The organism is Pantoea sp. Cy-640 (genome assembly GCF_011752635.1).
Taxonomy (GTDB): Bacteria; Pseudomonadota; Gammaproteobacteria; order Enterobacterales; family Enterobacteriaceae; genus Pantoea; species Pantoea dispersa.
This window is the reverse complement of record NZ_VWXB01000007.1, coordinates 113,686-166,840: the sequence shown is the minus strand read 5'-3', so window position 1 is coordinate 166,840 and position 53,155 is coordinate 113,686. Positions and strand designations below refer to the sequence as shown.

General features: G+C 55.3%; 68 protein-coding genes, 1 tRNA gene and 1 pseudogene (2 of these 70 running past the window's edge). 21 read left to right on the top strand and 49 right to left on the bottom strand.

What is annotated here, in order from left to right; genetic code table 11:
* From F3J36_RS17805 to F3J36_RS17795, 3 genes are all read right to left on the bottom strand, one after another.
* Positions 1–107, bottom strand: the beginning of a protein-coding gene (locus F3J36_RS17805) for a substrate-binding domain-containing protein (protein ID WP_058759768.1). The gene continues 655 nt to the left of window position 1, outside the view; the window shows 107 of its 762 coding nt (coding positions 1–107); its start codon is at positions 105–107; its stop codon lies off the left edge, out of view.
* A gap of 88 nt (positions 108–195) precedes the next feature.
* Positions 196–711, bottom strand: coding sequence for a G/U mismatch-specific DNA glycosylase (gene mug / locus F3J36_RS17800; protein WP_058771358.1), 516 nt, complete (start codon positions 709–711; stop codon positions 196–198).
* A complete protein-coding gene (locus F3J36_RS17795) occupies positions 708–1,295 on the bottom strand; it encodes a TetR/AcrR family transcriptional regulator (RefSeq protein WP_150059430.1) in 588 nt (195 codons plus the stop codon). Before F3J36_RS17795 ends, mug begins: the two co-directional genes overlap by 4 nt.
* A 137-nt stretch (positions 1,296–1,432) precedes the next feature.
* On the opposite strand from F3J36_RS17795, the gene F3J36_RS17790 reads away from it, so the two are divergent.
* The 3 genes from F3J36_RS17790 (at position 1,433) to F3J36_RS17780 (ending at position 2,989) form a co-directional block, all read left to right on the top strand.
* Positions 1,433–2,215 carry an SDR family oxidoreductase gene (locus F3J36_RS17790; protein WP_166720173.1) on the top strand — a complete coding sequence of 261 codons (783 nt, stop codon included), beginning with the start codon at positions 1,433–1,435 and terminating at the stop codon, positions 2,213–2,215.
* Positions 2,216–2,414: 199 nt separating this feature from the next.
* Positions 2,415–2,490 (top strand) — tRNA-Ile (locus F3J36_RS17785).
* Between the two features lie 124 nt (positions 2,491–2,614).
* The gene (locus F3J36_RS17780; protein ID WP_166720172.1) at positions 2,615–2,989 is read left to right on the top strand and encodes a hypothetical protein; all 375 of its coding nucleotides are present in this window, start codon (positions 2,615–2,617) and stop codon (positions 2,987–2,989) included.
* Between the two features lie 23 nt (positions 2,990–3,012).
* On the opposite strand, the gene F3J36_RS17775 is transcribed toward F3J36_RS17780, so the two are convergent.
* The 8 genes from F3J36_RS17775 to F3J36_RS17740 all read right to left on the bottom strand — a co-directional run bounded on the left by F3J36_RS17775 (position 3,013) and on the right by F3J36_RS17740 (position 9,719).
* The gene (locus F3J36_RS17775) at positions 3,013–3,231 is read right to left on the bottom strand and encodes an ogr/Delta-like zinc finger family protein (RefSeq protein WP_166720171.1); all 219 of its coding nucleotides are present in this window, start codon (positions 3,229–3,231) and stop codon (positions 3,013–3,015) included.
* A gap of 64 nt (positions 3,232–3,295) precedes the next feature.
* Entirely contained in the window at positions 3,296–4,396 is a 1,101-nt protein-coding gene (locus F3J36_RS17770) for a phage late control D family protein (protein WP_166720170.1), read from the bottom strand.
* The gene (locus F3J36_RS17765) at positions 4,393–4,878 is read right to left on the bottom strand and encodes a phage tail protein (protein ID WP_166720169.1); all 486 of its coding nucleotides are present in this window, start codon (positions 4,876–4,878) and stop codon (positions 4,393–4,395) included. The genes F3J36_RS17770 and F3J36_RS17765 overlap by 4 nt, the downstream gene beginning before the upstream one ends.
* A complete protein-coding gene (locus F3J36_RS17760; RefSeq protein WP_166720168.1) occupies positions 4,875–7,535 on the bottom strand; it encodes a phage tail tape measure protein in 2,661 nt (886 codons plus the stop codon). Before F3J36_RS17760 ends, F3J36_RS17765 begins: the two co-directional genes overlap by 4 nt.
* A complete protein-coding gene (locus F3J36_RS24325; protein ID WP_166720194.1) occupies positions 7,528–7,668 on the bottom strand; it encodes a GpE family phage tail protein in 141 nt (46 codons plus the stop codon). Before F3J36_RS24325 ends, F3J36_RS17760 begins: the two co-directional genes overlap by 8 nt.
* On the bottom strand, positions 7,665–7,967 hold the full coding sequence (locus F3J36_RS17750) for a phage tail assembly protein (RefSeq protein WP_058770874.1): 303 nt from the start codon (positions 7,965–7,967) through the stop codon (positions 7,665–7,667). The genes F3J36_RS24325 and F3J36_RS17750 overlap by 4 nt, the downstream gene beginning before the upstream one ends.
* A gap of 54 nt (positions 7,968–8,021) precedes the next feature.
* Positions 8,022–8,537 (bottom strand): phage major tail tube protein, encoded by a 516-nt coding sequence (locus F3J36_RS17745; RefSeq protein WP_166720167.1) that lies wholly within the window; start codon positions 8,535–8,537, stop codon positions 8,022–8,024.
* Positions 8,538–8,549: 12 nt separating this feature from the next.
* Entirely contained in the window at positions 8,550–9,719 is a 1,170-nt protein-coding gene (locus tag F3J36_RS17740; RefSeq protein ID WP_166720166.1) for a phage tail sheath protein, read from the bottom strand.
* A 231-nt stretch (positions 9,720–9,950) separates the two neighbouring features.
* On the opposite strand from F3J36_RS17740, the gene F3J36_RS17735 reads away from it, so the two are divergent.
* Positions 9,951–10,244: a hypothetical protein gene (locus F3J36_RS17735; RefSeq protein ID WP_166720165.1), complete on the top strand. Its 294-nt coding sequence runs from the start codon at positions 9,951–9,953 to the stop codon at positions 10,242–10,244.
* Positions 10,245–10,706: 462 nt separating this feature from the next.
* On the opposite strand, the gene F3J36_RS17730 is transcribed toward F3J36_RS17735, so the two are convergent.
* Positions 10,707–11,333 (bottom strand): recombinase family protein, encoded by a 627-nt coding sequence (locus F3J36_RS17730; RefSeq protein ID WP_166720164.1) that lies wholly within the window; start codon positions 11,331–11,333, stop codon positions 10,707–10,709.
* Between the two features lie 60 nt (positions 11,334–11,393).
* Between F3J36_RS17730 and F3J36_RS17725 the strand changes: the two genes are divergently transcribed.
* On the top strand, positions 11,394–11,762 hold the full coding sequence (locus F3J36_RS17725; RefSeq protein ID WP_166720163.1) for a hypothetical protein: 369 nt from the start codon (positions 11,394–11,396) through the stop codon (positions 11,760–11,762).
* Positions 11,763–12,167, top strand: a complete 405-nt coding sequence (locus tag F3J36_RS17720; protein WP_166720162.1) for a tail fiber assembly protein — start codon at positions 11,763–11,765, stop codon at positions 12,165–12,167. It abuts the gene before it with no gap.
* A gap of 123 nt (positions 12,168–12,290) precedes the next feature.
* On the opposite strand, the gene F3J36_RS17715 is transcribed toward F3J36_RS17720, so the two are convergent.
* From F3J36_RS17715 to F3J36_RS17680, 8 genes are all read right to left on the bottom strand, one after another.
* Positions 12,291–12,845, bottom strand: coding sequence for a hypothetical protein (locus tag F3J36_RS17715; protein ID WP_166720161.1), 555 nt, complete (start codon positions 12,843–12,845; stop codon positions 12,291–12,293).
* Entirely contained in the window at positions 12,842–13,774 is a 933-nt protein-coding gene (locus F3J36_RS17710) for a hypothetical protein (protein ID WP_166720160.1), read from the bottom strand. Before F3J36_RS17710 ends, F3J36_RS17715 begins: the two co-directional genes overlap by 4 nt.
* Before the next feature lie 318 nt (positions 13,775–14,092).
* Positions 14,093–14,485: a tail fiber assembly protein gene (locus tag F3J36_RS17705; protein WP_166720159.1), complete on the bottom strand. Its 393-nt coding sequence runs from the start codon at positions 14,483–14,485 to the stop codon at positions 14,093–14,095.
* Positions 14,485–15,714 carry a phage tail protein gene (locus tag F3J36_RS17700; protein ID WP_166720158.1) on the bottom strand — a complete coding sequence of 410 codons (1,230 nt, stop codon included), beginning with the start codon at positions 15,712–15,714 and terminating at the stop codon, positions 14,485–14,487. The genes F3J36_RS17705 and F3J36_RS17700 overlap by 1 nt, the downstream gene beginning before the upstream one ends.
* On the bottom strand, positions 15,711–16,322 hold the full coding sequence (locus F3J36_RS17695; RefSeq protein ID WP_166720157.1) for a phage tail protein I: 612 nt from the start codon (positions 16,320–16,322) through the stop codon (positions 15,711–15,713). The genes F3J36_RS17700 and F3J36_RS17695 overlap by 4 nt, the downstream gene beginning before the upstream one ends.
* Positions 16,319–17,233, bottom strand: coding sequence for a baseplate J/gp47 family protein (locus tag F3J36_RS17690; protein WP_166720156.1), 915 nt, complete (start codon positions 17,231–17,233; stop codon positions 16,319–16,321). Before F3J36_RS17690 ends, F3J36_RS17695 begins: the two co-directional genes overlap by 4 nt.
* Entirely contained in the window at positions 17,220–17,579 is a 360-nt protein-coding gene (locus tag F3J36_RS17685) for a GPW/gp25 family protein (RefSeq protein ID WP_166720155.1), read from the bottom strand. The genes F3J36_RS17690 and F3J36_RS17685 overlap by 14 nt, the downstream gene beginning before the upstream one ends.
* Positions 17,576–18,208, bottom strand: coding sequence for a phage baseplate assembly protein V (locus F3J36_RS17680; protein WP_166720154.1), 633 nt, complete (start codon positions 18,206–18,208; stop codon positions 17,576–17,578). Before F3J36_RS17680 ends, F3J36_RS17685 begins: the two co-directional genes overlap by 4 nt.
* A 98-nt stretch (positions 18,209–18,306) precedes the next feature.
* Between F3J36_RS17680 and F3J36_RS17675 the strand changes: the two genes are divergently transcribed.
* Positions 18,307–18,837: a hypothetical protein gene (locus tag F3J36_RS17675; protein WP_166720153.1), complete on the top strand. Its 531-nt coding sequence runs from the start codon at positions 18,307–18,309 to the stop codon at positions 18,835–18,837.
* Between the two features lie 2 nt (positions 18,838–18,839).
* Complete coding sequence (locus tag F3J36_RS17670; protein WP_166720152.1) at positions 18,840–19,205, top strand: hypothetical protein; 366 nt, start codon at positions 18,840–18,842, stop codon at positions 19,203–19,205.
* Between the two features lie 179 nt (positions 19,206–19,384).
* Here F3J36_RS17670 and umuC read toward each other — a convergent pair whose 3' ends face one another.
* From umuC to F3J36_RS17605, 14 genes are all read right to left on the bottom strand, one after another.
* Entirely contained in the window at positions 19,385–20,650 is a 1,266-nt protein-coding gene (gene umuC / locus F3J36_RS17665; protein ID WP_166720151.1) for a translesion error-prone DNA polymerase V subunit UmuC, read from the bottom strand.
* The gene (locus tag F3J36_RS17660) at positions 20,650–20,889 is read right to left on the bottom strand and encodes a DNA polymerase V (protein WP_166720193.1); all 240 of its coding nucleotides are present in this window, start codon (positions 20,887–20,889) and stop codon (positions 20,650–20,652) included. The genes umuC and F3J36_RS17660 overlap by 1 nt, the downstream gene beginning before the upstream one ends.
* Positions 20,890–21,131: 242 nt before the next feature.
* Positions 21,132–21,578, bottom strand: a complete 447-nt coding sequence (locus F3J36_RS17655) for a phage virion morphogenesis protein (RefSeq protein ID WP_166720150.1) — start codon at positions 21,576–21,578, stop codon at positions 21,132–21,134.
* Positions 21,571–22,002, bottom strand: a complete 432-nt coding sequence (locus F3J36_RS17650) for a phage tail protein (RefSeq protein WP_166720149.1) — start codon at positions 22,000–22,002, stop codon at positions 21,571–21,573. Before F3J36_RS17650 ends, F3J36_RS17655 begins: the two co-directional genes overlap by 8 nt.
* Positions 21,965–22,204 carry an Rz1-like lysis system protein LysC gene (lysC, locus tag F3J36_RS24240; RefSeq protein ID WP_247653197.1) on the bottom strand — a complete coding sequence of 80 codons (240 nt, stop codon included), beginning with the start codon at positions 22,202–22,204 and terminating at the stop codon, positions 21,965–21,967. The genes F3J36_RS17650 and lysC overlap by 38 nt, the downstream gene beginning before the upstream one ends.
* Entirely contained in the window at positions 22,098–22,523 is a 426-nt protein-coding gene (lysB, locus tag F3J36_RS17645; RefSeq protein WP_166720192.1) for an Rz-like lysis system protein LysB, read from the bottom strand. Before lysB ends, lysC begins: the two co-directional genes overlap by 107 nt.
* Positions 22,523–22,912 carry a DNZ54_00345 family protein gene (locus F3J36_RS17640; protein WP_166720148.1) on the bottom strand — a complete coding sequence of 130 codons (390 nt, stop codon included), beginning with the start codon at positions 22,910–22,912 and terminating at the stop codon, positions 22,523–22,525. The genes lysB and F3J36_RS17640 overlap by 1 nt, the downstream gene beginning before the upstream one ends.
* Before the next feature lie 3 nt (positions 22,913–22,915).
* A complete protein-coding gene (locus F3J36_RS17635; RefSeq protein WP_166720147.1) occupies positions 22,916–23,425 on the bottom strand; it encodes a lysozyme in 510 nt (169 codons plus the stop codon).
* Entirely contained in the window at positions 23,406–23,618 is a 213-nt protein-coding gene (locus F3J36_RS17630) for a hypothetical protein (RefSeq protein ID WP_166720146.1), read from the bottom strand. Before F3J36_RS17630 ends, F3J36_RS17635 begins: the two co-directional genes overlap by 20 nt.
* Before the next feature lie 3 nt (positions 23,619–23,621).
* Positions 23,622–23,825, bottom strand: a complete 204-nt coding sequence (locus tag F3J36_RS17625; RefSeq protein WP_166720145.1) for a tail protein X — start codon at positions 23,823–23,825, stop codon at positions 23,622–23,624.
* Positions 23,825–24,289, bottom strand: a complete 465-nt coding sequence (locus tag F3J36_RS17620) for a head completion/stabilization protein (protein WP_166720144.1) — start codon at positions 24,287–24,289, stop codon at positions 23,825–23,827. Before F3J36_RS17620 ends, F3J36_RS17625 begins: the two co-directional genes overlap by 1 nt.
* 99 nt (positions 24,290–24,388) lie before the next feature.
* Complete coding sequence (locus F3J36_RS17615) at positions 24,389–25,036, bottom strand: terminase endonuclease subunit (protein WP_166720143.1); 648 nt, start codon at positions 25,034–25,036, stop codon at positions 24,389–24,391.
* A gap of 3 nt (positions 25,037–25,039) precedes the next feature.
* On the bottom strand, positions 25,040–26,101 hold the full coding sequence (locus F3J36_RS17610) for a phage major capsid protein, P2 family (protein WP_166720142.1): 1,062 nt from the start codon (positions 26,099–26,101) through the stop codon (positions 25,040–25,042).
* A 16-nt stretch (positions 26,102–26,117) separates the two neighbouring features.
* On the bottom strand, positions 26,118–26,972 hold the full coding sequence (locus tag F3J36_RS17605) for a GPO family capsid scaffolding protein (protein ID WP_058771674.1): 855 nt from the start codon (positions 26,970–26,972) through the stop codon (positions 26,118–26,120).
* Positions 26,973–27,115: 143 nt separating this feature from the next.
* On the opposite strand from F3J36_RS17605, the gene F3J36_RS17600 reads away from it, so the two are divergent.
* The 3 genes from F3J36_RS17600 (at position 27,116) to F3J36_RS17590 (ending at position 30,846) form a co-directional block, all read left to right on the top strand.
* Positions 27,116–28,882: a terminase ATPase subunit family protein gene (locus tag F3J36_RS17600; RefSeq protein ID WP_166720141.1), complete on the top strand. Its 1,767-nt coding sequence runs from the start codon at positions 27,116–27,118 to the stop codon at positions 28,880–28,882.
* A complete protein-coding gene (locus F3J36_RS17595; RefSeq protein ID WP_166720140.1) occupies positions 28,883–29,917 on the top strand; it encodes a phage portal protein in 1,035 nt (344 codons plus the stop codon).
* A gap of 89 nt (positions 29,918–30,006) precedes the next feature.
* Positions 30,007–30,846, top strand: a complete 840-nt coding sequence (locus tag F3J36_RS17590) for a hypothetical protein (RefSeq protein WP_166720139.1) — start codon at positions 30,007–30,009, stop codon at positions 30,844–30,846.
* A 379-nt stretch (positions 30,847–31,225) separates the two neighbouring features.
* On the opposite strand, the gene F3J36_RS17585 is transcribed toward F3J36_RS17590, so the two are convergent.
* From F3J36_RS17585 to F3J36_RS17535, 11 genes are all read right to left on the bottom strand, one after another.
* Positions 31,226–31,459 (bottom strand): DinI-like family protein, encoded by a 234-nt coding sequence (locus F3J36_RS17585; protein ID WP_166720138.1) that lies wholly within the window; start codon positions 31,457–31,459, stop codon positions 31,226–31,228.
* A 14-nt stretch (positions 31,460–31,473) separates the two neighbouring features.
* A complete protein-coding gene (locus F3J36_RS17580; RefSeq protein WP_166720137.1) occupies positions 31,474–31,662 on the bottom strand; it encodes a hypothetical protein in 189 nt (62 codons plus the stop codon).
* A gap of 121 nt (positions 31,663–31,783) precedes the next feature.
* Positions 31,784–34,036, bottom strand: a complete 2,253-nt coding sequence (locus tag F3J36_RS17575; protein ID WP_211073181.1) for a replication endonuclease — start codon at positions 34,034–34,036, stop codon at positions 31,784–31,786.
* Positions 34,033–34,857: a DNA adenine methylase gene (locus tag F3J36_RS17570; RefSeq protein ID WP_166720136.1), complete on the bottom strand. Its 825-nt coding sequence runs from the start codon at positions 34,855–34,857 to the stop codon at positions 34,033–34,035. The genes F3J36_RS17575 and F3J36_RS17570 overlap by 4 nt, the downstream gene beginning before the upstream one ends.
* Entirely contained in the window at positions 34,854–35,663 is an 810-nt protein-coding gene (locus F3J36_RS17565) for a DNA adenine methylase (RefSeq protein WP_166720135.1), read from the bottom strand. Before F3J36_RS17565 ends, F3J36_RS17570 begins: the two co-directional genes overlap by 4 nt.
* Entirely contained in the window at positions 35,660–35,887 is a 228-nt protein-coding gene (locus F3J36_RS17560) for a TraR/DksA family transcriptional regulator (RefSeq protein ID WP_166720134.1), read from the bottom strand. The genes F3J36_RS17565 and F3J36_RS17560 overlap by 4 nt, the downstream gene beginning before the upstream one ends.
* Positions 35,887–36,114: a DUF2732 family protein gene (locus F3J36_RS17555; protein ID WP_166720133.1), complete on the bottom strand. Its 228-nt coding sequence runs from the start codon at positions 36,112–36,114 to the stop codon at positions 35,887–35,889. The genes F3J36_RS17560 and F3J36_RS17555 overlap by 1 nt, the downstream gene beginning before the upstream one ends.
* A 69-nt stretch (positions 36,115–36,183) precedes the next feature.
* The gene (locus F3J36_RS17550) at positions 36,184–36,522 is read right to left on the bottom strand and encodes a DUF5347 family protein (RefSeq protein ID WP_058771669.1); all 339 of its coding nucleotides are present in this window, start codon (positions 36,520–36,522) and stop codon (positions 36,184–36,186) included.
* Complete coding sequence (locus F3J36_RS17545; RefSeq protein WP_166720132.1) at positions 36,486–36,662, bottom strand: phage filamentation protein Fil family protein; 177 nt, start codon at positions 36,660–36,662, stop codon at positions 36,486–36,488. The genes F3J36_RS17550 and F3J36_RS17545 overlap by 37 nt, the downstream gene beginning before the upstream one ends.
* A 10-nt stretch (positions 36,663–36,672) precedes the next feature.
* Positions 36,673–37,182 (bottom strand): phage regulatory CII family protein, encoded by a 510-nt coding sequence (locus F3J36_RS17540; protein ID WP_166720131.1) that lies wholly within the window; start codon positions 37,180–37,182, stop codon positions 36,673–36,675.
* Positions 37,183–37,216: 34 nt separating this feature from the next.
* The gene (locus F3J36_RS17535) at positions 37,217–37,453 is read right to left on the bottom strand and encodes a regulator (RefSeq protein ID WP_166720130.1); all 237 of its coding nucleotides are present in this window, start codon (positions 37,451–37,453) and stop codon (positions 37,217–37,219) included.
* Between the two features lie 90 nt (positions 37,454–37,543).
* Between F3J36_RS17535 and F3J36_RS17530 the strand changes: the two genes are divergently transcribed.
* From F3J36_RS17530 to F3J36_RS17490, 9 genes and pseudogenes are all read left to right on the top strand, one after another.
* Positions 37,544–38,155 (top strand): phage repressor protein CI, encoded by a 612-nt coding sequence (locus tag F3J36_RS17530; protein WP_166720129.1) that lies wholly within the window; start codon positions 37,544–37,546, stop codon positions 38,153–38,155.
* A 5-nt stretch (positions 38,156–38,160) separates the two neighbouring features.
* Positions 38,161–39,174: a tyrosine-type recombinase/integrase gene (locus F3J36_RS17525; RefSeq protein ID WP_166720128.1), complete on the top strand. Its 1,014-nt coding sequence runs from the start codon at positions 38,161–38,163 to the stop codon at positions 39,172–39,174.
* A gap of 427 nt (positions 39,175–39,601) precedes the next feature.
* The gene (locus tag F3J36_RS17520; RefSeq protein ID WP_166720127.1) at positions 39,602–40,249 is read left to right on the top strand and encodes a hypothetical protein; all 648 of its coding nucleotides are present in this window, start codon (positions 39,602–39,604) and stop codon (positions 40,247–40,249) included.
* An 831-nt stretch (positions 40,250–41,080) separates the two neighbouring features.
* A pseudogene (locus F3J36_RS17515) lies at positions 41,081–41,670 on the top strand (tyrosine-type recombinase/integrase); the annotation flags it as partial.
* 11 nt (positions 41,671–41,681) lie between these two features.
* A complete protein-coding gene (locus F3J36_RS17510) occupies positions 41,682–42,308 on the top strand; it encodes a hypothetical protein (protein WP_247653196.1) in 627 nt (208 codons plus the stop codon).
* A complete protein-coding gene (locus tag F3J36_RS17505) occupies positions 42,295–42,735 on the top strand; it encodes a hypothetical protein (protein ID WP_315657915.1) in 441 nt (146 codons plus the stop codon). The genes F3J36_RS17510 and F3J36_RS17505 overlap by 14 nt, the downstream gene beginning before the upstream one ends.
* Positions 42,736–43,194: 459 nt before the next feature.
* Positions 43,195–44,499, top strand: coding sequence for a type II toxin-antitoxin system HipA family toxin YjjJ (yjjJ, locus tag F3J36_RS17500; protein WP_166720125.1), 1,305 nt, complete (start codon positions 43,195–43,197; stop codon positions 44,497–44,499).
* 127 nt (positions 44,500–44,626) lie between these two features.
* Entirely contained in the window at positions 44,627–45,160 is a 534-nt protein-coding gene (locus F3J36_RS17495) for a TetR/AcrR family transcriptional regulator (protein WP_166720124.1), read from the top strand.
* Positions 45,157–46,302 (top strand): MFS transporter, encoded by a 1,146-nt coding sequence (locus F3J36_RS17490; RefSeq protein ID WP_166720123.1) that lies wholly within the window; start codon positions 45,157–45,159, stop codon positions 46,300–46,302. The genes F3J36_RS17495 and F3J36_RS17490 overlap by 4 nt, the downstream gene beginning before the upstream one ends.
* On the opposite strand, the gene F3J36_RS17485 is transcribed toward F3J36_RS17490, so the two are convergent.
* From F3J36_RS17485 to F3J36_RS17475, 3 genes are read right to left on the bottom strand one after another with little or no spacing between them, the layout of a single operon-like run.
* Positions 46,299–48,152: a TolC family protein gene (locus F3J36_RS17485; RefSeq protein WP_166720122.1), complete on the bottom strand. Its 1,854-nt coding sequence runs from the start codon at positions 48,150–48,152 to the stop codon at positions 46,299–46,301. The genes F3J36_RS17490 and F3J36_RS17485 overlap by 4 nt on opposite strands.
* A 5-nt stretch (positions 48,153–48,157) precedes the next feature.
* Positions 48,158–49,399 carry an HlyD family type I secretion periplasmic adaptor subunit gene (locus F3J36_RS17480; RefSeq protein ID WP_058759830.1) on the bottom strand — a complete coding sequence of 414 codons (1,242 nt, stop codon included), beginning with the start codon at positions 49,397–49,399 and terminating at the stop codon, positions 48,158–48,160.
* Entirely contained in the window at positions 49,396–51,708 is a 2,313-nt protein-coding gene (locus F3J36_RS17475) for a type I secretion system permease/ATPase (RefSeq protein WP_166720121.1), read from the bottom strand. Before F3J36_RS17475 ends, F3J36_RS17480 begins: the two co-directional genes overlap by 4 nt.
* A gap of 269 nt (positions 51,709–51,977) precedes the next feature.
* Between F3J36_RS17475 and ddlA the strand changes: the two genes are divergently transcribed.
* Positions 51,978–53,072: a D-alanine--D-alanine ligase gene (ddlA, locus tag F3J36_RS17470; RefSeq protein WP_166720120.1), complete on the top strand. Its 1,095-nt coding sequence runs from the start codon at positions 51,978–51,980 to the stop codon at positions 53,070–53,072.
* Between the two features lie 16 nt (positions 53,073–53,088).
* Here ddlA and F3J36_RS17465 read toward each other — a convergent pair whose 3' ends face one another.
* Positions 53,089–53,155, bottom strand: the end of a protein-coding gene (locus F3J36_RS17465; protein WP_166720119.1) for a GGDEF domain-containing protein. Its footprint extends 1,358 nt past the window's final position; only the last 67 of its 1,425 coding nucleotides appear in the window; its start codon lies off the right edge, out of view; its stop codon occupies positions 53,089–53,091.

Here is a 53,155-nt window from a genome sequence, read left to right as displayed (position 1 = left end):
ATCACCGGGTACATACCGCCGGAACTGAATACCTTCAGCGTTGCGGCCTGGACGCCCGGTTGCGCCGCCAGCAGCAGTGCCGCCAGAACCATGGTGCGTTGCTTCATCTCCCTGCTCCTTTTTTTGCGTGGAGCATCCGGTGTAGCCAGAAACAAAACGATGAACAACGTTATTACCAGATGAAACAGAGCCAGCTCACGCCTTATTCTGTAACCAATCATGAAGCTGGCGATAAGCGGCGACCATCTCCTCCAGCGAAGCGCGGTTTAATCCGCTGGGATTGGGCAGCACCCATAAACGGGTTTCGCCCAGCAACTGCGGCTGCTCGCCCCACGCCACGTTGCGCTGACGAAATGCCTTTTGAAACGCATCCTTACCCAGCACCGCCAGCGCGCGCGGCTGAAAGCGCAGCACCTTTTCCTGCAGACGCGCGCCGCCGTCACGCAGCTCCGCGCCCGCCAGCTCGCTGGCCTGAATGGTGGGGCGCTCTACCAGCATGGTGATGCCGCAGCCGGTCTCCAGCAGCCGCTGTTCCTGCTCCGGCAGCAGCTGTTCGCGGGTGAATCCGGCCTGATGGATCACCTTCCAGAAGCGGTTGCCGGGATGCGCAAAGTGAAAACCGGTATGCGCCGAAGATTTGCCCGGATTGATGCCGCAGAACAGCACCTGCAAATCGGGCGCGATGATGTCGCGGATGTCGTGATCGCTCATGCTGTCACCAGCCCGGCGCGCAGTTTGACTGCCTGACGCGTCACCTCCAGCATCTGGCGCGCTTCCGCCTCGTCAGTACAGGCGCGCGCCAGCGCCAGCGCACCAACCATTTCAGCCTGCATGCTGCTGGCGATACTTTCCGCCTGCGCATGTCCCAGCTGCTGCAGCGCCTGCACCAGCTGCCGCCGCACCGCTTCGCGCTTCGCCGAAAACAGCGCCCGCGCATCCGGCGGTAAATGCGCCACTTCACTGACCAGCGCCGGTATTGGACAGCCCTCGCCCGGCGCGCCACAGTGCTGGTCCGACAGATAGCGATCGATCCACTGGTTCAGCCGTTCAGCCGGATCCTCAATCGCCAGCACGGCGGCAAAACGCTGCGCCGAATCGGCAAACATCTCGTTAATCACCGCTTCGACCAGCGCTTCACGTGAGGCAAAGTGCGCATAAAATCCACCGTGCGTCAGGCCGACGCGCTTCATCAGCGCTGCCACGCCAATGCCTTCAGTGCCGCATTCGCGCATCACCACCGCCGCTTCTTCCAGAATGCGCTGCCGCGTGCGCGCCTTATGGCTTAGCTTTTCCATCGGTTGTTACCCTGCTCATCGTTAATGGCAATCAGTGTAATTATTACGATCGTCATATTCCAGCTTGACGATAGATATGATGGTCGTCATATTATCAGCACACCAATATGACGACCATCATACAGAGGGCTTTTCGCATGTCACATCAACTGGCTTTAATCACCGGCGCTTCCAGCGGTATCGGCGCAACTTACGCTAAACAGCTGGCTGCACGCGGCAACGACCTGATTCTGGTGGCGCGCGATGCTGCGCGTCTGAGCGCACTGGCGCAGTCGCTGCACGAAGCGCACGGCGTTGAAGTCAGCGTGCTGGCCGCGGACCTGACGCGCCATGAGGATCTGGCGCGTATTGATAGCGAGCTACGGGACAATACGCGTATTACCACGCTGATCAACAATGCGGGCATGACGGTGGAAGGCGAGTTTATCGATGCCAGCATCGACCAGACGCAAACCATGCTGGCATTGAACGTGGTGGCGCTGACGCAGCTTTCTCATACGGCCGCGCAGGTTTTCCGCAGCCGCAACGCGGGCACCATCGTGAATGTGGCGTCGGTACTGGCGCTGGTCAATGAGCAGGCAAACGGGGCCTACAATGCGACGAAAGCCTTTGTGCTCTCGCTGACGCGTAACATGCAGCGCGAGCTGGCAGACCATAACGTACGCGTGCAGGCGCTGCTGCCAGGCCTGACGCGCACCGAGATCTTTCAGCGCACCGGGCGCTCGGTGGATGACCTGCCGGCAGAGATGGTGATGGAGGTCGACGACTTAGTCGCCGCCGCGCTGCGCGGTCTGGATGACGGCGAAGCGATCACCATCCCTTCGGTAGAAGATATGGGCCTGTGGCAAAGCTTTGAGCAGGCGCGCGGCGCCATCCTGCCATTTATCTCGCTGAATAAGCCCGCCACGCGCTATCGCTGAGCCAGCGCATCCTGAGACAAGGCGGCAGTATGCCTTGTCTCAAAAACGCGACAGCAGTGGGCGCTTATTGCCCGCTTCTGCCGGGGTTCCGGGATTTTTTGCTGTGAGATCAAGGACTCAGTGATTGCGGGAATTTTCACCAACCGATTGCGCAACGCTGGATCGCCCCACCGAGATACTTTATAATCCCCGCTCCGCTGGCCCCTTAGCTCAGTGGTTAGAGCAGGCGACTCATAATCGCTTGGTCGCTGGTTCAAACCCAGCAGGGGCCACCAAATTTTAGCTTTTAAATCAGCAATTTAAACCACCTTTCATGGTGGTTTTTTTATTTGTTCTATGAGTCGTTGGCAGCAAAATGGCAGCAGAGTTTCCGGCTCATCTCCACATAAAGGTGCGATCATGAAAAGACTTATACTGGCGCTGATTATGTTGCCAGCGCTAAGCGCATTAGCATCTCCAATACCTCACTACGTAGAAAAGACACTCAAAACTTTCCAATATGATAACTACGTTCTGCGAAATGGCATCCTTGTACTCAGCATAACAAAACCCGAAGTTAACAACGAAACAGCCCTTCGTTTTTTCTCGAGCATCTGTGACACCATATTCCTTCATCCGTGGGACGAAAAAACCATAACGTCTATGCGTATCTGGAATTCGAGACAAGATCAGGGTTTTGAGTTCAAAGGAGGGGGGAAGGAATGCAAACAGGTGGGTCAATTGAATTCTGATGAAACTAAAGCATTTATTGAAGCTCGAATTATTAGATTATAGGCCCGGCAATGCGGGCCCATATCTTACAGCCATAAACCGCCCTGCTGATTTCTGTCGGGGTGCGGTGGTACCGGCTTAACCTTGCCGGGACTCATGATAATCTCTGAGACAGTTTCATGGGATTTGAACGTGCAGCTGCAGTTTATGTTCTGGCACTGGTTGTATCGCTCTTTAGTGGTTTTTGAGACCTGGAAACTACTTCTTGTGTGGGCCGCGTTCCCGCACAGAGGACAATTCATCATTTATATACACCTCACACAGCCTCATTTTGGATGAATCATACACTCAAAAACCCATTTGAGATACTTATAATCCCATATCTAATGATTCAATTTTCACTTCCAATTCGATACTGGTCGTATACCCGCTGTCTGTACTCAGGCTATGCGTCAGGGTCGTGATAATCCATTCAGCCGTATCGATAGCCTGCTTAAACCCGCTGACTTTCACCGGCATTTCTGTGTAGAGATCTGCGCGCCCCCGCGCCAGCTGCAGCGAGAAAGACGCCACGCCACGCTGCAGCCGTTCCCATTGCATTTTGGCGGCGCGCTCTGCGTTGCTCCGGTTGGCATAGGTCCGGCTCAGCACCAGCACGTTTTCATCCGTTCCGATCAGATAATCCCCCTGCTTCGCTTCCGGCTCCTTTTTTCTGGCCGTGGCTTTGCGCCGGCGCTTCACCTTCGCTTCCGGCTTTTTTTCCGGCTCGCGGGTGTGCAGCCAGCTGGCGATCACGCCGGTGTAGGCGTCGCGGTCAGCCAGGGTAAAGCGATGGCCATCACCATCTTTGCGCTGAATGGTTATAACCGGCAGCGGCCTGCCACTCGCGGTTTTGCCCTGCCCCTGCCGGATAAACAGCAGGTTTCCATTTTTCACGCACGCAACGGCGCCGCACTGCTTCGCAAGCCGCATCAGAAAGCTGGCGTCTGACTCGTTGGTCTGGTCGATGTGATCGATCGCCATTTTCGCCACATCCTCACCCAGCGCGACCTCCAGCCGGTGCCGGGCGGCGATATCTTTCACCATCTCGCCCACGGTGGTTTTATGCCAGGATTTCTCCCTTTTGATGTTAAGCGTCTGCCGGAAATCGGCGCTGCGGGCGCGCAGCACCAGACGGTCAGGCGTGCCGGTGTGCTCGATTTCGTCCACGGTGTAGCTGCCTTTCGGGAAAAGCACCTCGCCCTGCCAGCCCAGCGCCAGCTCCAGCAAAACGCCACGGCGCGGCAGCTGCAGCTGGCCGTCGGCGTCGTCCAGCTCGATGTCCAGCTGATCGGCCTCAAACCCACGGTTATCTGTCAGCGTCAGGCTCAGCAGTCGTCTTTCAAGCTTCTGTGTGATGTCGGCCCCCTCCAGCGTCAGCCGGAATGCGGGCGCGTTCCCCGCCCCGTTAATCCACTGACCGCCCGTCATGAAAACAGCCCTCCCGCAGCGTTAGCCAGCCTGCCGGCAGTGGCGGAGGCCGCGCTCTGCATGGCAGTGAGCTGATCGCTCAGACTGCCGAACATGTCCGCCAGCGACTCGTCGGCCCGTTTCAGGGTGAGCGTGAACTCAATGCGCCGGCATTCGCCGTTGCTGAAAAACTCCGCTTTGGTCTGGCTCAGGCTCTCGATCACGTACATGCCGTAAATTGTGCCGCTGCCCTCAATCAGCGGCCATGCGCGCCCCAGCTCAGCAATTTGCTCCAGCGCGTATAACGTCAGCCTGCCGCCGGTAATCTCGGGCAGCAGCACGCCGGAAAGCGTCAGCGTGTCGTTATCCGGCCCGAGGAACTGCAGCGAGGGGCGAACGCCCACCCGGCTGTTTGCCGGAAATCGCCAGCTGCGCTGCAGCTGCAGCTCCTGATAAGGGATCGTTTTCAGCATGAAAACGAACATCCCCAGCGTCATCATCATTCGTCAAATCCTCCCCTGTCGCGGTAGCTGCTGCGGGCGCGGGCCTGCGCCTGCCGCTCTTTTGCCTCAAGTCTGCGCATCACTTCATCGACCAGATCCTGCTGGCTTTGCCCTGGCTGCTGCACGATGGTGATCGGCGCGTGAATACTGACAGCAGGGACGGCGCCAGCCGCTGATTTTGTACGGGCCACGTCCTGCCGGTATGCCTGCGCAGGCAGGCTCAGCGGGTGCAGCGGTTTCGCCTCGCCGGTAGCCGCCGCGCCGCCGAGTGCCAGCGCCGCCAGTGCGGCCAGCTGCGCAGTACTCCTGCGGCTGGTGACGTTCGCCGGCCCGCTGACAAGCTCCGGTCCGTTCTCACCGGCCACGCCAAACTGCCCGGACGGGATAAACCCGCCGCTGTCGTACATGCCGGCAAATGCCGGAAACCCGCCTGGCGGCAGCGCTAACCCGCTGCCCGTTTTTACCTGTGGTGCGCGCGGCTTATCTCCGTCAGGCTTCAGGAAATCCGGCAGGTAATCGGCGAGGGATGAAAGCTTGCTTTTCAGCGCGTCCCATTTCTGACTGACGCCTGCCAGCAGCCCGTCGATCATCTGCGCGCCGGCTTCCTGAAACCGTGCCGGCAGCCCCTGCACGTCCGCCACAATCTCGTTCCATTTGGTGCTGATGTAGCTGCGGATTGCGGTCCAGACGCTGCCCACCTTCGTGCTGATGGCGTCCCACATCGCGGAAAATTTTGGCCCGAGCGTGTCCCAGTTCTGCCAGATAAGCAGCGCCCCGGCGGCAATCAGGCCAATCACCGCCAGAATCGGGTTCGCCATCATCAGCCGCCCCAGCCACAGCACCGCGTTGCCGACCATGCCGATCCCGCTTTTCAGCAGCCCGAACGCGCTGAACGCCTTCAGCCCCAGCACGCTGCAGCTCAGCCGCAGCAGCGCCAGCGGACCGAGGATTGCCGCTGCCGCCAGTGAAAGCGCGCCGAGAGCTGTCGCGCCAATGGCAAATGCGGCGCCCATCTTGAACAGCGCCGCCGTCAGCTGCGGGTGCTGCCTGACGAATTCACCGAGTCGGGATGCCAGTTCGCCGAGCCAGTCGGCCAGCAACTTCAGCGCGGGGGCCACCGTTTCACCGATGGCGGCCATTGCGTTAGTAAACGAACCGGTTGCCGCCTCCCATTTATTACCCAGGGTGCTCAGCGAGGCGTCAACGCGTTCACGCAGTGAGGCCTGCGTTTCCAGCTTCTGCGCCGCGTCCCGGTAGCCTGCGATGCCTTTGCTGATCATGATCTGGACGACCTGCGACACTTCCGCGTCATCCCCGAACAGGCTCTTGATCGTGGAAAGTCTTTGCTCGGTGTTCAGCTGGCTGATTTGCGCCAGCTGCTTATACATTTTCTCAAACCCGCCGAACTCGCCTTTGCCGTCGGTGAAGTTGAATTTCACCCCGGTCCCTTTCAGGTCATCATTCACGCCCTGGATGTTTTCACTGTCCATCATGCCCTGAAACACCTTGCGGTAGGCGTTGCCCGCCGACTCGCCGGCCATGCTTGATTGGTCAGCCATCACCAGCAACGGCGCAAACGCTTTTGCTGCATCAATGCCCTGCATCCTGATGATGTTCATTGCGCTGCTGATTTTGGCGTAACCCTGCAGCATGTTGCCGGGGTCAACGCCAGCATAAAATCCCTTCTGAATGATGTCCGTCAGACGCATCATGTCTTTTTCGCTGGTCTGCGTGGCGTCCTGCAGCTTCGCGGCAAACTCCGCCGCGTCCGTCGGTGCCATCTTCAGCTGCACGCCGAGATAGGCCGTTGCCTCACCCAGCCCGCCGAGGATAGCCTTCGCGCTCATGCCCTGCCGGCGGAGCATGGTCATCATGTTCTGAAAGTCGGCCGTGGTGCCGGGCAGCTTATCGCCCAGGCTTACGGCCAGCCGGTTGATTTTCTCAAACTCGGCCGAGACCTTCGCGCCCGGCCCCATCAGTGAGGCGGCGAGCTGCGTTGCTGCGTCCTCTGACTCCACGAAAGCGCGTACCGGTGCCATCAGGGTGACGCCTGTTGTGACGCCTGTTGCTACCATGCCCGCGCCGTTACCGGCCAGGCTGTTACGCAGGTTCATTGTTTTGTCATGGTTCGCCCGGATGGCGGCCAGCTTCTGCTGGCGCTCGCCCAGCTTTCGCAGCTCCGCCTGCTGGCGCTCAATCGCCCCCGTTGCCGCCTGCGCGTCGGTTTTGAGCCGCTGCTGCGCGGCGCTGAGCTGCTTTGTATCAATTCCGGCAGCGCTCAGTGCGGCGCGCTGGCGCTGGACCGACAGGCGCAGCCCGTTATAGGTCTGCTGCAGCTGGCTGGCGCGGTTCTTCGCCTGCTCAAGCACGCGGGCCTGCGCGGCGGTAGGACGGTTGGTCTCACTGAACTGCACGGCAAGGCGCGCCGCTTCCTCGCGGGCGGCCTTGAGATTACTGGCGGTAACGGCCAGCTGAGAGCGCGTCTTGCGGAAACCGTCAATCCGGCCCGCCTGTTCGTTCAGGGATTTCAGGCCGTCTTTGCTGGCCTTCAGCGCGGCGGCCAGCTCTTTTGAGCCTTCGCGCGCATTGCGAAAGGGACGCGTGATTTTATCGACCGCGCTTAATACCACCTGCAGGCGCAGGTTTGTGTCACTCATCGTCGCCGGCTCCGTTTCGCTGAATTGCTTTGTGCCGCCACTCCAGCACGTCCGTCAGCGACTCCGCGTACATGACCGGCGGCGGCCAGTGAAAAACGGTAGCGATGTCCGCTACCAGATCCTCTACCGTCAGGCCGTCGGGAAAGCTGACAGCGCCGACTTCGGCAACAAAAAAGTGACCACCTCGACGGAGAGCGACAGCAGGTCCGCCGGGTCCATTTCGCTGATTTCCTGCGCGGTAAGCGCGGGCGTGGTGACGCGCGGCAATACAACCATCATTGCGTTGACGTCCATATCCATCAGCGCCTGCAGGCGGGTGCCGCGCAGCGCGCCGGACTGCGGCTTGCGGACGGTGATGTGGGTGATTTCGGTTTTGCCGCGCAGCAGCGGGGTATCCAGCTCAATGGCTTTTTCAGTGGTTTTATCAGTCATGATGCGATTCCATTAATAAGGTATTAAGCGGCAGGACGGTGCCTGCCGGGTTGATTACAGGCCGAGAGCGTTCCGGTGCGCTTCCATCAGGTCAGTGCCGCCAACGATTTCGATCATGTTCACCAGATCGCACTCATAGAGCACCTCACCGTTAATGGTCAGCTTGGCGTAGCTGTTGGTGCCTGACACCTTCGTGGTGCTGGATTCGCCGGTCTTCCACTCGCCGGAATCCAGCTCTTTGTAGCGTCCGCGCGTAACCAGCTCGACCGCCTGCACCTCGCCGGTGTCGTCACGCTGGATGGAGCCGGTAAAGCGCAGCTGAATTCCGTCCACGGTGGTAGTGCCCATCTGTTTAAACAGCAGCGACTCGGTGCCGCCGATGGTGAATTCCGTATCCAGCGCGCCGTCGTCCAGGCCCATGTCGATATCCACCGCGCCGGCCATGCCGCCGCCGCGATATTTCTCAAACTTGCGGGTGAATTTGGGCAGCGTCACAGACTCAGCCAGCCCCTGCCAGTTGTTGCCGGCGTTAAACATGTTCAGGTGCTTAAGCTTGCGGGGTAATGCCATGATTCAGTCTCCTTATGCGCCCACGCGGCTGCTGAAATCGACCAGATACTGGTCGGTGATGCGCTGACGCAGCAGCAGGTTCTCCAGCGGGGGCACCGGCGTGTAGTCGTAATCGATCAGCAGCTTGCCCGCCTTCAGCGTCTCTTTGTCGTTGACGCTCGCATCCAGCCAGCAGTCGGCGCCGATCAGGTATCCCTGAGCCACCAGGCTGCGCAGCTTCGCACGGATGCCCTCGATAATGTCGCGGGCCAGCGACGGGTTCAGCGGGCCGTCAACGGACCACATCTGCGCCTCGGCCATGGTGTCCATCAGCACCTGCGCGGTGCGGGTGTAACACTCAAACGCAAACAGCGGGTCGTCGCTCAGACAACGCGAACCCCAGAAGCGGTAGCCGTCTTTGCGGATAAGCGTGGTGACATCGTTCTGGTTCAGCAGGCCCGCGTCGGTAGCCGGGTCCTGTAAATCCCAGAATACGTCCTTAGAAATGCCGGTGACGCCGTTCACGCCAACGTTAGAGAGCGACTTATGCCAGCCGGTCTGCTCGTCGATTTTGGCGCGCAGGCCCAGCGCGCGGGCGGTAGCGTAAGCGGTGGCGTCCTGCTTCAGCACGCTGTCAAAGCTGATGAAGTCAGGCCAGATCAGCATCCCTTCGCGCTGGCTGAAGTTGGCGCGGTAAGCGATCGCCTCCTCCACGCTTTTGCAGCCGTAGGCGGACAGGTAAGCAAACCCGCGCAGGCTCTGCGCAACACTCAGCAGCTCGGTTGCAACGGCCTGCGTATCGTGTCCCGGCGCGCCGAGGATGCGCGGCTTTACGCCGCATACCGACTGTGCGGCCAGCAACGCCTTCATGCCGGTGCGCTGGCCGTCAGTGACGCCACCGATGATGTTGGCGGAGGTTTCCGCCTCGGTCTCACCCTGCGGCACGCGCACCACCACGGTGACAGGTTTGGACTGGTCGGCGATAGCGTCCAGCGATCGGGCCAGCGTGCCGGATTCGCCCGCCTTGCCGCTGGCGGTGAGTACGTCGGTCAGCAGCACCGGTCGGTTAAGCGGGAACGTTGCCGGGTCGGCGTCGTCGCCGGTGCAGACCAGCCCGACGATCGCGGTACTGACGGTGGTAATGGTTCGGGTGCCCTCGTTGATTTCCTCAACGCGCACGCCGTGATGATAATCCTGTGCCATGTGGCGGTTCTCCTGTTAAGGGGTTCCGCTATGGTCGTGCCTCATTGCAGATGGCGCATCTGAGTAGTGTTGTGTGAGGGCTCACACAATTATCCGCGACTCCGGAGTAACTGCCGTACCCGCTGGTACAAATTAAGAATGGACCGATTCAGGGATTATTCCCCCTGAATCCGATTGATAACCCTCTTCAATACTTTAACTATGAGGGAAATGTTAAACGGGAGAATAACGATGAAACTGGCCCCGAAACATTACCGCCTGTTGTCCCTACTGCAGGAAAGAGGCTCGGTTCCTGCGCGTATCAGGCCTGTTATTCGGGAAGAACTGGTGGCAATGGGCCTCGCTGAATATTATCACTGTGAGGAGTGGCTCAGGGAAAAGGAACGCTACAGGCTGACGAAGCAGGGCCGGGAATTACTTGAGAAACACGATAAAGGGATTGAGCAGGAAAAGCAGCGTGCCGCCGGTGAGTCACGGCCATTTCGTCCTGGAAGGCCGCGAAAGGACAGCAACCGCTTCCCTTGACGCTTCCAGACTACAAACTAGCCTTGATAGGGCTTTCTAATAAGATCGACGTTTTCGTTACCCCATTTTATCCGCGCGCTGGCGCGGTTTTTTTCCCCCAGTAAATCAGTTCGACAGTGTTTAGTCTTTTCATATCAACTCGCCCGCAAATCATGCAATGGGGTATTTGTCAGCGAGACATCTCACCTGCCGTAACCCGATATCCTGCTTAGTGTACCCTCTCAAAACATTGCATCACCTTGACGATGCCCTTAAACCGGTTATATTTATCTACCTGAATAAGAAATTGTGTTTTCATTTTAGTTTGCTGCCGCGCCCTCCAGCGCGGTTTTTTTTGCCCCTGAAATAATCACATTACTGACAGTTAAGTTCTTTATCTTCGCGATTCAAACAAATCATTATCCATTTGTGCAGTAATGGTACTCTCTCACAGCGATTTATCCTGTCGCGAATTTCACTTATTTATTTTTCCGCCCGACATACCTGGTCAGGTTGCGGCGTTTTTTTATCTGTAATGCTTTCGTCCTTAAGCTCTCTTAGTCTTGCCGCCGGAACATAGCGGTATAGTGTTTTGACTGACACTTCCAGCACCAGTGAAACCTGCAGCATTGTTGCCCCCTGAACCAGCATCCGCTCAGCCCTGGCTGTCACGTCCGCTGTCATCACCCGCCGGCGGCCCCCAACGCGCCCTTTTTCCCGCGCAGCTGCCAGCCCAGCGCGGGTTCGCTCTACGATCAGCTCGCGTTCCATTTCCGCAAGCGCCCCCATCACGTGAAAGAAAAAGCGCCCCATCGGCGTGCTGGTATCAATGCTGTCGGTCAGGCTGCGGAAATTAACGCCGCGTTCACGCAGTTCTTCCGTCAGCATGACCAGATGACGCATGCTGCGCCCGAGCCTGTCCAGCTTCCAGACAACCAGCGTGTCCCCGGCCTGCAGGCAACGCAGCGCCTTTTTCAGTCCAGGGCGATCACGGGTTTTTCCGCTGATTCTGTCCTCGAAAATCAGCTTACAATCTGCGCTTTGAAGCGCAATCCGCTGTAAATCCGTGTTCTGGTCATTTGTTGACACCCTGATGTAGCCAATCAGCACGCTGCAATCTCCGCAAATGGTCGTGAGTGTGCCAGTCCGGGCCATCACGGGGCCAGGCCATTGATTCGCTTAAACCTCGGTTTAGGCGACGCAGCAAAGAAGACTGTCGGTAACGGCGCTGCTCAGCTGCCTGATATGAGCTTCTTCACCGCTGTGAAATCGGGCAATGGTTATACACGGTTACCAAATGGCCTGATTTTGCAATGGGGGTATGGAACGTTTGTACAAAAAGCAACAACGGCGGTGGTGCTGCCGATTGAGTTCCCGACGGCGGGTGTCACTATTATGGCTTGCAAGGGTTCGTCTTTACCACTATCAGGGGAATATGGCGTGGGCGCGCAATTCCGTAATAAAGCGTCTTTTGATCTCACTAATACAGGCTCTGGCTCAAATAATCAGGGCATTTACTGGCTGGCGCTGGGGTACTGAATGAAAAAATATTCACCATCTGCAAATGCTTTTTACGATCCCAGCATCAATCTTGTTATCCCTGATGATGCCGTAAAAATTACCGATAAAAACTGGACTGATTTACTCGCCGGACAGGCAGAGGGAATGCTGATTGCCTGCGGTGATGACATGCTTCCATGCCTCACTGATAAGCCGCTGCCAACAGCAGAAGAGCTTATCAGCCAGGCAGAAGACAAGCGCAGCAGGCTCAGAGTTGAAGCCGATGCAGCTATTCAACCCTTGCAGGATGCGAGCGATTTGGGGATAGTGACAGATGATGAGGTAAGCCAGCTTCTAGCCTGGAAAAAATACCGCGTCATGCTGATGCGGGTAAATACGGATGACACTGCTAATATAGTATGGCCTGAACAGCCCGCAGAATAAAAGCCTGCGGGCTTTTTTACACTAACTCATAGAATGCAGGAAGAAACTGAGCCAAAATATCAAGTCTCGGTTCGCGATGCATGTGAGTCGAACTGGCTGGTTTCTAAATTAATAGAGAGGTCTTCAATTATCTAATATAGTGCTAAATCTTTTTATTACCATCAGGAACGTTATTACAGTTGTGAAGAAGGCTGCATAAGCTATCAGGCTCAAGATGTAAGCAGGTATTGAGAAGTACAGTCTTTCGAGCGATTTGATATCATCAGGAAAGAAAGAAATAATAACTGACGCTATAACGAGTATAACTGAGGTTAATATTGCATATGCAACATTATGGCAAAGCTGCTCATATACCGTTTTGTTAGTTTCCAATGCAGGAAGGTTAGTGGTTGGTTTATTATTTTCCTTAATGTCACTTATTTTGAAAGCAGTTTTTTGTTTTTGGTCGTAAATCATTATGACTGCGCTCATAAGTAAGGCGGTAGTAATGGCGCCGAAATTAACAAATATTGCGGCAATAGAAGCTTTCATAGTGCCATATAAAACACATATCAAAATGGATATTATTACAGGCATCCAAAAATGGATAAATATGTCTTGACCTAAAGCCACACCCCTTTGGTCGGACATTGTCTTGTAGTGTTTAAGGAGCACTTGCCAAATATTTATTTTATTCATATTGTAACTCCTGAATTTCCACTGTGTATTTCTTGCAGTATGTCATTGGTAACCACTTTCACCGTATCGTGAAGTGCCACTAAATCAGGTATACCCGTAGCTGGTTCAATTTTGATATCAGCATCGTCAAGTTCAACTGAAATACCTTTTTTTAGAATTGAAGCATAGCTAAATACTATTACCCTGTTACCAAGCTGTAAAGAAACCTTAACTTCATCACATTTATCTTCAACTATTTCTATAATGTTACTCAAACGTTTATCTCTTAAGTCACGGAAGCTTCCCATTAGACCTTCATTGTATTTTATAACCAAATCAGTCTTTACATTTGTTCTATTGCTGCCAAAGGAGTTAGCAATATCGGTAGGCGGTTTGTATCCAACTGCTTTTATTTGCTTCACTTCTGAGTCAAGTATATGTTGAGGTATGCTTTTGTGGCATAGGGGGTTAATTCTAGCTTCAAGCTGATACTGAGTATTAAAATAATTAAGGAGGAACTCAGTGAGTGCTGATTTAGCTGATATATTATCACTGCCATGAAATGCAATGATGCCTTCCTGCAGAGAGTTGGGAAGGTAAATTAAAATGTAACGCTCGCGTAAAGTAACATCATCGACTGTTGTAGTGTACTTTGTTTGCGTAAGCTGAGTATCTTTAATTTCATGGCTTTCACCGTACTTTCCGACCTTAATATAACCGTAAGCTAAACATTTACCTTGATCGAGAGTTAACTTAGAATGTTGCTCCAGAGATATTTTTGTCTTGGCTGGCGCATGCTCAATTGGTGTATGCTTATAGATATTTAGAAAGTCCTCTAATATCTCGAATGCTGTTTTGTTATTGCTTAAACCAAGGTTACCTAAATCTTTACTTTGACGACTTCCTTTTTTAGTTAATATCCTAAAAGAATAAAAAGTAACACTGTGCATAGAATCGCCTTGTATATAATATAACAGGAAGTAGAAAATTTTATTGACATGCTACCGCCCGAGCGCATGCACCCAAGCAGAAGACTTCACAAGATTTGAATCATTAGATAGAGCATACATGAAAAACTTTGAACGTAAAGACGATGGTTAAGGTGCTTTGTAGTTCGATATGCAAGTGTATGATTCGTATTGCTATTTGTAGCTTAGTTTAAAAATTCAGCAAAAGATGATCTACTTCGTAATGGTCCAAATGATGCGGTACAAGAAATCGATTTTCGCGATAAAAGAGTTAGCTCTAATTGAGCTAACCCACTCATTTCATCTTGGTCTTACGGGCCATTCGATATTAAGTAACTTACCAATATCAATTCGGCTGAGTGCCACCCGGTAACGCTTCCATTCTGTCAGGCGGGCTATCTCAGCATCTGTTGCAATGCTGATATCGACCGCATCCTGAAGCGGCGCGATTGTCTGGTTTGCCACATCCATTTCAGCGCTAAGCCTGCTGCTGGCAATCAGTACTGCGTTCTCAGCTTCTGTAGCCGGGGCGCTAAACACGCCGTCACTGTAGCGATAATTTACATCGGGCTGTTCGGATAGCGCAGTAATATCCACCCATACCAGTGACGGATGATAGAGTTTTTCAGGCTTCACATTCAGCGAGACGATTTCAGCAACGCACTGATTTCCAATCCGGGCATAAGTTTTCATCAGCTGAACTCCTCAATGTAAATAATCCCGTTTGAACCATAATTGCCAATATATGGTGTTGAGCGAATATTACCGCCGCCGCCTGCACCAAATGTCGCCTGAGCACCTGACGTGGTTCCCTCTGCACTACGCGGGCCGCCTCCCCAATAGCTGACACCACCATCACCCGATCCGCCCCGGTAGGGGTTCGATGAGGCGCTGACCACGCCGGGCGCATCGCTGCCGTCTCCTCCCTGAATATTCAGATCGCCACCCACGGCCAGACCGCCACCACCACCGGCATCACCGGCAGAGTTTCCACCGTTTGCGGCTGTCAGCTGACCGTTGAACGTGCTGCTGGTTGACGATTTTGTTTCATTACTGCCCTGACCAACAACGCCCGCATAGGTTTTAGAATCATCAATGTCCAGCGTTGCGATCACCGTACCGCCAGCGCCACCGCCGCCACCGCGCGCGCGGTAGTTATCGCCCCAGCCCAGAAACCCATAACCGCGCCCGCCGCCACCGGTAACGATGATTCGGGCGCGTTTAGTGCCGGGTGTAGGTTTGTAGCTGATAGCGCCCGGCGTGGTAAAAATCTGGCGGCCAATAAAACGTCCGGAAAACTTTTCTGTTAAACCGAGGTTTTTAAGAACATCAGGCAGCAGCCCCGCATCGGCCATTTCTTTTAACGCGTTGCCGATTAAAGGGTATTGAGTATGCGGATTGGCGCTCTTGACGTGGTTTTCCATCACGCCATCAGCATAAGCCTTCACCTCGATTACGGCATTATCAACATATTGCCGGGTTGCCAGCACCACAGCCGGGTCTACCTTAAGCGTTACCGCGTCGGTGCTGCTGACAATGATCATCATGCGCAGGCGCTGCGTGCGCCCGCTGCCCTCCTGCAGCTGCGGCTTATAGGTTTCCGCCGTGTTGCAAACCGCAATCAGCGTGCCGTCAGCGTCAAACAGGCCCATTTCCCTGATCCAGAATCCGCCTTCCGTCTCCGGGATGACCTGCTCGGCAATAATCTGGCTGCTGTTGTTCTCGTCCACGGTCAGCGAGTTAAGCGCCGCGCGGCGCACCTCATTAACCAGCTTTGTCTGGCTGGCGTTCGGGGCTGGCAGCGTGCCGCCGCCATCACCGACGGCCATCTGCGTGATGTTCAGTTTGGTGCCGAGTGATACGGCGTTGGCAATCTTCGCCGCGCCGAGGTTGGTCACAATTGCATAAAATTTCTGTGTCATGGTCCCACTTCCAGCAGGTCAATTACGTGAACCGCCGCGCCGGCATACGCCGGGCCGCTGACGGAGATAATGTCGGGGGTGTAGGGGTAAACGGTAAGATCGTCGCCGTCGTAGCTGGCCGCGCCCGTATAGAACCGGCCCGCGCTCTGCAGGTTAATGGACATGCCGAGCATATGGCGGCTGCAGGGCTTCGCGTCGCTGATAAGTCGTTCCAGCTCCTGATAGGTTTCTTCCGTAATGCCCTGGTCTTCCACGCCGATATCGAGGCGAAACGTCCCGGGCGCGTCGTCGCTCTGCCACCACTCAATGACGCGGATCAGGAAGCCGAACGGCTCCACCACACGGCGTACCGCGCTGATGGTTCCCTTGTGCTGATGGATGTAAAAAGCATCCTGCACCACCTTGCGCTTGACGCTCTCCGCCCAGCCCTCGTCCCAGCGGTCCACCGAAAACGACCAGGCAAGATAGGGAAGAAAACTCACCCGGCAGGTGAGCGGATTCCACAGTTCGCGCAGCGGCACGTTCAGCCCGGAAAAGTCCGCGCAGGCCTCCGCCAGACGTCCCTCCAGTGTGGCCGAGCCGGGCGGCATCAGACTGCTGTTGCTCATGACGCCACCCCGTCAACGGCCACTGACACGTCGGTGCCGGTGCAGTTGCCGGCCTGAGTGCGGTCCATAATGATGTCCTCTGCCGGCTCGATCATTTCCACCCAGTCCACGCCAGCCACGCGCAGCACCGCGCCGTAAGACTCCCGGCGCACGCTGCGGCCCAGCTTTTTCTGTTCGGTAAGGTAGGCGGCAAGCCTCTCGTTTGCCGCCTCAAGGCACGGTCCGGCGGCCACGCCGTCGAACAGGTGCAGCTTCGCCTTAACGCTGTAATCGTGAATGGTTGCCGCCTGCGTGGTCACGCGGTCCGCCACCGGACGCACGCTTTCGGCGTTCAGCGCGGCGTTCACTGTAGCCAGTAAGTCAGCTGTTGCCGTGCCGTTGTCCTCGCGGCTTAGCACTGTGATCAACACCTCCGCCGGCGCCGGGCTGGTTGCGGACACGTCCAGCACCCGCCCGTCGGCGCTTTTCGCGTGAAACTCATAGGCGCCTGTCGGCCCGGCCACGGATAAACCCTCAAACGCCTCCGGCACGCGCACGCGCAGGGCGTCGTCGGCTTCCATCACTGCATCAACCGGCGGCACCGCGTCAGGGTTGGCCGGCGTCACGGTCAGGCGTTCCACATTATTCAGGGCGGCCAGCTGGTCCAGATCGCTGCCCAGCGCATAGGCCACCATAACCGCCTGCGCCGCCTCGTTAATGCGCTGGCGCAGCAGGATTTCGCGGTACACGCTTTCCTGCAGCATTTTCACCATCGGATCGGACTCCAGCGCCAGAACGCGGCGCACGGCCGCCTGCTGCTCTGCCGGATAAAGCGCGATCAGCGCCGCTTTTCGCTCAGCCAGCAGCGTCTCAAAGTCCGGCACCTCAATAATCTCCGGTGCCGGCAGCTGTGAAAGGTCAATTACTGCCACTGTTGCCCCCTGTCGGTACAGATAAAGCGAGCGGCGATCCGTCGTCGCGCTGGCCAGCCATCTCAACCACCATCGAGCCATCGTAGGCACTGGTAATGTTTAAGGTGCTCAGTCTGATGCGCGGCTCCCACCGGCTCAGCGCGGTGTATACCGCCGCCATTACCTGCAGGCGCGTGGCGTCATTCTGCGGGCGGTCAGTCAGCACCGACAGCAGCGAGCCGTATTCGCGCCGCGCTATCCTGCTGCCCTCCGGCGTCACCAGAATGTCGCGCACGCTCTGGCGGATGTGGTCAATGTCCGTGATCGCCTCGCCGGTGTCGCGGTTCATGCCGAGATACATTGTCATTTCGGACCGTCCGTTCTGCCGCCGCCGCGCTGGACGCCGCCGTGGTCATGGTCGTCTACCACCACACTGTTTGAACTCATTTGCCCCCCGCCCTGCGTCACGTCGCCGTTAATCTTCGCGCCGCCGTTCAGTACCGTGCCGCCATGAATAGCGGTATCTCCGGTGATTACGGTCGGGCTGTTAAGCCGCGTCTGGTCAGCGTTCACGACAAAGTGAGCGGTATTTAGCTCTATTTTGTCCGACGCCTCGATCAGCACGCTTTTGATGTTCCTGATCAGCAGCTGGCCGGATTCAGGCTCATACTGAAACCAGCCGCCGTCCTTAAACACGGTGGTGGCGCCGTCCTCTGAATAGTCAGGTGGCGGGAAAGCCTCGGAATAGATGGCTGGCAGCGCAAACGCGGTTTCCAGATTGCCGCCGAGGCTCAGCAGTACAACCTGCTCCCCCACAGACGGCTTCCACCACGTACGTGTGTTACCGGCGCGCAGGGTCAGCCAGTTGACCCAGTTGGTTTCAAGGTCGCCCGTTTTCACACGGCACAGCCAGTTCACCTTATCCACCTCGGACACAATGCCGGTGCGGATCAGGTTGGTGATGAGGCGCATGATTTCGGTGAGTTGCATATTCATAATGAGACTATGCGACCAGAGCAGCAGAAGTTAGAAGTCAATTCCCTTGTGTAGCGACTGACACAAGGCGATAATGAAAAAAAAAAACGGAGTTCAAAATGGAATATAGTAAAAAAGAAATAATCAGTTCATTGAGACACATGGATGAATTCAAAGTAATTGACGACCCCCTGAATGATAAAGATAGTGATATCTTGGTGGAATGGAAGGGCATCCCATTTTTTCTGTCAATCGATGACAAGCCTGATAACAAAAAGAGTGAATATAAAAAAACGAGGACGCCGTTTGGTGTTTATTTCTTTTATCCATTAGATGAAAAGTATAGCAAAATATCATTACTTGATAAATATCGATTGGCAGGCTATTTAACTAATGAAAACGATGGTATAGCTCATACTATGTATAGGGAGAGCGTAGACTGCATAATTACTTTAGCATCTCACCATCAGGCATTTGAAAGACTGCCTGAGTTCAAATTAATGCCTGCAGAGTTCAAATTTAAAGGTTTCAGGTATATTTTATTGAGTTTAATTACAATGTGCTTGGAGACTGCTAAAGATGTTGAAAGAGAGCTTGATGCAATTTTAGCCAACCCTGAAGAATTTCATAAAAAAATCAAGGTGTATTGATAATGAAAAAAAACCCAGAGATGCGGCTTTTCCTCTTGTCAATGCTAGTGAATATAATCACGTCTTTTTTGATTGGTTACAAATACAAAGATAATCTTATCGCCATATTATCTCCAGCGCTATATTATCAAGTGGTTGTTTTTTTATCCCTCTTACTTCCTCATGTCATCAAATATTTGGACAAAGAATTTAGGTTTTTCTGGTTAAATAGAAAAATAGAAAAACTCAAAAGGGAAATTGATGAATCTAAACAGCACCAGCTTGATGAAAAAACTCGCGAGATGTTTAATAATGTCATTAACAATAATGCAAGAACGAGCCAAGTCATTAAAGATATTCATGATGAGCTGGAGTCGATGACAAAATAGCTTTCAACTTAGGGATTTCCATCCACACGAAGATCTAGTTCGGCCTAGCCTGCCGATATGGCAAATCCCATTCGCCTCTAACAGGATACTGTCACCGGGTTTCAGCCGTAAAGATCTGTCAATATTCGCTACGCCGTCACAGGTTGGCACGTAAAGCGTTTCGGACGGCCGGGATGTAATCAGCATCGCACCACCGGCAGGTCTGAAACTTTTGTGGTATATGCCGGCGAAAGCATCTCGCGCTTCATCGCCCATGTGTTCTGTATACCCTGCCCTGCGAACCATAGATTCCCCTTCCCGCTGAGGTTAAGACCATCCATCACGCGCATCAGCGCCTCGCTGTTGGCCTGTGGTTTGTTTTCATCAAAGAGATTCAGCTGCGACACGCCTTCGCTGTAGAAATCGCCTAGCATCACGCCAGCCTTCATGTAGCGGTGCCCGTCAAGCCAGATGCGATCGAGCGCTTCAATGGCCACCCGGATGATGTCGCGCGTGTCGTTGGTTGGCGTAAGCACCTTGCCGGTCGATTGGTTGCCGTAGAAAACTTCGCCCACGGCGTGAGGGCTGGTCCGGACGAACACGGCTATCTGCGTGCAATACTGACGCTCGCCGCGCAACTTACCCGCGGCACGCGCGGCGAAGGTGCATATTGCTTCGCGCATATCTTCGTATTTGGTGATCCGGGAGCCAAATGAGCGGGAGCAGACAATCTGCTGTTTGGTAGGGGCAAACTCTTCCAACTGCAGGCATGGTTCACCGCGCAGTTCTCTGACGGTTCGCTCCAGCACAACGTTGAAGTGTTTGCGGATGGTGTAAGTGCTTTGTTCTGACAGGTCTCTCGCGGTCATGATGCCCATGGCGTTAAGCTTCCTGCTGATGCGCCGGCCGACGCCCCAGACATCCTCAACCGGGACCAGCGCCATGAGCCTGCGCTGACGGTCGATGTTCGACAGGTCAAGTACGCCGCCGGTCTTCGTCCACTTCTTGGCGGCATGGTTAGCCAGTTTGGCGAGCGTTTTGGTCTGCGCTATCCCTACGCCTACGGTCAGGTGCGTTTCCTGCTTAACGCGCGCCCGGACAGCGCGTCCAAAGTCCTCAAGCGGGTGATTGCGCTGCATGCCGTCCAGGCACATAAACGCTTCGTCGATTGAGTAAATCTCCACGGCCGGAGCCATGCTCTCCAGCGTGCTCATCACGCGGTTGCTCATGTCGGCGTAGAGCGCGTAGTTGGAGCTGAACACCTGCACCTTATGCCGGCGGAATTCATCCTTCAGCTTGAAGTACGGCGCGCCCATGGGGATTTGCAGCGCTTTAGCCTCTGCCGAACGGGCAATGACACATCCGTCATTGTTGCTCAGCACCACTACCGGCTTTCCCCGCAGATCGGGCCTGAACACTGTTTCGCAACTCGCATAGAACGAATTCACATCGACCAGGGCAAACATCACACACCGCCATTCGGATTAAACACCTGAAACAGGCGCTCTTCACCGTCAGTAGTCGTAATATCGCGGAACGTCGTGGTGTGCATCTCGATCCACTTATTGGCCGCACGCAGCGTGTAATGCCAGTTCAGACGGTCAAGCTCCCTGATGAAGTCGAGTGTGCTGATGGTGTAGCGGCCGGCAGCGTCGCGTTTCACCGCCTGCCGGAAAGCAATCATGATTTCGTAGTCGCGTGGCATGGTCATTTACCTCCGTGATAAATACTGTATGGATAAACAGTAATATCAATCGATAGAACTGATCAAGCCGCTGCGGTTGGGGTTTTTGTAAAGCCTTTGGCGGGTAAAGAGATTTAATTTTTAATGATGGAGACGTGGTACTTCTGTTCGCCGCCAAAGGGGCGCACGGCCGGCCGCTCAGGGAAACCATTGCACTCATTAATCCCGGCGTGCATGCGGTCATTTTCGGCGAACAGGGCTGCTTACTCGCTGAGCCAGCGCAGCAGCGTATCGCGCACCTTGCTCTCCACCTCCGCGTTTACGCCCAGCAGCGGACGCTCGGCGTATTGCACAACCGTGCCGCGCCGGTTTACGCGGTCCCGCAGCCCGTAATGGTGGACGCGCGCCAGCTTCTGCACCGCCGGCACAAAACTGATTTCGGCCGCATTGTCGTCTGCCTGTGCCTTCAGATATTTGGCAGTTTTGAGCTTCGCAAACATTTTGCGGCGGATGCGGCCCGGCTTGCTTCGGGCGCTGACGCGGCGCGGTTCCCACGCGGTGCCGTCCGGCGCACGCTGCGCGGTGATATTGGCCTGCTGAATGCGCCGCACGTCGCGCGCGATCTCACGCAGCATCTTTCTGCGCGCCGCCGGTGCCAGCTGCGTCAGCAAAGCATCCAGCCAGGCGTCAACCTCATGCAATTCAGCCATGACTTACCGTCCAGTATTCGTCCGGGGTTTCCGGTTCCGGCACGGCTTCCACCGACATCTTTCCGTCCACCTCGCGGGCGACCACGCGCTCGGTCAGCCGGATATTCATGCTGATGTCGCAGCGGTCATTGCCGAGGATATCGACCTCAAACGCGAACAGCTTTTCCCGCTCCGCGCTGTTCTGCAGCGCGTCCGGCTGGTTCTCCATCAGCCAGAACAGCACCGGCGCCATCAGCAGGTTCTGATCGCCGGTAAAGTCGGTGATCACCACGTTCAGCGTGTAGCGGTATTCCCACGACATCGAGGCGGCGGAGGTGGCGACCAGCTGCCCGGCGTCAACAAACAGGTGCAGCCTGTCGGGGTTTTCCTCCACATAGGGCACCGACTTATTCAGGACGCGACGTAAGGACTGCGGCTTGTTCATCGTCTTTTTCCTGACAGCTGATAATGGTGTCTACCTTGTCGGCGCATGCCGCCCAGGCGGCCTCCGTTTCATCCAGCAGCGCGTTCAGGTCGCCGTTAATGCGCGGCCCTGCCGGGTCGAGCTGGCAGCGGGTGATTTTCGGACAGCCACTGACGGTAAGACTCACCTCCTGCGAGGGCCGGACGCTGGCGCAGCCGGACAACAGGATCAGGCAGAGCGGTGTCAGACCAGCGGCGAAGGTCTTCATTTTCACGTTTCAGTTCCTCAATGGTTCGCTGCCGCTCGCGCAGTAATTTGCCGTTCTGCTCGGCGGCGGCAAACAGCTGTGTCTGCGCGCGGCTGCTGCTCTGCGTCAGGATATTCAGGGCAATCAGCTGGCCGTTTTTCTGTGAAAGATTTTTGCCCTGGCTTTCAATGGTGATCGCCTGCGCATCAATGCGGCTGTGCGCTGTACTGAGCCGCCAAGACTGCACGCCGAGCGCGGCCAGCAACGCGCATACCAGCACCGCAAGCGCGCGCATCATACAGCCGCAGGCTCTGCAAGCTGGCTGCGCAGCAGGTTATAAATCACCACGGCCAGCAGATAACAGACCAGCGTGATCACCCAGCCAGAAAAGGCCAGCGACATCACGATCAGCAGCTTCAGCAGCCAGCCTGCATATTTCGGCGCGGCCTGCGCGCCGCTGCCGGCAAGCACCTTTTGCAGCGCCGCCTTCAGGCGCTGCCGGGTCGCGCCTTCAGAAAACAACACCCCCACGGCGCACCCGGCCAGCGATCCGGTGAAGATATTGATCAGCCAGACAAGGGCGACCACGATATGCATTGCCGCGCCGTTCTGGCTCATCAGCGACATCATCACAAGCGTCAGCAGCACGCCCCACACCACCAGACCCTGATTATGTTTACTCATCTCTCACGCTCCTTTCAGACACCAGGCCAGCTCCCGCTGGCGCCGGTTATCCAGTCCGATATTAAATACGCCCTTCACGTACACCCAGCGCGGCAGCTGATAACACGCCTCGCGCCATTTCCCTTTTTTCAGCAACGTCACCATGGTTGAGCCGCAGGCGTTGCCGGTGCCGACGTTGAACGCCAGCGACACCAGCGCGTCGTAAACCTGCTGCGGCATTGAAACCGCCACGCAGCGCGCCAGTGCCGCCTCGACGCGTAACACGTTGGTGATGAAATTGCCCGCCGCCTGCCGCTCGGTGATCGTCTTGCCGGGAATGACGCCCACCGTGTTACCGATGCCGTCTGTCCACCTGCCCGCATCGCACAGGTACGGCTTGAGCCGGCACCCCTCGTAATCCGCGATAAGCTTCAGTCCCTCCGGCGAGGTGTGCAGCATCTGAAAGCCCGGCAGCATCGCGGCGATGGCCAGCACCGCGCCGACGCTGCAGCGCTTAACGGTTTGCAGATTCATAGTCCTCCCGCGTGATACGCCCGCTTGCCAGCAGCTGATAGGTTTTGTGCTTGTAGTACCAGCTGATCAGCGCCATCAGCAGGCCGATCAGAACACCGGCCACCGTTGACGCGTCTTTCAGGTTCATGCCACCCAGCCATGTCATCACCACCGCGATGCACCAGGTGATAAAAGTGCAGATTCTCTCCCACATAGTTCAGTCCCAAAGCTGGACGGCCTGCACGGTTGCAGCCGTTGTCACGTCCGGCATTTCCACCTCCAGCCCGTGCGGCAGGATTGGGCCGTGCTCCGCCAGCCCCGGATTCGCCTGTAAGACCTGCTCGGTTATGCGCTGCGTGCGCCCGTAGTGGCGCCAGCAGAGCGCGTCCACCGTGTCGTACTGCTGCGCACGCACTTTCATCAGAAAAGCTCGACGGTGCAGTGCGGCAGGTTCTGCACGCGGCTGACCGCCCAGCGCGCGTCCCGCCACAGATCGCCGGTGGCGTCCGCCAGCTCCTCACCGCGCTTCATGCCGGCGGCGGTGGCGTCGAAATCCTGATAGCGCTCGTTGAGCACCGCGCGGGTCCAGCACCACACCGCATTCTGGTAGTGATGCAGGCGGGCACTCTCGCCGGCCAGCTTCTCACCCGGCACATCGGCCAGGCTGTTAAAGCCGCGCAGCTCCTGCTGCTCGCGCCACGGGTAAAGCTCCGCGTTCACTTCGGCCATTGCGGTCAGCACCACCTGCCGCAGGCGCTCCGGCGTCACGGTGCCGTCAACGCGCATTGCGGTTCTGAACTTCGCCAGATCGATGTCCGGCCAGAATGAGTTGTTGGGGATTGTTTCCGGCGTTCCCGCCGCCTTCTGCGGCGCTACAAATTCCATCAATTGCTACTCCTGAAAAGGTTGGGCGGTGGACGGGGTTTTGATAAGGCTCAGCCTGTCGCCACCCCGTGCCGCCCCGCGCGTGGGCACGTCCGGTTATCAGCTGGCGTTGCGGATTTTCCGCGTCAGCTGCTCAATGTCTTTTTTCACGCCGCACTTCTCGTCAAGCTGCAGCGCGCGGGTCAGGTGGTTCAGGGCCGAGGCCGGGCTGCTGTCGGCGAGCATCCAGCCGATGGACTTGTGCAGGCGGGCGCGTGACTGGTCCGGCATATCCAGTTCGCCGATCACGTCCAGTGTCTGCAGCAGCAGCGCCACGTCGAAATCCGTTTTTGCCAGCAGGGCATTTTTTGCCGCGTCGGCCATCTCCTCGGCCAAGACCGTCTGCGTGTTGCGGTTGCCGATGGGCATTGCCCAGCCGCGGCTGACCGCGTGGCGGGCAATCTCCAGCGCGCCGGCATAATCCCCGGCATCAATGCGCCAGAGCATGACGAACATCACCACGTCGTCCTGCTGCTCAGCTTCTGCGGCCAGCACGCCATTCACCCAGGCGGCGTACTTCGGCAGAACCTCGATTTTGATTTCGGCTTTTTTTACGGTGGACTGGATGCCCTTCAGGCGGCGGCGGTCTTCGCCGAGCTGCATCAGCATCAGCTCGTAGCCGCTGGCGTGGCGAACACTGCCGCCCTGTCGGGCGGCCTGTTCAGCCTGAACGCGCTGGCGGTGCTGCCGGGCGGGACTCAGGCTCATGCGTTACGCTCCCGCGCCGGCGTCTTCCGGCACTGAGAAATCACCGATATCGATGTTTTCAACCAGCGCGGCGCAGCGGTAATCCTCGATCACGTACGCTTCGTTAACTGATTCAAAGTTCTCGATGCGGTCGCGTTTCGGGTTATCGATAACCGAGCGGCGGCGGGTTTCCTCCTGCCAGTAAATGGACAGGTTGTCCAGCCGGGTGATCAGCACCGCTTTTGCCGGGAAGAACGGCGCGCGCACCGCCTGCAGGCCACCCATGCGTTTCTGGCTGATAATCAGATCGGCGGCAAGCTTATTAGTGTTGTCCTGCTCATTGTTCACCAGCGGGAAATATTTATCGGACAGCAGCTCGCGTCCGCAAATCACCACCAGACCGTCGTCGTCCTGGAAAATCGGATCGATCAGCTCGTTTACGGCGTCCATCACCAGTGCGTCGAGGTTGAGATACACGCCGCCCTTGCCGACCTTCACCGGCGCGGCGGTTGTTTCGCCGTCCTTCGTGGTGCTGCCCATCACGTTATCCGGTGCGTCTTCGCGCAGCTTCTGCAGCCAGCCTTTGTTAACGTCCTGCAGCATTGGGTTTTCGGTGCGGTTGGAGGTTTTAGCGCGCTTCACGCCGTTAAAGCCGATGGTGATTCGGTCCAGCGCCTGCCGCTTCACGATGGCGTTGCGGATACGGGTCTGGAAGTCCTGAAACTTCGCCCACATATCCAGCTTCGCGTAGTTCAGCGCAGTATCAAAGTTGGTCTGCTCACACTTATATTCCGTGCCGATCATTTCCGTTGGATCGACCGGCTCGCGGTCTTTTGTGCTGGTATCAGTGGTACCGGCAATGGAGCCGCCAACGCCCAGACCCAGCAGCTGGCCGGACTGTTCAGTGACTGGCACCACGTTAATCAGCGTCAGGAAGGCGGCTGACTGCTGAATGGTATCTTCCAGCGTCTGCGCTACGGACGGCTCGACATTGAATTTGCTCGACAGCTCCTCGATCGGCACGCCGTTGAGTTTTGCCAGCTGCGTCAGGTAAGCGTTAAACGCAAAGCGGGTATTCTTTTTCATGGAGGTTGCTGCTCCTTTAGCAGTTGGTCAGGTGTTCGGCTGGCGCAGTACCACCCGGTGTGCGTGGGCGAAAATCTTTGCGCCCGTCTTCGCTTTCCAGCTGCTGCTTCAGCTCGCTGAACGCGTCGCGCTGTGCTTTCAAATCTTCCAGCTGTTCGTTCAGGCTGATTTCCAGCTGGCTCAGACGTTCCGCCTGCTCGCCCAGCGTCTTATCGGTGCGGACGCCATACGCCTGCTGTTCGCTGGCGATCAGTTCCACAGCCTGATGCACGTCGTTAAAGCGCGCGCTGTCGGTCTGCTGCTGCTTGCTGAACATGGCTTTGACGCGGGCAAACAGCGCGGGCTTTTCGTCCGGCGCGTCTTCCAGCTCGATCGCGGTTTCGGTCGCGGCGGTAAAAAGGTTGTCAGGGTGCTGCTTGCGGTTTGCGAGCGGGTTGTGCTCCGCCTTTGCGCTGAACTGCAGCATTTCGGTGCCGAGGCTTGCCGGGTCGTCAGTGGCGGCCAGGCCGACCAGATACGCCTTGCCGGTGTCGGCAAACTTGGTGCTGACCTCCATTGAGGTGAAAAGCTTCTGCCCTTTTTTCACCAGTTCAACCAGAGAGTCCGTCGGCATGATGTCGGCATAGAGCGCCATCTTCCCGGCCAGCTGCCCGGCGCTGATTTCTTCTGCGACCAGCGCGGATACCGTGCCGTAGCGGTTAAAGGTGTTGTCCGGCGAATACGCCTTGATGTGCTCCAGATTGATACTCGCGGTGTATACCGCCGGATCGTAACTGGCGGCCATCTGTACCAGCCATTCACGGGAAATTTCGCGCCCGTCCGTGGTGGCACCTTCCACCCCGATACGAAAACGCTTTGCAGTCACTGTCATGAGCCAGGCTCCGTTGGTTTTAAACGTCTGAGAGCCTTATGTTTGCGGCGGGAGGGGTATCGAAACAACGCGGGGACGTTGTGCGGCTCACCACACAATGAGGGGCAGCGGAAAAGGCACCGGCGGGGCCGTATTTTGAGGCCATGACAACGACACTCGCCCCAGAAGACCTCGATCCCCGCAGGCAGGCTATGCTCCTGTACTTTCAGGGATACCGTATCGCCCGCATTGCTGAAATGCTGGGAGAGAAACCCGCAACCGTTCACAGCTGGAAAAAGCGCGATAAGTGGGGCGACTACGGCCCGCTCGATCAGATGCAGCTGACCACCGCCGCACGCTACTGCCAGCTGGTCATGAAGGAGACGAAAGAAGGGAAAGACTACAAGGAGATTGACCTGCTGGCGCGCCAGTCCGAGCGCCACGCCCGTATCGGCAAGTTTAACAACGGCGGGAATGAAGCGGACCTGAACCCGAAAGTGGCGAACCGCAACAGCGGGCCACGAAAACCGCCGGAAAAGAACCTGTTCAGCGACGAGCAGATCGAGAAGCTGCAGGAGATTTTTCACGGCTCGATGTTCGGCTACCAGCGCCAGTGGTGGGACGCCGGCAACAAGCACCGTATCCGCAACGTGCTGAAGTCGCGCCAGATTGGTGCCACCTTCTACTTTGCCCGCGAGGCGCTGATCGATGCACTGACCACCGGGCGCAACCAGATTTTCCTCTCAGCCAGTAAGGCACAGGCGCACGTATTCAAACAGTACATCATCGAATTCGCTAAAGAGGTGGACGTAGAGCTGAAGGGCGACCCGATGACGCTCGCCAACGGCGCGGGCCTGTACTTCCTCGGCACCAACGCCCGCACCGCGCAGAGCTACCACGGCAACCTGTATCTAGACGAATACTTCTGGATCCCGAAATTTCAGGAGCTGCGCAAGGTGGCGTCCGGCATGGCGCTGCATAAGAAGTGGCGCCAGACCTACTTTTCCACACCGTCCAGCCTGACGCACAGCGCCTATCCGTTCTGGTCCGGCGCGCTGTTTAACCGGGGCCGCGCCAAAGCCGACCGCGTGGACATCGATCTGACCCACGCGAGCCTGTCGCCGGGCCGCTTCTGCGACGATGGCCAGTTCCGCCAGATCGTCACGGTAGAGGACGCCGTGCGCGGCGGCTGTAACCTGTTCGACCTCGACCAGCTGCGGCTGGAATACAGCCCGCCGGAATATCAGAACCTGCTGATGTGTGAATTCGTGGACGACCTGGCGTCCGTGTTCCCGCTGCAGCTGCTGCAGAAATGCATGGTGGACAGCTGGGAGGTGTGGTCCGACTTTGAGGCGCTGGCGCTGCGTCCGTTTGGCTGGCGCGAGGTGTGGATCGGTTACGACCCGGCAAAGGGCACGCAGAACGGTGACAGCGCCGGCTGCGTGGTAATCGCGCCGCCAGCCGTGCCCGGCGGCAAGTTCCGCATTCTGGAGCGCCACCAGTGGCGCGGCATGGACTTCCGCGCGCAGGCGGAGTCCATCAAAAAACTGACGCAGCAGTATAACGTCACCTATATCGGTATCGATTCCACCGGCGTTGGTCTCGGCGTTTACGAAAACGTGAAGATGTTTTTCCCCGCGGTGAAAGAGTTTGTTTATAACCCGAACGTGAAAAACGCTCTGGTACTGAAGGCGTACGACATCATCAGCGGCGGCCGGCTGGAGTTTGACGCCGGCCACCTCGACATCGCGCAGTCATTCATGGCTATCCGCCGCGCCACAACGGCCAGCGGCAACCGCCCCACTTACGAAGCCAGCCGCAGCGAAGAAGCCAGCCACGCAGATTTAGCCTGGGCAACCATGCACGCGCTGGCAAACGAACCGCTGCAGGGCGAATCCGCCAACAGCCGCAACATCATGGAGATTTTTTAGATGAGTAAACGCAGGAACCGCACGCAGCCCGTGCAGCAAAATAATATGTCCGGCGGCGCCACGGCGGAGGCGTTCACCTTTGGCGATCCGGTGCCGGTTCTGGACCGGCGCGAGCTGCTGGATTACGTGGAATGTGTGGTAACCGATCGCTGGTATGAACCGCCGGTGAGCTTCGACGGGCTGGCGCGCACGTTCCGTGCCGCCGTACACCACAGCTCGCCGCTCAACGTGAAGCGCAACATTCTGACCAGCACGTTTATCCCGCACCCGCTATTAAGCGGGCAGGCGTTCAGCCGGTTCATTCAGGACTATCTGGTGTTCGGTAATGCCTATCTGGAAAAGCGCACCAACCGTCTCGGCGGCGTGCTGTCGCTTGAGCCGGCGCTGGCAAAATTCACCCGTCGTGGCACCGACCTGGACACCTACTGGTTTGCGCATTACGGCCTGAACACACAGCCATACCAGTTCGCAGCCGGCAGCGTCTTTCACCTGATGGAGCCGGATCTCAATCAGGAAATCTACGGTCTGCCGGAATACCTGTCCGCTATTCCGTCAACGCTGCTTAACGAGTCTGCGACGCTGTTTCGCCGCAAGTATTACCTCAACGGCAGTCACGCCGGTTTTATCATGTATATGACCGACGCGGCGCAGAATCAGGAGGACGTGGACAATATCCGTAAAGCGATGAAAAGCGCGAAGGGGCCGGGCAACTTCCGCAACCTGTTCATGTACTCGCCGAACGGGAAGAAGGACGGGATCCAGATCATCCCGCTATCAGAGGTGGCGGCCAAAGATGAGTTTCTGAACATCAAGAACGTCAGCCGCGACGACATGATGGCAGCGCACCGAGTACCACCGCAGATGATGGGGATCATGCCGAATAATGTCGGAGGGTTTGGTGATGTTGAAAAGGCCAGCCGCGTTTTTGTTCGAAATGAGCTCATACCTTTACAAAAGCGACTTGAAGAACTCAATGAATGGCTTAACGAAGAAGTGATCTGCTTCAATCCTTATAGTTTTGATTCTGATCAATAGCCAATCAACTGGGGTTGAATTTCAGCCCCAGTTGTTGCATCTAACTAAATTTGCACAAATAATACCCTTTTAAAAAAGGGAATAAAATTTTGTCAAAAATCTCTGAAAGATGGAAGTATGCTCGTATTGAGCAAGGTTACTGTTTAATTTGCGGTGCTCACGGTAAATTAAGTCAAGATCATGTCCCACCGAAATGCGTAGTTCCGCCAGCTGAAGTTGAGCAACGGCTCATTACTGAATTTAGAAACTCGGATATCAGAGGAGTAAAGGCAAATCACGGGAGCGTGTTTAAAACAATCTGTACTGATTGTAACAATGGATTGGGGCCGCATGATGCTGAAATTAAGCGCGTAACCGGTGAGTTAAACGGCAAAATCAAGGATCATTTGGAAAGACCGTTTTCGATTTACAACACAGTATCATCAGACGTCAATGCAATGTCTTACCTGCGCGGGATGGTTGGGCACGTACTTTCGGCTGCTCCTAACAGCTCCTGTCTTGTCCCACGTAATGACGTGCCTTTTTATAAGCAGCTCAGCGATTTCGTATTAGGGTACAATGACCACATAACCGAAACTCACACATTTAAATATTGGTTTTATCCAAACAGAATGAATATAACTGGCGCACTGTTTGGGCTCATAAACACAACCAAAGCCTCCAACTCAACTGAAGAAAGCGTTAGCACTGCGGCCTGTATTTACTTCTATCCCGTTGCCCTACTTATAACCGAACCTAATCGCACGTTTAATGAAATAGCTCCTTTTATGCGAACGTTGACACCACAAGACGATCGAATTGTGCTCGACTTATCCCCACTGTACATCAACCATTCGGCATTTCCATTCTTTAGCTTGCAAGACACCATCCTGGCTATGCATGATTCTTATGTGACTGTTAGCCATGCCCCACAAAGACGTAAATATTAAACCATTCAAAAACGCTCCCAGATGAATTCTGAGGAGCGATCTGCCTCGAGGAACTAAATAATCTATTGACTCGCCCACGCCCTGAAAATGAGCCGTATTTTGCTAGTCAATACCCGTCAGCGCGCGCTCGTACCCCCGCCACGCCTGCCCGCTTTGTGTATTGGTTTTCATGCGCCTGCATGACATATGAAAAAGCCCGCCAGAACTGGCGGGCCGAGGTAAATTTGATCCTTTTGGGATTATGCGAATTCATGCGGCATAGACATGCACTACGCGGCACTGCGGGAGAACCATCAAAGCAGACTGCCTAACGCCTCGCCCGGTTCGTTGTTCAACCCCGGCAGGGCCAAAAAACAAGTTTTTGGCCCTGCCGGGATTATCAATGTTGCCAGCTGTCGTCTTCCCAAACTGACTGAAGTATGTCCATGACATTCTTTTTTTCCGCATCGAGCTTTAGGCCACTCAACTCCACACCGTTAGCGGTGCCCTTTCGAATGCGTATGTTGGTTTTGGGATATACAGGTAACAAGTTCTTGTAGAGTTCGGCCTCAAGGGCGGTAAGGATGCCCTGGCTAATTTTTTGCTCTTTATCGATCATAATCTCGATGCGCATCACTTACCCCATCTCTATTCTGAAGCATGCATCATTTTTGAATAATCATGATTTCTCACCTTTCGCAATAACTCGTCAGTAAGTTCAGAAACCCACTGAATTGCGAGGCGTTTTTCTTCATCAGTACAATCGCTAGCAGCAACAAGTTTTAAAAAGAAATCAATGCGTTGAAGCTTCATTGACTCCGAAAAATAATCCTGCATAATCCCTCCGCACAATCAAACACTGGTTATGCATACAGTATATTATGAAATCTCAAATGTGAAATGGTTTTTTAGGTTCAATCAGTTTAAGTCCTAAAGTATGCCTTTGAACTAACTGCAATTACTCTGCGCCCCTTCGCTTAGATGCCCTGCTCGCCAGCAGCTTAACTCGCTCCAAAATTCCAGCAGAATTAAGGCCACGATGAGGCCTGAGCAAGTCTCCATAAGCGGAGCTGCGGAACATACGCCCGGCAATTTCAGTCTGCGTACCACCAATGAGGCGCACGGCCAGACCGCGGCTGATAGTTTCACCGCTTAAATCTCTCACCTGGCTTATCAGGTTGTCGCAGGCAGCTTCGATTTTGTCTGATCGCCTGAGCTTCTTATGTAGTTTTTGAGGTTGCTGCGCCCTGATTTGCGCCAGCAATCGCCGTCTTTCCTTCCTGCTCATGCCGTCAGGGTCAATTTTGTCGTAACTTTCCGGCGGGCTCGAATCCTCGGATCTCAAACCTCCCGTACAGTTATTGACAGAACTCCGAGAGGACGCGGGCGCGTCCTGAAGGTCAAAAGCAAAATCAACGGCACGCTTCGGAACGATTTTCCACTGCGCCAGCCGGGTTAAAATTGGCGTATCTTCTCCGACTTCAGTAGCAAAAACGCCTTTGATGCGCACGGTTTCCTCGCCGTATTCGTTAACGTCTTCGCTGGCCTGATACCAGGTGCGCACGGCCAGTTCATCGCGGCGCACGAACGGGCCGCCCTGCGCATTAACGTAGCCTGCCCAGTCCCCCGCATCAGCAGCGTCGTGCGCAGCTGCAAACTCAACGCTGAGCCCGTGCGCGGTTTCGCTGTCGGCCATGCGGCGCAGCTCCCGGTAAACAGTCACCGGCGCGCCGCCCACAAACTGGAACTGGCGAATGTGCCAGCGCGCAGCCCAGGCGGAAACGGCCGGCGCAGTCTCTTTCAGCTCTTTGCCGCTTTCGTCGTCAATTTCACCGTCGAGCGCGTAGCCATCAATGTTTTTCGAGATGTACTTAGCCACATATCCGGTGGCGCTGCCTTTTTCCGGGTCAATGGCTTCGGCGTGAAAGCGCGCTTTGCGGGCTTTATCGCTCGTTAGTTCGCGGCTGTCTTCCTGATATGCGTAATCGCGGATGGTCTGGCGCACCTGATCTACATCCTCAGGACGCATGAACATCAACATGTGCCAGTGTGGTGTGCCATCGTGGTGTGGCTCGGCAACGCGAATGCCAAAAATACGGATTGCGTCTCGGTGCAGTTTGGCGCGGATTTTCTGCCAGACGCTGCACAGATAGCGCTGGGTGTCTGCGGGACTGGCGCCGTTCCACTTGCGATTACGATGGCCGGTCTTAATAGTGGCGTGGTAGCGCGACGGGGCTGTAAGCGTGTAAAAATCGCCAACGAAGCCCATCGCGTTGCAGATATTTTCGAAACCGCGAATGCGCGTCATCAACTCGCAGCGGCGGATCGCCGGATTTGCCACGCTGCCGTCATATTTATCGATCAGGCTGATACGGTTGCCGTCTTCGTCTTCCAGCTCCAGCCCTTTCAGAAATTCACGCGTGCGGCGCTTCTGTTCGCGCCATTCTGACACGGTCATATTGCTTGCGTATGAGGTGTGCTTTTTGCTGACGTTCGCCAGGGCGATCTGCAGATGTTCACGCCACGAAGCGGCAACGCGGCGCAGCCGCCCTTTCCACCATTTTTCGGTCTGCATACGCATGATCGCCGGGGTCACTTCTTCCGGGTCGAACAGGCGGGACGTAACCTTTTCCCACAGCGGCGGCGTCTGCCTCAGCTCCCGGGTGATAGTGGCGGCGGTCATGTAAACGCGATGGGTGTATTTGTAATCCGACTCGTCGCTGGCCTGCGCGTGCGCCTGTACCAGCTCGGCGAGGATGAAATTAGCCACATCCCCGGCCAGCAAATCGACGTCAGCGCGCGCCATATCCGGCAGGCGGTTAAAGCGGCGCATCAGCTCCCACAGCGTACCGGCCGCGCTGGCCGCGCCAGCCTGTTGAGCGGCGTTGCCGGCCAGCAGGTTAAACGTGCCGCTGCTCATTTCGCCGAGACGGTACTGATCACTGACGCATTCAGCGCGTGGCAATGTGCGCTCAACAAAGGTTTTTGCTAAGTACGCATTGGCACGGGCAATGCCCTGGGTCTTTTCAAGCTCGCTGACGCGGCGCCTGACGTCGAGCTGGATCAGCATCGGCTGCTTTTCCAGTAGCTCCTGCGCACGTGCTAAAGCCGCAATCATCTTATTGCGGCTGTGCATTTCCTCATAGGTGGGGTATGGGCTGGCGATGGCTTCCCGTGGCGCATTCCACGGGTATGCATACTTCAGGATCATGCTGCATCCTGCTTAATGCGCGGGCTAAGCCACAGGCACTCTGTTTTGACTTTAGTCCCCCTGCCCGCGCTAATTCTGGAAGGTTTGCTGACCATGGTCCAGCCCGCAAGCATGTCCCGATAGAGTTCACAATCGTAACCACTGATCATCACCATTCCGGCAAGAACGCTGGCCACAGATAAAAGCTGCTCGTGCTGGTCGTCGCTCATTTCGTGGTTGTAGCAGCGATTTCCTTTGGCGCGGGTTTCGGTCACATAAGGCGGGTCTACATAGTGCAGAGTGGTTTCGGCATCATGAGCTCGCATGACATCAAGAGCGTCTTTGCTTTCAATGATCACGCCCTGAAGGCGCTCGCAAACAGCGCGCAGGTTTTCAGGGTAACGTTCCCATAAGTGTGCGGCTGTAGCGTATTTGCGCTTACTGTCTCCGCGAAATCCTGAATTACCGCCAATACCAGCAGCGGAGCCGAATCCCATACACGCCCGCACGACCATGCGGCGGGCACGTTCCAGAGGTTCATCGGTAAATTCCCGTGAGGCGTAAAATTCATCACGTGCGTATGGCGTCAGGCGGCACGCATCCTGCAGGCGTTGACAGGACTTCGCATCTCGCAGGACGCGAAACAAATTGACCACTTCACCGTCTAAATCGTTATAAACTTCAGCGTAACTGCGTGGCTTCTGAATCAGCACGCCGGCTGCACCGCCGAAAGGTTCGACGTAGCATGTATGCTCAGGCATAAAGCTGATCACCCATGGAGCCAGGCGAAACTTACCGCCGTGGTAACGGATTACCGGATGCTTAATTTTGTCGGTAGTCATGCCAGTGCCTCGCATTTAACTGGCATACGCACAGCGATAATTTCAGCAGCCCGCTTTTTCTCACCGGCAGCAACGCCAACCGATCGTGCCACATTGATTTTTGTCAGCTCAAAATCCCGCAGGATGCTGCGGGTAAACAGGGTGTCGCTGTTTGACAGGACAACTGGATTGCGATCAGCAATGCCCAGCAGGTAGCAGACCAGCGAGCACTGGTCATCGTCGTCAAAACCGGCGGTGTGATAGTCGGCAAACGTGCCGTGATACGGCGGATCGCAATACACCACGTCACCGCCTTTAATCATGGTCAGGGTTTCCTGATAACCGGCACAGATGAACGTCGCGCGCTGAGCCTTCACGGCAAACGCCTCGATTTCAGCCAGGGGGAAATAAGGCTCCGCGTAATTCCCGTAAGGAACGTTGAATCCGCCGCGGCGGTTATAGCGACAAATCCCGCGGTATCCGTGGCGGTTCAGATAGAGAAAGTGCGCCGCGCGCTCAAGCAGTGGCATTGAGGCGCTATTGTTGAATTCATCGCGCAGCCGGTAATAGCTTTCCTCGCTCGTGTTCTGATTAAAAAGCGACGCTGCGAGCACGATAAACGGTCGCGCGTGCTCTTTTACCTGCTGGTACAGGTTGATTAAATCGGGGTTAATGTCAGCGACCAGATATTCCGGGTAATCAGTATTCATCATTACTGCGCAGGAACCGGCGAACGGCTCGACCAGACGATCGCCGGCTGGCAGGTGAGCCGCCAGCTCAGCCATGACGCCGGCTTTGCTGCCCGGCCACTTCAGGATGGTTTTCATAGTGCGGCCCCTTTGTAATGAGCGCTTTTCAGCTCACCAACTTCCTTACAGGTCACGCACTCAGAAACGCCCGGCAGCGCACGGCGGCGCGCCTCCGGGATTTCATCACCGCATGAAAGGCAGAAAAACTCACTCGCCCCGACCGGGCGATGAGTTGCGTTTGCCAGATTGCGCGCCAGTTCCTCCTGCACGCGCTGCTGTACCAAATCCATTGAATCGGCCATCAGTGCAGCTCCCTCGCCTGGTTCTCGTAACGCTCGGCCTCTTTGTCCAGCAGCTCGATAATTTCTGCTGCTGACATTTCCTTTTTGCGGGCATGAATTGCCAGCGCGGCAATGTGGATAGATACGGCCAGAGCATCATCTGAGCGCTGCTCGCTTTTCGCTTTACTCAGCAGAGCAGCAAGTGCGTCGTCATCACTTTTAAACTGACGGGTTTCAATATTTCGCATTTTTATTTCTCCTGAATTTGGGCAAACGAATGCCCGGCGGGTTTACGCCATTTAATTTTTCTGGGTTAATTAATTAGGCAGAGCTAATCTTTTAGGAAATAAACTCACGACTGCTTTTAAATGATTCATTGCACGAATAAGCGCCGTTTTTTCATCAGTAGTCAGTTCACTAAAATCAACATCGTGTCTGTCTTTACCGATGTTCGCTAAAAAAAGAACCGCACTTAAAGCCCGTTTATTTTCCTGATAATTGCTGTCCCGCACATCGCGCATATCAGCAAAGAACCGGGATAACTCTTTTTCACAGTTGCCGCCAAATTGAGAGCGAATCACAGCAAGATGATTTAAAGCTGAAACACGCTGTCCTGCTGTCAGTTCACCCAGCATGGCATTACCTTCGATAGCCATGATTTACCTCTTTGCTTTACTTCTTTTTCCTGGCTGCTTAATACCGGATGCCACGGCTTGCCGTTCTCACCCATTATCCAGCCGTTACCATATGACATTGACGGATTCTGCCGCTTGAGGCGTGCTGCTAAAGAGATCATCGCAGCGGCCTCAACTCATACCGATCGATGCGCTCAAACCGCTGATTGCATCTACGGTTGAAGCCAGCGTCGGGTTTGAATGAATGCGGTTCTGAACCGCCAATGCTGCCAGCATCATGCAACGTATGCCGGTGTTTGCTGCCTCAACAATACCGCGACGGCATGAGGCTGATATGTTGCCCTGATTAGCTGCGCTGGCTGCCAGCGTTCCAACCTGAGCAGAAGCATTCAGAACATAGGCCGGAAATTTTTCGGCAACATGTTCGTTAATAGGAACGCATGGCAGGCATTGCAGCTGCGCCAGGGCTCCGTCGATAAGCGTTGCATCTTCTGTAAGGTCGGTCAGTTGCAGCATTTCCTCGACCGTCAGCTTATGGGCCTGGTCGGGATTAAGTTTGTTGCGCAGCGTCTGCTCTTTCATGCCTGCGCGATTTGCCAGCTCGCGCATGTTATGCGTCAGAGCGAACTTGCGGCAGGCATCATCAAAGCGTTGTTGGGTGGAAACCTTAAAATCAAACATGTTAAGTCCCTTTTAATATCCCAATATGGGTTTATCAGGCCTGCATGGTGATGTGGTAATCACCGGCCGCCTCAATGATGAGAGCAAGCATGTTCACTTCTACCAATCCCTTAGCACCTTCTTTCTTTCTGATTGGTAGACGGTTTTCCTGGTACATCTTGCGGGCAGTACGCTTACAAATACCTGTACGGCGGCAGTATTCATCCAACGATACAAACGGCTCTGAGATAACGAAGTTGAGATTTGGACGCATTGAAAAATCACTTTTCATGATGCAAGATTCCTCTTTGGTTGGTTGATGTCATTAAATGTCACCATATGGCAAACATCACAATTGCGATGATAGGATCACAAAAACAACATGTCAAACACTATTAAAACCCCAAATGACGAAACAACACACCTATACCCATCGCAAGGGGGAGGTAAGGAAGCCATAGCCCGCATCATGGAGGCCTATAAATTTTCTACCCGGCAGGCACTTTGTAATCACCTCGGGGTATCTCAGAGCACCATGGCAAACCGCTGGATGCGCGATACCTTCCCACATGACTGGCTCATTGCATGTCACCTGGATACCGGTGTCTCTTTGCTTTGGCTAGCCACAGGTCAAGGTGAGCTGATGGATAGTGCTTCGCCCTCTTCAGAATCCAGAATGAGATACACAAAAATCTCAAATGGGCAATTTATTGAGGAAATTCTCGTCGCTTATGATTCACGACTGCTGCCGCCAGCAATCTCAAATCCGCTGTTAGTTGAGTTTGATGGCACCACTTATCTAATTGAAGAATCCAAAATCGAGGTTAGTGATGGATTGTGGCTGATCGATATTGATGGCTCAGTAAGCATCAAAGAACTTTACCGACTTCCGGGAAGGAAATTGCGGGTTGAAAACGGCCCAGCATCATTTGAGTGCTCAACAGAGGACATAATCTTATTAGGTAAGGTTGCATTAAAAACGGAGCGTATTTAAAGCTAATGACCGTAAGCAAACTATCTAATGGTAAATGGCAAGCCCAGCTATTCCCTAATGGACGCGAAGGCAAAAGAATTCGTCGACAATTCGCTACTAAGGGTGAGGCTCTTTCTTTTGAAAAACACATCCGTGATCAGTTTCAAGAAAAGCCCTGGCTGGGTGAAAAAACCGATAAACGCACCGTTTTTGACCTTGTAAAAACATGGTACAATGCGCACGGCATAACGTTATCAGACGGCGTCAAACGAAAAGATGCAATGGAGTTTGCATGCAAAGCTATGGGTAATCCACTCGCCACGGAATTTAATGCACGTATTTTTTCTTCATACCGCGAACAACGCCTTTCTGGAAAAATCACGAGGTCTAATCGTGTCAAAACCGTATCACCAAGAACTGTAAATTTAGAACTCGCATATTTTCGTGCTGTTTTTAATGAACTTCGGCGACTTGATGAGTGGCAGGCACCAAACCCGCTTGATAATGTCAGGGAATATAAGATCGCTGAATCTGAAATGGCCTACCTAACAAATGATGAGATCAGAGCTTTATTGCAGGAATGCAGGGCCAGTAGCTCTAAGGACTTATTGTCTGTTGTTAAAATATGCCTTGCGACAGGAGCGCGCTGGGGGGAGGCTGAATCTCTAAAAGGTAATCAGATTAGGGGGGGAAAGGTCATATTCACCAAAACCAAAGGCAAAAAGAATCGAGCCATACCTCTCAGTGATTCTTTGCTAGCTGAATTACCAAATAGTAGAAAGGCTAAGCCGCTTTTTGAGTCATGCTATGCGGCCTTCCGCTCCGCTCTCAAAAGGGCAGAAATTGAAACGCCACCAGGTCAACTTACCCATGTTTTGCGCCACACCTTTGCATCTCACTTTATGATGAATGGTGGCAACATTTTGGTGCTGCAGCGCATCCTAGGGCACACAGATATCAAAGTCACCATGCGGTATGCTCACTTTGCTCCTGATCACCTTTTTGAGGCGATCAACCTTAACCCGCTGGAGAGGTTGTAATCTAGATTTTTGGCAGCAAAATGGCAGCAGAGGGTGTCATTACTTGCTAATATGTGGCAGTATATGCCATATTTATTTCTTTAAAAACAGCAAGTTACTGATTTTAATGGAATCACTTTCGGACTCATAATCGCTTGGTCGCTGGTTCAAACCCAGCAGGGGCCACCAAATTTAGTCATAAAAAACATATAGTTAAGCCGCTCATCGAAGCGGTTTTTTTGTATCTGGTTTTTTGAGTGGCGGTAAAGTGGCGGTGCATTTTTTACCACGTACAAAGCCAGCGTCTTGCTAAGCTACCGCGCTGTGTGCTGCAGCATTGTGGTGGGCTATCTGGATTGATAACATCTGTCTGGGTTACTAAACATTGATTTAGTATCTTCCATCGAATTAACTGCAAAATTTCCATCAATTATAAAAGGATTTTTAATTGCGTAGCTATCAGGAAATTGCAAGGCGTATAGCCAAAATTATTCTATCCCCCGAGTCGGCTTTAGGCTTCATTGATGGCGTGCTATCTGTTCCTAAAGATATTGGTTACCTGGCATTTGGGTTTATTGATACCGATAACCGTTATCAGCGTGAGTCCGAAAAAATCAGGATGCTGACAGCCATTAAGTATGGCCTTCTTGAGAATCATAATTTCATCAAGACGATAGAGACGGTTCTGGACATCTTTAACAAAACTGTTCCTGAAGATAAGCAGAATGCCATTTACGGTAAAACAATGGCGTCGGTAGCTGGCCGCACAATCACTAATTCCCTGATAGCAGGTAAGCTTGCGACAATCATTGCACAACGAAGCTCATTCCTCATAACCTTACGCGGCGGCCTTATTGGTAACACACTATTGATTGGTGGCATGGTTGAGAGATGTATTTATACTTCAGAACGCCTTCAGCAATATAATCCCGAGATTTATAATCGCCTGCGTACCCGGGATTTAGATTTGCTTTACTTTCTTGTTGAGCCTGCTTTAAATCCATTCGTTGATGCTTTGAAGATAAGGAACACGCAAGGGCAGGTAGCCTTTGAAAGACTTCTTTCCATGGTTGAGAATGAAATCAATGCGAAATGATAAACCTCACAAATTAAGTATCGGTAAGCGGATTCTGTTTACCCTCATCGAAGCATCTGGTGCTGTTATAGGGGGCTTCTTAGTCCTGCTTTGCAGTTACTGGTTTTTCCATTATGACACATGGCATGAGCGGCTGATCGCAATCGGCCTGACCATTGCGGTTGTCTATTTCATAGGGAAAATGCTGCCAGAACGACCAGACCAGTAGACCCGACCGGTTGTATTATTTTCAGTTTCGTAATCTCCCTGCGCTCGTTAAGCCTTGCCAGTACTGGCCTGGCTGCGCTTATGGCAAATCCCCGAACGCACAGCGCGCGATCCTCTGCCCTCACGTAAAATCCAGTTTTCCATTATATTTCAGGGAATTGAATTTTTCTTGCATCCTTTTTAGATCCTCAAAACTGAAAAAATCTGAAATTCTTTTCACTGATTTCGGTTGGCGAACTCCGGCACAAAGCCAGCAGCAGCGTAGCCCGGCGTGGCGGTTTGTAGAAAAATAAAACTGAAAAGTTTTCCTGATGCAAAACCCGCAGGCGGGTGCGGTGTGGCGCCGATTTAGTCTGCGAAGCATTTATTTAGCCGGGGCTGTGGCGCAGCCAGCGCCACGCTGTGCTTACGATCTCTTTGCGGTATGGCAGTGCGTATGGCTTGCCAGCTAATTAGCAAGCTGCTCAACAAGCGCCACAGTATCGAGCATCAGCTGGGCTACGTTAATGTGTGCGTACCCAAGCCACACCCGCGGTGCAGCAGACTCCTGCCGACTTCGTGCCAGTTAATGATGAGAAACATCTAACCATATGCAAGGTGAAGGGAAACCCACTCGCACCCGAATTTAATGAGCTACGCGGATTAATTGAGTGACCCTCATCAAACCTGTTAGAGAACGTGAGAGCGTTTAAAATCAGTGAATCGGAGATGGCGTATCTCACCATTGAGGAAATCAGAAGCCTTCTAGCCTAATGTGAGAACAGCCGGTCAAAGATCTGACGACCATTGTGAAAATCTGCCCGGTAACTGGCGCACAATGGAGTGAGGCCGAAGGCTTGAAGGGAAACCAAATCCGCGCTGGTCAGATCATATATGTGAAAACTAAAGGCAAGAAAAGCCGCGCGGTGCCGATAACTAAAAAATTACAGGCTGAACTGCCATCAAGCAGGAAAGCGCAGGTGCTCTTTAAACCGTGCTATTCAGCCTTCAGAAAGGCCATGCAACGCGCCGGTATCGAGACACCTGCTGGACAGCTTACGCATGTTTTGCGCCACACCTTCGCGTCTCATTTCATGATGAACTGTGGCAACATTCTTGTGCTTCAGCGGATATTAGGGCATACAGATATCAAGGTAACAATGAGGTAGGCACACTTTGTACCGGATCTCTTGTCTGAGGCTTTGAGACTTAATCCACTAAGTATAATGGACTAAAGAAGATGTTAATGGAAAACATAAAGTACAAATACAGTTTGCATGAAATTCTTTGTCTAAGGACTTATGCCGAAGCATTCGAAGCTTACCGAGTTGATGACTATGACAAAGAGATTACAGAATGGGCTGAGAGAGAAATAATAGAGGGGAACACATCACAAACCATGTTGATTCTCGCCTCTCTTAATTTAGACAAAAAACCTGACCCTTATGAGGTAAAACATTACCTTTCAAATTACATGCGCCAAGAGGGCATTTTCATGCCCAATCTTAGTGAAAGTTCTGTTGTGTGGTTAAGAATTAAAACTTGGTTTTTATTACATATAGAATCTCCCGAAGAAATCGAACTCAGATTGCACCAAATCCCTGCGTACCCGCTGGGCCCAGATTCTCTTTTATCTAGCAAAATCACTTGGCGATACTACCATTTACACGAAGAATTATTTGAAGATTGGGGACCAGACCATCCCTCTAAAGCATCTAAAATGAGTGAGTTAGAAATACTTAACTATGTCAGAGACAGATTAAAACCGTTTTATCGAATCCTTACCAATCAGGATTGGGTCGACTTTTTATCTGGCAAGTATCGCAATTCCTTTAAAAATACAGAAACAGGAAATAATATTGATGGGCGTTGAATTTCATATAACAAGAGCAGAGTACTGGGCTGAAAACGATGATGACCAAATCAGTTCTGAAGAATGGCTAAAAATAATAAGCAGCGATCCCGAACTTAGCCTTAATCCAAGAAGCGGAGAGTTTCACGCCATATGGAATGGGGATGGATCGGATGGAGAAGACTGGCTTGATTGGTCTGGAGGTAATATTTATACTAAATGGCCACCAACTCCCCTCTACCGAAAAATGCTCCTAATATCTCAAAAGCTAAACGCGAAAGTAATGGACGACGATGGCACGATATATGAAACTTCAGACGCCTGGCAATACAATCCAAAAAGCTGTGTAGTCACGACTTCAGTTGATACTACAAATGGGAGAAAAATGGCAGAAGAGCGTAACGCTATTCAATGCTTCCTATCGCTGTTCGGCCTAAAGAAAAGATAAAAATAAGTAAGTTACTGATTTAACACGCTTCAAAATGGAACTCATAACCACCTGTTCGGTGGTTAAAAAAATTAGCGAAGGCCGCAAAATTACTCAATCACATCATTGACTTAAGCCACACTTTAGACAGTTAATATTTATTTAATTTTCAACAATAGCGATGAAGAGGCAGCGCATTTTCCCGTTACTATTAAAACTTCACTGTCCTCCTGCTCGCTTAAACCTAAAACTACAAGCCTGCAAGACTCATGCTTTCCAATCCTGTTATTGTGTTAACAACAGTCTATTACAGACAACGACGCCAGAATCTACCTCGCTAAACTTTCATGCAGCCTCAACTCAGAACCACACATATTGCGCACCAGGCACAACACCTCCCAGTAACTACCAACTGCTTGCCTGCTAAAATACCCATTCAAAAAGCTATTCACCTATCTATTCATAAAGTGATTCAACACTATGTCCACGCATGCTGAAACCGTACGTCAGCTTCTCTATAGCGGGCCGATGGCAGGAAGGCAACTCACTGAAAAAATGGGTATAAGCCAGCCTACGCTTTCCCGTGCGATTAGAGAACTGGGTGATGACATCGTCAAAATCGGGGCGGGTCCATCTATTCAATATGCCCTGCGGGATACGTTTCGCGGATTCCGCTCGGCCCCGATTTACCGTGTTACCGATGAAGGGCAAATCAAACCTCTCGGCGAGCTGATTCCGGTTCGTCCTGAGGGGTTTGTGATGGTGCAGGCTGACCACAAAAGCTTTCACAGTGACGGGCTGCCGTGGTGGCTGTTTGACATGCGACCGCAGGGCTATCTCGGCAGAGCGTATGCCTCGACTTATGCCAGCGGGCTCGGTCTGCCGGCGAATCCCGAACAATGGGCGGACGCAGATGTGGTCAGAGCGCTGCTGGCGCAAGGTCATGATGCGATCGGCAACCTGCTGATCGGCGAGCAGGCGCGCAGCCGTTTCCTGGAAATGCCCGAACCGACTCCCGTGGAGCGCGCGACGGCGTATCCCGAACTGGCACGGGCTGCGGGCGCTGGTGAGGTGCCGGGCTCATCAGCGGGTGGTAAGCAGCCCAAATTCTGCGCCTATACCGAACGCGGTCATTTGCTGGTGAAATTCACCGCAGCAGATGACAACCCAGTCAGCGAACGCTGGCGCGATCTGCTGATGGCTGAGCATCTGGCCCTGAAAGTACTGGGTGTTGAAACCGACGTGTTTGATATTGCAGGGCAGCGCTTCCTCGAAATCCCCCGCTTTGATCGGGTGGGCAAAATGGGCCGTATCGGCGTGTTTTCGCTGCGGGCGCTTGATGCGGAGTTTGTCGGCAATGCCAGCGCAAGCTGGCCGGTCCTCGTCAAGCAGCTTGTAGCGGAAAAGTGTGTCCATTCTGAGGCCGCTAATAGCACGGCCCGGCTTTGGGCATTCGGCATGCTGATCGGCAATACCGACATGCACGCCGGTAACCTGTCATTCATCAGTCGCCATGGCCGTCCTTATCACCTCGCGCCGGCTTACGACATTCTGCCGATGGGCTTTGCGCCCAGAGCGGGCGGCGCCATCGTGAATAAGCTGCGGCCTGCGTCACTGCCGGAAGTGGTCAGCAGCGATATATGGAGAGAAGCACTGGCTTTGGCGGAGGAATTTCTGTCGCTGACGAACAGTTGCGATGGCTTCTCAGCGCGTTTTGCGCCGTGCCTCGCCGCGTTACAACAGCATCTGGATGAGGCCCGAGCGCGCATCGCCCGACTCGGCTAAGCGCGTTTCCTGATTGATAATTCCTTCAAAGCTGCATCCTCGAAACAGGCGGTGATTAACCGCCTCGCACCCGATTTTTGCCCCCGCAACTTTGCAAAAGTAAAACGATCGGTTTACTTTTTAAGGTATGCGTAAAAAACAACACATCCTGAACGCTGCCGAGCGGCTGTTCTACAGCAACGGTTTTCATGCCACCAGCACCGATTACATTTGCCGTGAGGCGAAGGTCTCCACGCGTACGCTCTATCAGCACTTTCCGTCGCGCGAGCGGTTAACTGCCGCGGTGATGACCGCGCGCCGGCAGCGCTTTGCCGATTTATTGTCACAGCCAGACGATCCGGCGGCCATCAGCCAGCTGTTTTCGGTGCTGGAACAGTGGATGCGGGCGGAAGGAACGCTGGGTTGCTTTTTTGCCAAAGCGTACGGCGAGTATGCGGAACAGGATGCTGAGCTGGCGGCGCAGGCGCTGGATTATCGCTACTGGCAGCGCGGCTACATCCGTGCCTGCCTGGCGCACTCGCACAGGAATTCGCCGTCAGCGCTGGCCGATGCCATCTGGATATTGTTTGAAGGGGCGATTATGGCCGGGTTGATTGACGGCCCGCAGGCCGCGGTCACTGCACGTCTGGCGGCTGAGCAACTGATGGCAAATGCGCCATGAAAGCCTCACTCCGCCTGACGCTGAGCGGCTTTGTGCTGATTGCCGTGACCTACGGACTGGCGCGTTTTGCGTGGGGAATGATGATGCCGCAGGTGGCGCAACAGATCAGCTTCAGCCCGCGCGCATCGGGCATGCTGGCCGCCTGCAGCTATCTGGCTTACTGCCTGGCCACGCCCGGCGCCACGCTGCTGCTGGCGCGCTGGGGCGTGCGCAGCACCGCCATGCTGGCAGCGCTGACGGCCATGCTCGGCTTACTGCTGCTGGCCGCTGCCAGCAGCACATGGCTGATTGCCGGTGGGCTGTTTATCGCCGGTCTCGGTGCCGGACTGACTTCCCCGGCGCTCGCCAGTGCCGTGAGCCGGCAAATTGACGCGTCGCGGCAAACCGCCGCTAACACGCTCATCAACGCCGGCACCGGCGCGGGCATCATTGTGTCAGTGCCCATTTTCATGCTGGTGCCCGGCGGCTGGCGCGCAGCCTGCTGCTGTTTTGCCGTGCTGGCGTTAATCAGCCTGCTGCTGGCACGCTATTGCCTGCCCGCCGGGCGTGCCGATCCACAGAGATCGCCGGTTGGCTGGCGCGATCGGCTGCACAATCGTGCGCTACAGCGGGTAATCATCATCGCTTTTCTTAGCGGTGTCGCCAGCGCGGCGTGGTGGTGTTTTGGACCGGATGTGTTACGCCAGCACAGCCACCTGAACGAACGCCAGGCCAGTATGCTGTGGCTGGTTAGCGGCGCGGCCGGCATTCTCGGCGCGCTGACCGGCCCGCTGGCACGCTGCATCGGTATGCGTCAGGTGTACTGGCTGGCGCAGCTGGCGATGGCCGCACCACTGCTGTTGCTGGCGGCGCTCACCCACTTTATCTACTGGCTGGTACCGGCGGCGGCGCTGTGCGGCGCGGGATACGTCACGCTGTCGGGTATTCTGCTGGTTGCGGGTGCCGCCGCCACGCCACAGAATGCGGCCTCTGGCGTGGCGGCGGCGTTTCTGACGCTGGCGATTGGGCAAATTGGCGGGGCGATACTCTTTGCGCAGCTCTACAACAGCAGCGCCGCTGCGGCACTGCTGCTGTTCGCTGCCATCCCGGTTGCGCTGCTATTTCTGGTACCGGCTAACCCGCCGCAGCGCGCTGACGCTTAACGTCCGGTGGTAAGCCAGCGGCTGAGGATGCCGGCACTGGAGTAGCCGCGAATGATCGCCGCGTAGCTGTCAAAGCGATTGCTCACTTCGCTTACCTGGTTGTTATACAGATCGCTTTCGGCGCTCAGGACATCGAGCAGCGAGCGGCGTCCGAGGTGATACCACTGATCGAAAAAGTCTTTGCGGATGCGGTCAGACTCGACAATCAGACTCTTGTACAGCGCGGCGCGATCGGCCATGGAGTGCGCATCCTGGCTGGCGGCGCGCACGCGATTCTCCAGATCGCGCCGCTGCTCCTGCACCTGCTGACGACTGGCTTCGGCGCGTTTAATCGCCGCAATCTCCTGCGCGTTGGTTGAACCGCCGCGGAACAGGCCCCAGCTAACGTTGATGCCGGTTTGCCACGCCTGCTGACGACCGAGCTGATCCTCACGCGTGCTTTTGCTTACCGTCCAGTTGAGTTTTGGCAGGCCAGAAGCTTTGATCGCTTCCGCTTCTTTAAACGCCGCTCGCGTTTCTGCGCTGGCGCGCTGGATCAGCGGATGATAATCCAGGCTGGCCAGCTGGCGGTTGAGATCGCCAAAATTCATCGCCCAGCGATCGCTGGCTGGCAGCGTCACGCGGCTGTTGCCCATCAGGCGGTTCAGCGTGATTTCGACATCGCGTGCGCGCGACTCAGCATTCTCCAGATAGCTCTGCGCCTGCAGCAGCCGGCCTTTGGCCTGCGTCAGTTCGCTGCGACGGCCAGTATCCGACTGCACAATGCCGCTCAGCATGGTGGTCAGTTCGGTCATGCGCGCCACGTACTGCTGGCTGATGGCAATGACCCGCTGCTGCTTGTTCCACTCAATCAGCGCGTTGCTGACCTGCATCGCCAGCTCTTCTCGCTGCGCCTGCGACGCCTGCTGCGCCGAGGTCACGCGCTCTTCGCGGCTCTCGATAGTGCGACTGGTCTGACCGAAATCAATCAGGTTGGTCGCCATCGATACGCCGAGCGCCGGCACGTTGCTCTGACCATCATAGCTTTTTACCCCGCCACCAAACTCTTTGGTCGCCGAACTGGCGCTGACATCCAGCTGCGGCCAGCGTTGCCCTTTCGCCTCATCCACGCTGGCTGCGGCGGCATCGGTCTGTGCCACGGACGATTTCAGCGCCGGGCTGATGCGCCAGGTGATACGTGCGGCCGAGAGGAATTTCTGCCGCAGCTCGGATTCAGCCACGGTTTCATCCACCGCGCCGCTCAGGCTGACCGGGGAACGCGCCACGGCGGCATCGGCGGCGGTGGTTCGGGTTTCCGCTACCGGCGGACTGACATAGCTGAACTCGCTCTGTGCTTTTACTTCTGCTTCATTCACCGGCACCGGCGCAGGCTGCTGTGGGTTGAAAGTGCGTACCGATTTCAGCAGCGGATTCGTCTGCCTGGGTTCCGGCTGGCGCTGCTCCTCCGTCAGAAAACCGCCGCCCTGTACCGGCTGCACCGGCGGTGGGGCAATCGGCGCTGCTGGAGCTGGTGCCGGTGAAGATGCTGGTGCTGGTACCGGCTGAGCGCGTGGCGCGGCGACCGGTGGCGCAACCGGCGCGACCTGAGGTTGCGTAAACATCGCTTGCGGTGCCGGCGCGGTTGCAAAGCGCTGGGCTGGCGCAACGGGCACGCGCTGTACCGGCGCGCTGCGTACCGGTGCCGCGACGGGGGCGGCCGGGCGATGTCCGCTCATCTCGGCAAACATCATCAGTTCACTGGTCGAATCGGCCATTACGCTGATGGCCGGAGCCATCATGACCGTAATGCAACCGGCAAGCAAAGAGAGGCGCCGCGCCGCTGCGCGACGGTGCATATTATTATTTTTCATGGTTATTAACGCTCGCGGAAGGCTTCTTTCGCCTTAAGTACCGGCTTCAGCAGGTAATCAAGGATGGTTTTCTCGCCGGTGCGGATTTCCACCGTGGCCACCATGCCGGGAATGATCGGCAGATCTTTATTGCCTGCGTGCAGCGTGCTTTTATCGGTGAGGATCAACACGCGGTAATAGGTGTCATCCGGTCGGCCGGAAGCGGCTTTCTGATCGTCTTTCAGCGTATCCGGACTGATGTATTCCACATGGCCATCCAGTCCACCGTAGATGGCGAAGTCGTAGGCGGTGATTTTCACTTTGGCCGGCAGCCCCGGACGCAGGAAGGCGACATCAGAAGGACGGATTTTTCCCTCCACCAGCAGTTGCTCTTCCAGCGGCACGATTTCCAGGATGTGCTCACCGGGCTGAATGACGCCGCCGATGGTGTTAACGCGCACGTTTTTCACCGTGCCGCGTACCGGTGCGGTAATGGTGGTGCGCTCGACCACGTCCGCGCGGCCAATCAGGTTTTCGCTTACCTGGCTGAGTTCCAGCTCCAGTCGTGCCAGTTCGGTGTTGGCATCAGACTGGTAACGGTTACGCCGCTCGACAATCTGCGCCTGGATGTCGTTCGCCTGGCGCTGCATGCGCAGCAACTCGACCTCAGACAGCAATCCTTTCGCCGCCAGCGGCTCCGCCAGACGAATTTCACGCATCGACAGGGCATAGCTGCGCTGCAGTGAGTTAATACTGTCGTTCAGCGCGCGCTTGCGTGATTCATAGGCTTTGGTCTCCTGCGCCACCACGGCAGGATCGCTCTTCACCTGCTCGTCAAACGTCAGCGGCTGTGCGTAGGCTTCGGCACGCAGACGCGCAATGCTGCCCTTCAGGCCAATCACCTTGCTCAGCGCCTCACGATAGCTTGATTGCGCACGCGTCGGATCGATTTTCAGCAGGACGTCGCCCCGGTTGACCACCGTGCCTTCACGCACATTCATTTCGGCGAGAATGCCGCCTTCCAGACTCTGAATCACCTGCTCGCGGCTGCGGGAAATCACTTTTCCGTCGCCTTTGGTGATCTCCTCCACCCGCGCATAGTTTGCCCAGGTGAGACCGATGCCAATCACCGCGATGATGATCCACATCACCAGTTTCGATCCCGGCGTGGTTTGCGACAGCAGGGACGCCTGCACGTCATTCATGAATTCGGCATCCGCAGCGGAGAGATTTTTGCTGCGGCTGCGCCATGGCATTAACTTGATCATACTGCGGCCTCCTCTGCCGCGGCGACGACGGGCTCTGACGTTGCCGAAGCATCGTTAGCCGGCGCGGGTGCGCGCGCCGCCTGCTCTACCGCCTGACGCGGCGGCTGGCGGGTTTTACCTTTACCTTCCAGCGCGGCCAGCACCTGCTCTTTCGGGCCATCCGCAACAATTTTTCCTTCCTCAACCACGATGATGCGGTCGACCAGCGCCAGAATTGACGGACGATGCGTCACGACGATCAGCGTGTGGCCTTCGCTGGCGCGACGCAGATGCGCGAGGAACTGGCTTTCGGTCATGCTGTCCATGGCGCTGGTTGGTTCATCCATCAGCAGCACTTTGGGCCGCGTCAGCAGGGTTCGCGCCAGCGACACTAACTGACGCTGACCGCCCGACAGCCCTTCACCGCCCTCGCCGACCGACAGGTTGATGCCGCTCGGATGGCGCGCCGCCACGTGATCAAGACCGGTCAAATTCAGCACACGCAGCAGTTCATTCGCGGTGGCATCCGGCCGGCCAATCATCACGTTCTCGCGCAGCGTGCCATAGAACAGGCGCGCATCCTGGCTGACGAAGCCCACTGCTTTGCGCCAGTCGGCCGGATCGATCTGGTTAACATCGAGTCCGTCAGCGGAAATCTGCCCTTTCACCGGCTGATACAGACGCGCCATCACGCGTAACAGCGTCGATTTACCGCTACCGATGCGGCCAAGAATCGCCACGCGCTCACCGGCCTTGATGGTCAGCGAGATGTCTTTGAGGATTTCCGGATTGGGCTTCATCGGCGGTGCCGGATAGGAGAAGCTGACATTGCTCAGCGAGATCTCGCCGGTCAGCGGCGGATCGGTCAGGTCGGTTTTGCTGCTGTCGCGATCGACCGGCATCTCCATCAGCTTATTCAGCGAGGTCAGCGCCGCTTTGGCCTGCTGATAACGCACCGCCAGACCAATCACCTGACCCAGCGGGCCGGTGGCGCGGCTGGCCAGCATCACGGTGGCGATCATCGCACCCATGGTGAAAGTGCCGGCGTTGATCAGATAAACCCCGGCCACCACCAGCATCACGGTCTGAAACTGCTGCAGAAAGGTCACCACGCCGGTTGCCAGCGTCGAATAGCGTTTTGACTTCATTGAGTTAGCCGACTGCAGCGCGCTGAAGTTCTCCCAGCGGCGCTGCATATGCGCTTCACCGCCCACAGCTTTCAGCGTTTCCATGCCTTCAACCGACTCGATCAGCACGCCCTGTTTCAGCGACGCATCGCGCAGGTTCTCTTTCATGATGCGCGCCAGCGGCCACTGGATCGCGGCGCTGACGATGATGATCAGCGGGATCATCATCAACGGAATAATCGCCAGCGGACCGCTGATAAAGAAGATCACGCCGACGAACATCAGGATAAACGGCAGATCCGAAATCGCCGCCAGCGTCGCCGAAGCAACAAAATCGCGCACCGATTCGTATTCACGGATCTGGTTGGCGAAAGTGCCTGATGAGGCCGGTTTGTGCTCCATCTGGATCGACAGCGCCTGACGGAACAGCATGCTGCCCAGCACCAGGTCGGCCTTTTTGCCCGCCATGTCCAGCAGATGTGCCCGCACAAAGCGGGTAATGGCTTCAAAGATCATGGCGATGGTGACGCCAATCGCCAGCGACCACAGCGTAACAAACGCCTGGTTCGGCACCACGCGATCGTAGACGTTCATGGTGAAGAAGATGCTGGAGAGTGCCAGCACGTTGATCAGCACGGCGGCAATGGCGGCGCTGCGGTAGTAACGGCGGTAGCGCCACAGGGTGCTGAATAGCCAGTGACCTTTGACCTCCGGCAGCATTTCGCTGGCGCGCTCATCCAGTACCGCCGCCGGTTTCGCCATCACCGCAAAGCCGGCGTAAATCTCGTTGAGCTCCGCCAGGCTCATCTCCACCGCTTTATCACTCACCTCCGGCATGATCAGCTGGAAGCGCAGCTCGCGCTGATTCTCCTCATTGGTGTGAATGCGCCGCGACAGCACAATGCAGCCGCCGCCGTTCTGCCGCAGCAGAATCATCGGCATCAGCTGCTCCGGCAGATCCTGCAGGCGGCGTTCAACCATGCCGCCGGTAATACCAGCGTTCTCCAGAGCGGTCATGGCCTGCGACGGCGACAGCAGCGTCGCTTTTGGCAGGCCGGCGACCAGCGCCTCTTCACTCTTCTCGCGTTTGTAGTGTTTGCAAATCCACGCCACGCTTTTTAACAGCGTGTCATCCACGGTGGTTTCGATACGAGCAACAGAACGCGCATCCTGCTCCACGGCATTCTGCTTCTGGTCCATCATTTCCCGACTCCTGTAAACCTGACAAAAAACGGTGGACGCATCGTCCACCGCAGACTTTTCTTTGAATTGGGAAAATTCTGACAGAAGGCAGCTTTCAGGCCGTCCAAGACTTGTCTCAAACGGTGGAGAATATTTATGAATAAAGCGGAGAAAGCCCGATTGAATGCGGTCTGGCGACCGATCGATTGCAGAATAATCGCGGCGCTGTTGAGCGCTGTCCTGGGCGTGTTATCTTAGCTGCTCGCTTTACTGCAACCGGACAAAGAGCAATGGCAAAACAGCGGGTAGGTATCGTATTTGGCGGCAAGTCGGCCGAACATGAAGTGTCGTTACAGTCGGCCAAAAATATTCTTGAGGCGATCGATAAAAACAAATACGACGTGGTGCTGCTGGGGATCGACAAACAGGGCGAGTGGCATCTCAATGACGCTTCAGGCTTTCTGCTCAACGCCGACAATCCGGCGCTGATTGCCCTGAACCGCTCCGGTGAAAACGTGGCGCTGGTGCCCGGCAGCCGCGCGGAACAGCTGATTACGCGGCAGCAGGCGCAGCCGCTGTCGCAGCTGGATGTCATCTTCCCGATTGTGCACGGCACGCTGGGCGAAGATGGCTCGCTGCAGGGGCTGCTGCGCATGGCCAATCTGCCGTTTGTCGGGTCGGATGTGCTGGGTTCCGCGGTCAGCATGGACAAAGATTTCACTAAACGCCTGCTGCGCGATGCCGGCCTGAAAGTGGCACCGTGGCTGAGCGTCACCCAGGCACAGCGCGCAGCGCTGGATGTGCAGGCGGTGATCGCACGCTTTGGCCTGCCGCTGTTTATCAAGCCAGCCAATCAGGGTTCATCCGTTGGGGTGAGCAAAGTGACGCAGCCGGACGAATTCGACGCGGCGCTGGATCTGGCGTTCCGCTTTGACCGCAAAGTGCTGATTGAACAGGGCATCAGCGGCCGTGAAATTGAATGCGCGGTGCTGGGTAACGAGGCGCCAGAAGCCAGCCCGTGCGGTGAAATTGTGGTGCACGACGCCTTCTACTCATATGACACCAAATATATCAGCGAGAGTGGCGCGCAGGTGGTGGTACCGGCTGACATCAGTGCGGAAGCCAGCGAGGCCATTCGGGCAGTAGCGATTACCGCGTTCCAGGCGCTGGAGTGCTTTGGCATGGCGCGCGTCGATGTGTTCCTCACCGAAACCGGCGACATTATTGTCAACGAAGTGAATACTTTACCCGGCTTCACCAACATCAGCATGTATCCCAAACTGTGGCAGGCGGCCGGCCTGAGCTACAGCGAACTGATTACCCGCCTGATTGAGCTGGCGCAGCAGCGGCATCAGCAATCCAGCCAGCTGAAAAGCAGCGTGTAACCTGCGATGGCGTGGCTCAGGCCACGTCATGCGCCATGCTGCGCGGCGCGATTGCCGGTGAGGTCTGATTGCGGCCGTTGCGC

What these genes read in the sequence shown, in the direction of transcription:
- F3J36_RS17600 (WP_166720141.1), top strand. Translation starts at nt 27,116, where the DNA reads ATGACAACGACACTCGCCCCAGAAGACCTCGATCCCCGCAGGCAGGCT.
- mug (WP_058771358.1), bottom strand. Translation starts at nt 711, where the DNA reads ATGAGCGATCACGACATCCGCGACATCATCGCGCCCGATTTGCAGGTG.
- F3J36_RS17745 (WP_166720167.1), bottom strand. Translation starts at nt 8,537, where the DNA reads ATGGCATTACCCCGCAAGCTTAAGCACCTGAACATGTTTAACGCCGGC.
- F3J36_RS17735 (WP_166720165.1), top strand. Translation starts at nt 9,951, where the DNA reads ATGAAACTGGCCCCGAAACATTACCGCCTGTTGTCCCTACTGCAGGAA.
- F3J36_RS17770 (WP_166720170.1), bottom strand. Translation starts at nt 4,396, where the DNA reads ATGACGGGCGGTCAGTGGATTAACGGGGCGGGGAACGCGCCCGCATTC.
- F3J36_RS17640 (WP_166720148.1), bottom strand. Translation starts at nt 22,912, where the DNA reads ATGAGTAAACATAATCAGGGTCTGGTGGTGTGGGGCGTGCTGCTGACG.
- F3J36_RS17625 (WP_166720145.1), bottom strand. Translation starts at nt 23,825, where the DNA reads ATGAAAGTGCGTGCGCAGCAGTACGACACGGTGGACGCGCTCTGCTGG.
- F3J36_RS17605 (WP_058771674.1), bottom strand. Translation starts at nt 26,972, where the DNA reads ATGACAGTGACTGCAAAGCGTTTTCGTATCGGGGTGGAAGGTGCCACC.
- F3J36_RS17685 (WP_166720155.1), bottom strand. Translation starts at nt 17,579, where the DNA reads ATGACAATGTATCTCGGCATGAACCGCGACACCGGCGAGGCGATCACG.
- F3J36_RS17565 (WP_166720135.1), bottom strand. Translation starts at nt 35,663, where the DNA reads ATGAAAACCATCCTGAAGTGGCCGGGCAGCAAAGCCGGCGTCATGGCT.
- F3J36_RS17575 (WP_211073181.1), bottom strand. Translation starts at nt 34,036, where the DNA reads ATGATCCTGAAGTATGCATACCCGTGGAATGCGCCACGGGAAGCCATC.
- umuC (WP_166720151.1), bottom strand. Translation starts at nt 20,650, where the DNA reads ATGTTTGCCCTGGTCGATGTGAATTCGTTCTATGCGAGTTGCGAAACA.
- F3J36_RS17615 (WP_166720143.1), bottom strand. Translation starts at nt 25,036, where the DNA reads ATGAGCCTGAGTCCCGCCCGGCAGCACCGCCAGCGCGTTCAGGCTGAA.
- F3J36_RS17660 (WP_166720193.1), bottom strand. Translation starts at nt 20,889, where the DNA reads ATGCCACGCGACTACGAAATCATGATTGCTTTCCGGCAGGCGGTGAAA.
- F3J36_RS17760 (WP_166720168.1), bottom strand. Translation starts at nt 7,535, where the DNA reads ATGAGTGACACAAACCTGCGCCTGCAGGTGGTATTAAGCGCGGTCGAT.
- F3J36_RS17720 (WP_166720162.1), top strand. Translation starts at nt 11,763, where the DNA reads ATGAAAAAATATTCACCATCTGCAAATGCTTTTTACGATCCCAGCATC.
- F3J36_RS17620 (WP_166720144.1), bottom strand. Translation starts at nt 24,289, where the DNA reads ATGGAATTTGTAGCGCCGCAGAAGGCGGCGGGAACGCCGGAAACAATC.
- F3J36_RS17560 (WP_166720134.1), bottom strand. Translation starts at nt 35,887, where the DNA reads ATGGCCGATTCAATGGATTTGGTACAGCAGCGCGTGCAGGAGGAACTG.
- F3J36_RS17555 (WP_166720133.1), bottom strand. Translation starts at nt 36,114, where the DNA reads ATGCGAAATATTGAAACCCGTCAGTTTAAAAGTGATGACGACGCACTT.
- F3J36_RS17580 (WP_166720137.1), bottom strand. Translation starts at nt 31,662, where the DNA reads ATGCAGGATTATTTTTCGGAGTCAATGAAGCTTCAACGCATTGATTTC.
- F3J36_RS17570 (WP_166720136.1), bottom strand. Translation starts at nt 34,857, where the DNA reads ATGACTACCGACAAAATTAAGCATCCGGTAATCCGTTACCACGGCGGT.
- F3J36_RS17550 (WP_058771669.1), bottom strand. Translation starts at nt 36,522, where the DNA reads ATGGCTATCGAAGGTAATGCCATGCTGGGTGAACTGACAGCAGGACAG.
- F3J36_RS17595 (WP_166720140.1), top strand. Translation starts at nt 28,883, where the DNA reads ATGAGTAAACGCAGGAACCGCACGCAGCCCGTGCAGCAAAATAATATG.
- F3J36_RS17765 (WP_166720169.1), bottom strand. Translation starts at nt 4,878, where the DNA reads ATGATGATGACGCTGGGGATGTTCGTTTTCATGCTGAAAACGATCCCT.
- F3J36_RS17695 (WP_166720157.1), bottom strand. Translation starts at nt 16,322, where the DNA reads ATGAGCAACAGCAGTCTGATGCCGCCCGGCTCGGCCACACTGGAGGGA.
- F3J36_RS17630 (WP_166720146.1), bottom strand. Translation starts at nt 23,618, where the DNA reads ATGTGGGAGAGAATCTGCACTTTTATCACCTGGTGCATCGCGGTGGTG.
- F3J36_RS17635 (WP_166720147.1), bottom strand. Translation starts at nt 23,425, where the DNA reads ATGAATCTGCAAACCGTTAAGCGCTGCAGCGTCGGCGCGGTGCTGGCC.
- F3J36_RS17795 (WP_150059430.1), bottom strand. Translation starts at nt 1,295, where the DNA reads ATGGAAAAGCTAAGCCATAAGGCGCGCACGCGGCAGCGCATTCTGGAA.
- F3J36_RS17475 (WP_166720121.1), bottom strand. Translation starts at nt 51,708, where the DNA reads ATGATGGACCAGAAGCAGAATGCCGTGGAGCAGGATGCGCGTTCTGTT.
- F3J36_RS17740 (WP_166720166.1), bottom strand. Translation starts at nt 9,719, where the DNA reads ATGGCACAGGATTATCATCACGGCGTGCGCGTTGAGGAAATCAACGAG.
- F3J36_RS17540 (WP_166720131.1), bottom strand. Translation starts at nt 37,182, where the DNA reads ATGTTTGATTTTAAGGTTTCCACCCAACAACGCTTTGATGATGCCTGC.
- F3J36_RS17610 (WP_166720142.1), bottom strand. Translation starts at nt 26,101, where the DNA reads ATGAAAAAGAATACCCGCTTTGCGTTTAACGCTTACCTGACGCAGCTG.
- F3J36_RS17710 (WP_166720160.1), bottom strand. Translation starts at nt 13,774, where the DNA reads ATGCACAGTGTTACTTTTTATTCTTTTAGGATATTAACTAAAAAAGGA.
- F3J36_RS17585 (WP_166720138.1), bottom strand. Translation starts at nt 31,459, where the DNA reads ATGCGCATCGAGATTATGATCGATAAAGAGCAAAAAATTAGCCAGGGC.
- yjjJ (WP_166720125.1), top strand. Translation starts at nt 43,195, where the DNA reads ATGTCCACGCATGCTGAAACCGTACGTCAGCTTCTCTATAGCGGGCCG.
- F3J36_RS17680 (WP_166720154.1), bottom strand. Translation starts at nt 18,208, where the DNA reads ATGAATATGCAACTCACCGAAATCATGCGCCTCATCACCAACCTGATC.
- F3J36_RS17670 (WP_166720152.1), top strand. Translation starts at nt 18,840, where the DNA reads ATGAAAAAAAACCCAGAGATGCGGCTTTTCCTCTTGTCAATGCTAGTG.
- F3J36_RS17530 (WP_166720129.1), top strand. Translation starts at nt 37,544, where the DNA reads ATGTCAAACACTATTAAAACCCCAAATGACGAAACAACACACCTATAC.
- F3J36_RS17700 (WP_166720158.1), bottom strand. Translation starts at nt 15,714, where the DNA reads ATGACACAGAAATTTTATGCAATTGTGACCAACCTCGGCGCGGCGAAG.
- F3J36_RS17535 (WP_166720130.1), bottom strand. Translation starts at nt 37,453, where the DNA reads ATGAAAAGTGATTTTTCAATGCGTCCAAATCTCAACTTCGTTATCTCA.
- F3J36_RS17705 (WP_166720159.1), bottom strand. Translation starts at nt 14,485, where the DNA reads ATGAAAACTTATGCCCGGATTGGAAATCAGTGCGTTGCTGAAATCGTC.
- F3J36_RS17545 (WP_166720132.1), bottom strand. Translation starts at nt 36,662, where the DNA reads ATGATCTCTTTAGCAGCACGCCTCAAGCGGCAGAATCCGTCAATGTCA.
- F3J36_RS17655 (WP_166720150.1), bottom strand. Translation starts at nt 21,578, where the DNA reads ATGGCTGAATTGCATGAGGTTGACGCCTGGCTGGATGCTTTGCTGACG.
- F3J36_RS17495 (WP_166720124.1), top strand. Translation starts at nt 44,627, where the DNA reads ATGCGTAAAAAACAACACATCCTGAACGCTGCCGAGCGGCTGTTCTAC.
- F3J36_RS17715 (WP_166720161.1), bottom strand. Translation starts at nt 12,845, where the DNA reads ATGAATAAAATAAATATTTGGCAAGTGCTCCTTAAACACTACAAGACA.
- F3J36_RS17675 (WP_166720153.1), top strand. Translation starts at nt 18,307, where the DNA reads ATGGAATATAGTAAAAAAGAAATAATCAGTTCATTGAGACACATGGAT.
- lysB (WP_166720192.1), bottom strand. Translation starts at nt 22,523, where the DNA reads ATGCGCGCGCTTGCGGTGCTGGTATGCGCGTTGCTGGCCGCGCTCGGC.
- F3J36_RS17650 (WP_166720149.1), bottom strand. Translation starts at nt 22,002, where the DNA reads ATGAACAAGCCGCAGTCCTTACGTCGCGTCCTGAATAAGTCGGTGCCC.
- F3J36_RS17750 (WP_058770874.1), bottom strand. Translation starts at nt 7,967, where the DNA reads ATGACTGATAAAACCACTGAAAAAGCCATTGAGCTGGATACCCCGCTG.
- F3J36_RS17780 (WP_166720172.1), top strand. Translation starts at nt 2,615, where the DNA reads ATGAAAAGACTTATACTGGCGCTGATTATGTTGCCAGCGCTAAGCGCA.
- F3J36_RS17775 (WP_166720171.1), bottom strand. Translation starts at nt 3,231, where the DNA reads ATGATGAATTGTCCTCTGTGCGGGAACGCGGCCCACACAAGAAGTAGT.
- F3J36_RS17790 (WP_166720173.1), top strand. Translation starts at nt 1,433, where the DNA reads ATGTCACATCAACTGGCTTTAATCACCGGCGCTTCCAGCGGTATCGGC.
- ddlA (WP_166720120.1), top strand. Translation starts at nt 51,978, where the DNA reads ATGGCAAAACAGCGGGTAGGTATCGTATTTGGCGGCAAGTCGGCCGAA.
- F3J36_RS17510 (WP_247653196.1), top strand. Translation starts at nt 41,682, where the DNA reads ATGGAAAACATAAAGTACAAATACAGTTTGCATGAAATTCTTTGTCTA.
- F3J36_RS17485 (WP_166720122.1), bottom strand. Translation starts at nt 48,152, where the DNA reads ATGAAAAATAATAATATGCACCGTCGCGCAGCGGCGCGGCGCCTCTCT.
- F3J36_RS17525 (WP_166720128.1), top strand. Translation starts at nt 38,161, where the DNA reads ATGACCGTAAGCAAACTATCTAATGGTAAATGGCAAGCCCAGCTATTC.
- F3J36_RS17480 (WP_058759830.1), bottom strand. Translation starts at nt 49,399, where the DNA reads ATGATCAAGTTAATGCCATGGCGCAGCCGCAGCAAAAATCTCTCCGCT.
- F3J36_RS17490 (WP_166720123.1), top strand. Translation starts at nt 45,157, where the DNA reads ATGAAAGCCTCACTCCGCCTGACGCTGAGCGGCTTTGTGCTGATTGCC.